Raw genomic sequence first — 46821 nt, 5'->3', positions numbered from 1 at the left:
CACCGCCACCCCCGTCCGCCCCACCCGAGAGGAGGCGACCGCATGTACGAAGGCATCGTCCAGGAGCTGATCGACGAGCTCGGCCGGCTCCCCGGCATCGGTCCGAAGTCCGCCCAGCGCATCGCGTTCCACATCCTGCAGACCGAGACGTTCGACGTCACCCGGCTCGCCGAGATCCTGCTCGAGCTGCGCGGCCGTGTGCACTTCTGCGACATCTGCGGGAACGTGGCGGAGGAGGCGACCTGCGGGATCTGCCGCGATCCGCGCCGCAGCCGCGCCGTCATCTGCGTCGTGGAGGAGGCGAAGGACGTCCCGGCGATCGAGCGCACCCGCGAGTTCCGCGGGCTCTACCACGTGCTCGGCGGCGCGATCAGCCCGATCGACGGCATCGGCCCGGATCAGCTCCGCATCCGCCAGCTGCTGCAGCGGCTCGCGGACGGCGAGGTGCAGGAGGTCATCATCGCGACCGACCCGAACCTCGAGGGCGAGGCGACGGCGACCTATCTCTCGCGCATGCTCAGCACCCTCGGCATCCGCATCACCCGTCTGGCCTCCGGGCTGCCCGTCGGCGGAGACCTCGAGTACGCCGACGAGATCACCCTCGGCCGCGCCTTCGAGGGCCGCCGGCTCGTCGAGAACTGACGCGGCCGCCGGAGTCGCATGACCGCTCCGGCATGCGGTCGACCGGTAGACTCGCCCGTCGGGTCGCGACGGCGGTCCAGCCACCGACACGGGAGCAGCACGTGAGCCTGATCGTCCAGAAGTTCGGCGGGTCCTCCGTCGCCGACGCGGAGAGCATCAAGCGGGTCGCGAAGCGGATCGTCGCCACCAAGCAGGCGGGCAACGACGTGGTCGTCGCCGTCTCGGCCATGGGCGACACCACCGACGACCTGCTCGAGCTCGCCCACCAGGTCACGCCCATCCCCGCCCCTCGCGAGCTCGACATGCTGCTCTCCTCGGGCGAGCGCATCTCGATGGCGCTGCTGGCGATGGCGATCAAGAGCATGGGCTTCGAGGCCCGCTCCTTCACCGGCAGCCAGGCCGGCATGATCACGGACGCGCAGCACGGCGCCGCCCGCATCGTCGACATCACCCCGGTCCGCCTCCGCGAGGCGCTCGACGAGAACGCCGTCGTCATCGTCGCGGGCTTCCAGGGCTTCAACCGCGACACGAAGGACATCACCACCCTCGGCCGCGGCGGCTCGGACACCACCGCCGTCGCGCTCGCCGCGGGACTCGGCGCCGACACCTGCGAGATCTACACCGACGTCGACGGCGTCTTCACCGCCGACCCGCGGGTCGTCAAGAAGGCCCGCAAGCTCGATCGCATCACCAGCGAGGAGATGCTCGAGCTGGCCGCCGCGGGAGCGAAGGTGCTGCACATCCGCGCCGTCGAGTTCGCCCGCCGCCACGGAGTCACGCTCCACGTGCGCTCCTCCTTCAGCCCCAATGAGGGCACCATCGTCTACAACGCCGAGACCGCCGGCGCCGAGCAGAACGGACAAGCCGTGGAAGAGCCCATCATCGCCGGAGTCGCCGCCGACCTGAACGAGGCGAAGATCACCGTCGTCGGAGTCCCCGACATCCCGGGCAAGGCCGCGCAGATCTTCACGATCGTGGCCAAGACCGGCTCCAACATCGACATGATCGTGCAGAACGTGTCGGCTGCGGCCACCGCCCGCACCGACATCTCGTTCACCCTGCCCAAGGCCGACGGCCAGACGGTCCTCATGGCTCTCAACGCCGAGAAGGACGAGGTCGGCTTCGAGTCCCTGCAGTACGACGACCAGATCGCCAAGCTCGCGCTCGTGGGCGCCGGGATGCGCACCAACGCCGGCGTCTCCGCGAAGCTGTTCCGCTCCCTCTACGAGGCCGGGATCAACATCGAGATGATCTCCACGAGCGAGATCCGCATCTCGGTCGTCACCCGCGCCGACACCGTGAACGAGGCTCTGCGCGTCGTGCACACCGCCTTCGGGCTCGACGCCGAGGACGAGGCCGTCGTCTACGCCGGCACCGGCCGCTGACGGCCGGACACCCTCGCGATCCGGCCGTTCCTCCCGAGCGGCCGGACCGACCGGTACCCTCTCCCTCGATCCCCCCGCCACGAGCGGCCCGCGCGCCGCACGGACGAAAGAGCACAGCATGAGCAGCACCCCCCTCCACGTGGGCGTCGTCGGCGCGACCGGCCAGGTCGGGAAGGTGATGCGCCGCCTCCTCGAGGAGCGCGACTTCCCGATCGCGTCCATCCGCTTCTTCGCCACCGCCCGCTCGGCGGGCACGACGCTGCCGTTCCGCGGCGAGGACGTCGTGGTCGAGGACGTGGAGACCGCCGATCCGTCGGGGCTCGACATCGCCCTGTTCTCGGCCGGAGCCACGGGATCGCGCGCGCAGGCGCCCCGCTTCGCCGCGGCCGGCGTCACCGTGATCGACAACTCCAGCGCCTGGCGGATGGACCCCGAGGTCCCGCTGGTCGTCAGCGAGGTGAACCCCCACGCCATCGACCAGGCGGTCAAGGGCATCATCGCCAACCCCAACTGCACCACGATGGCCGCGATGCCGATCCTCAAGGTCCTCGACCGCGAGGCGGGGCTCACGCGCCTGATCGTCAGCACCTACCAGGCCGTGTCCGGCAGCGGGCTGGCCGGAGCGAACGAGCTGGCCGGCCAGGTCCGCGCCGCCGTCGCCGACGAGCACCTGCTCGACCTAGTGCACGACGGCTCGGCGGTCGACTTCCCCGCGCCGGACAAGTACGTCGCCCCGATCGCCTTCGACGTCATCCCCTTCGCGGGGAGCCTGGTCGAGGACGGCTCGAACGAGACCGACGAGGAGAAGAAGCTCCGTAACGAGAGCCGCCGCATCCTCGAGCTCCCGGAGCTGCTGGTCTCGGGCACCTGCGTGCGCGTCCCCGTGTTCACCGGCCACTCGCTCTCCGTCAACGCCGAGTTCGCCTCCGCCCTCAGCCCCGAGCGTGCTCGCGAGTTGCTGGCCGACGCGCCCGGCGTCGTGCTGCGCGAGGTGCCGACTCCGCTGGAGGCCGCGGGCAAGGACCCGAGCTTCGTCGGCCGCATCCGCGCCGACGAGGGCGCCCCGGAGGGACGCGGCCTCGCGCTCTTCATCAGCAACGACAACCTCCGCAAGGGCGCGGCCCTGAACGCCGTGCAGATCGCCGAGCTCATCGCGGCGAAGCAGCCCGTCTCCTGACCGGCGTGGACGGGGCCGGCGCTGAGCGCTCCGGCCCCTTCCGGGTGGAAAAGCCGCGAATTTGATGGGGGAGCGGGGCCCCTCCCCGCCGCGGCGTCCGCGGGCGAGCGTAAACTCGACTCTCGTGAACTCCTCGGAACCGGTCGACGTCGCCCTCATCGGTGGGGGCATCATGAGCGCCACGCTCGGCGCCCTCATCACCCAGCTGCAGCCCGACTGGACGATCGCCGCCTACGAGCGCCTCGGCGACGTGGCGCAGGAGTCGTCGAACCCGTGGAACAACGCGGGCACCGGTCACGCGGCCCTCTGCGAGCTGAACTACATGCCCGAGGCGGCCGACGGCTCCGTCGACCCGGCCAAGGCGATCCAGATCAACGAGCAGTTCCAGATCTCGCGCCAGTTCTGGTCGAGCCTGGTGGAGTCGGGCGACATCCTCGAGCCCTCCAGCTTCATCAACCCGGCGCCGCACATGACCTTCGTGCACGGCGAGGCCAACGTCGAGTACCTCCGGAAGCGCTACGAGGCGCTCAAGGACCAGCCGCTGTTCGCCGGCATCGAGTTCACCGAGAGCGTCAAGACCATCCACGAGTGGGCGCCCCTGCTGATGGAGCAGCGTCCCGCCGGCGGCGGCCCCTACGCGGCGACGCGCATGCCGGCCGGCACCGACGTCGACTTCGGCTCGCTGACCCACCAGCTGTTCGACCACGTCGTCGCCCACGGCGGCACGCTCGACACCGGCCGCGAGGTCACCGACATCACCCGGCAGAAGGACGGCACCTGGCGCCTCGACCTCAAGCAGGTCGTCGGAGGCACGCCCCAGTCGGTGACCGCCCGCTTCGTCTTCGTCGGCGCCGGCGGCGGTGCGCTGCACCTCCTGCAGAAGTCGGGCATCCCCGAGATCAAGGGCTTCGGAGGCTTCCCGATCTCGGGCCAGTTCCTCCGCACCGACAACCCCGAGCTGGTCGCCCGGCACAAGGCGAAGGTCTACGGCAAGGCCGCCGTCGGCGCGCCCCCGATGTCGGTGCCGCACCTCGATGCGCGCGTCGTCGACGGCGAGTCGTCCCTCCTCTTCGGCCCCTACGCGGGCTTCACGCCCAAGTTCCTGAAGCGGGGCTCGTGGCTCGACCTGCCCCTGTCGATCCGGCCGCACAACATCGGCCCGATGCTCGCGGTCGCCCGCGACAACCTCGACCTGATGAAGTACCTGATCGGCGAGGTGCTCGCCGGCCGTGGCAAGAAGATGAAGGCCCTGCGCGAGTTCCTGCCCACCGCCCGCGACGAGGACTGGTACCTGATCACCGCCGGCCAGCGCGTCCAGGTGATGAAGAAGGACGAGAAGAAGGGCGGCGTGCTGCAGTTCGGCACCGAGGTCATCACCGGAGGGGACGGCACGATCGCCGGCCTGCTCGGCGCCTCGCCCGGAGCCTCGACCGCCGTGCCGATCATGCTCGACATCGTGCAGAAGTGCTTCCCCGACCGGATGAAGGCCTGGGAGCCGCGGATCCGCGCGCTGGTGCCGAGCTACGGCTCGACCCTCAACGACGCGCCCGAGAAGGCCGAGCAGACGGTCACCGCGACCGCCGAGACGCTGGAGCTGTCCGCCTCGGTCTGATCGGCTGCGATCCGTTCGAACGTATGTTCTAATGGCTCCATGAGGTGGAGCGGGCAGTCGATCGGCACGGCCGACGAGGCCGCCCTGCCCGGCCTCGTCAAGCTCACCGACCTGGTGCGGACGGTGCGCACGCCGGAGTTCGAGGGCGTCACCTTCTACGAGGTGCTCGCGAAGTCGGCGCTCAACCGCGTGCACACCTCCTCGAAGATGCCGTTCGGCTGGAGCATCAACCCGATGCGCGGCTGCACCCACGCCTGCACCTACTGCTTCGCCCGGCCCACGCACGAGTACCTCGAGTTCGACGGCGGCCGCGACTTCGACTCGCAGATCGTCGTGAAGGTGAACGTCGCCGAGGTCCTCACCCGGGAGCTCGCGAAGCCGAGCTGGGAGCGGCACCCCGTGGCACTCGGCACCAACACCGATCCGTACCAGCGCGCCGAGGGCCGCTACCGGCTGATGCCGGGCATCATCGCCGCGCTCGCCGCCTCGGGCACCCCGATCTCGATCCTCACGAAGGGCTCGCTGCTGCGGCGAGACCTGCCGCTGCTCCGCGAGGCCGCCGAGCACGTCCCGGTCGACCTCGGAGTGTCGATCGCCGTCTACGACGAGGGCCTCCAGCGCTCCGTCGAGCCGGGTGCGCCGACCGCGGCGGCCAGGCTGGCGACGGTCACCGCGGCACGGGAGGCCGGCTTCGACTGCTCGGTGTTCCTGATGCCGATCCTGCCGTTCCTCACCGACACCCGGGCGCACCTCGACGAGTCGCTCCGGGCCTGCCGCGAGGCGGGCGCCAGCACGATCATGTACTCGACTCTCTACCTCAAGCCCGGGGTGAAGGAGTGGTTCCTGCAGTGGCTCGGGCAGGAGCACCCCGAGCTGGTCGACAAGTACCGAGCGCTCTACCCGGGCCGCGACGCCTACGCGCCTCTCGAGTACCGGCGCTGGCTCTCCGCGCGCATCCGCCCGCTGATGCGCGCGCACGGGCTCGAGCGCGGCGAGGAGGACCCGGCCACCGGCTCCGTCAAGTCCTCCGCCCTGAATTCGCTGGGGACGCTGCGGACCCTCGGCGGCGAGCGGCGCTCCCTCCAGCACGACGGGCTGCTGGTCGGGGAGCTCGGGCCGGAGCGCGCCGCGATCCTGCCCGGCGTCGGGCAGCCGACGCTGTTCTGAGCCGGGGGCGGGCCCGGCCGCGGCTAGGATCGTCCGCATGGTCACCCGCTCCGGTGAGCCCTCGGGCTCCTCCGCCCGGAGCGCCCGCGACGCGCCACCCCGTGCGGTCCGGCTCGGCCTGCTCGACCCGCGCGAGGACCTGCTCGCGGCGACGAGCGCGTGGATCCGCACCCACGCCCCGGACTTCGAGGTCGTCGTGGCCGCCTCCACCTGGCACGACCTGGTGACGAGCGATGTCTTCCCCACCCAGGTGGTCGTGATGGACGTCGAGCTGCGCGAGCCGATCTCGATCGAGGCGCGGATCCGGACCTGCCGGGCGGCGGGAGCCGCGGTCGTGGCGCTCTCCGCGAGCGAGGACGACGAGGTCCGCGAGCGCGCCCTGAAGGCCGGAGCCGTGCGGCACCTGGCGAAGTCGCGCCTGCTCGCTGAGGTGATGGAGCAGACCCGCGCTGCTCTCGAGATGCGCTCGGCCGACGTCTCGTCCGCGCAGTGGCGGCCCCTGCCGTCCGGAGTCGCGGCGCAGCAGCGCCCACGGCTCAGCGCCGGCGAGCTGGAGGCGCTGCGCCTCTACGCGTCCGGATCGAGCACCCCCGAGGTCGCCGCCAAGATGAACGTGCAGTTCGAGACCGCAAAGACCTACCTGCAGCGAGTGCGCCGCAAGTACGTCGCGGTCGGCAGGCCCGCGAGCCGCCGGGCCGACCTGATCCGCCGCGCCGGCGAGGACGGGTTCCTCCCGTGACCGGCCCCTGCTCACCCCGGGGGCCCCGCCCCCGGACCCGCCCCGAGGAGACCTGATGGCCAAGCTGTACTTCCGCTACGGAGCGATGAACAGCGGGAAGAGCACGTCGCTCCTGCAGGCCGCGCACAACTACGAGGAGCGCGGGCACCGGGTGCTGCTGGCCAAGCCGGCCGTCGACACGAAGGGCGAGGAGCTGATCGTGTCGCGGCTCGGCGTGACCCGTCCGGTGGACATCCTGTTCGAGCCCGACGGGGACCCGGTGGCCGTCTTCACCGCCGCCCGGGCCCGCGTGCTGGCCGAGTCGAAGCGCGACGTGAGTGCTCTGCTCGTCGACGAGGCGCAGTTCCTGCCGGAGTCGCACGTCGATGATCTGCTCCGGATCGCCATCCTCGAGAACGTGCCCGTCCTGGCGTACGGCATCCGCACGGACTTCCGCACCGCCGCGTTCCCGGGAAGCAGGCGGCTCCTGGAGATCGCCCACAGCCTCGAGGAGCTGAAGACGATCTGCCGGTGCGGGCGCAAAGCGATCTTCAACGGGCGCGTCGTGGACGGCCGCTTCGTGTTCGACGGCGATCAGGTCGCGATCGACGGAACGGCGGTCACCTACGAGTCGCTGTGCGGCGCGTGCTACCTCCAGGAGAGCCGCGGCCGGCTCCGCGGGTGACCGGTCGAGCGTTCCTCACCGGCGCGACACCCCTCCGAAACGAGGAAGTGGGTAGCCTGACGACGTGACAACACCGGAAACGGAATTACGCCTTTCGAAGCAGCAGGAAAGGTCGGGGGAAACGATGACGGCGCAAGGGGCACCGCTGAGGCGTCGGCCGTCGTGGGAGCAGGACTACCGGCGACGGCTGCTCATCACGGACGTCGTCGCGATCGTCCTCTCCGTCTTCGGCACGCAGCTCTTCTGGTTCGACCTGAACCTGAACTCGGACCTGGGGTTCAAGAACCCCGCCGACATCGCGGTCAGCTACACCTGGGTGTCCGTCGCCCTGTCGGTCGGCTGGCTCCTCGCCCTCCAGGTCTTCGACACGCGCGACCGCCGGATCGTCGGCACCGGCTACGTCGAGTACCGCCGCGTCGTCGACGCCTCCATCTGGCTCTTCGGCATCGTCGCGATCATCGCCTACCTGCTCCAGATCCTGCTCGCGCGCGGCTACATCATCACGGCGTTCCCCGCCGGGATCGTGCTGATCTGCGTCGGCCGCCTGGTCTGGCGCTCCTGGCTCACCCGGCAGCGCCGGGCGGGCCGCTTCTCGAGCCAGGTCGTGCTCCTCGGCTCCCGCGCGAGCGTCCTGCACACCGCACGCGAGCTGCGCCGCGGCACCGAGGCCGGCTACAAGCTCGTCGGCGCCGTCTCGACCTCGGTCGGCGGTGCGGACGCGCTGCGGAGCGAGCAGGAGCTCTCGGGCCTCGCGGTCCACGGGTTCACCGGGATCGACGGCGTCCGCGCCGTGATGGACGCCACCGGCGCCGACACGGTGGTCGTCACGAGCTCCGACGAGCTGGCGCCGCAGCGGATCCGCGAGCTGAGCTGGACGCTCGAGCCCGGGCGCGAGCACCTCGTCGTGGCGCCGAGCCTCACCGACATCGGCGGTCCGCGCATCCACACCCGCCCCGTCGCGGGCCTTCCGCTGATCCACGTCGAGACCCCGCGCTTCGACGGCCGCCAGCGGTTCGCCAAGCGCCTCTTCGACATCCTCGCGTCGACCATGCTGATCATCCTCAGCGCGCCGGTGCTCGTCGTCGTCGCCGTGCTGGTCAAGGTCACCAGCCCCGGGCCCGTGCTCTTCCGGCAGGAGCGCATCGGTCTGAACGGCGCGACCTTCGAGATGCTGAAGTTCCGCTCGATGGTCGTCGACGCGGAGGCGCGACTGGCGGCTCTCGCGTCGCAGCAGCGTGCGGAGGGGAACTCGATCCTCTTCAAGATGGCGAAGGACCCGCGCGTCACCCGGGTGGGCGCGATCCTCCGGCGCTTCAGCCTCGACGAGCTGCCCCAGTTCCTGAACGTCTTCCGCGGCGACATGTCCCTGATCGGCCCCCGCCCGCCGCTGGCCCGCGAGGTCGAGCAGTACGAGGAGCACGTGCACCGCCGCTTCCTGATGAAGCCGGGCATCACCGGGCTCTGGCAGGTCAGCGGACGCTCGAACCTCTCGTGGGAGGACACCGTCCGCCTCGACCTGTACTACGTCGAGAACTGGTCGATGACCGGCGACATCGTCATCCTCTTCAAGACCGCGCGCGCCGTCCTCGCCCGCGACGGGGCGTACTGATCGCCGGGGGGAGGGGCGCCGAGCCCCGCACCCTGTCCGTCTCGGTCCTCGAGACCCCGTTCCGCGTGGTCTTCGGACGCGGCGTCGGCGACGAGGACGCGGCGCGGATCGCCGACAGCTGGGCCGCCTGCGCGTCCGAGCCCGACGCGGGAGCACGCGACGTCCTCGCCGAGGTGGGGCACGATCCCTCCGTCCCGGTCGACGGCTCGCCCCGGGTCTCGAGCGCCACGCTCGCGCAGCTCGAGGAGTCCCTGACCTCGACCCTGACCCTCGAGGCGATCGGCGCCCGGCGCGCCGACCTGCTGATGCTCCACGCCTGCGGGATCTCCGACGAGTCCGGCCGCGTGCTGGCCTTCGTCGCCGCCTCCGGGACCGGCAAGACCACCATCGCCCGGACGCTCGGGTCCCGCTTCGGCTACGTCACCGACGAGACGGTCGGCGTGACCCCGGAGGGGCGCGTCCTGCCCTATCCCAAGCCGCTGTCGGTGAAGCCGCTGACCGGATCGGCGCCGAAGGCGCAGCTGGCCCCCGGGTCGCTCGCCCTCCGACCGGTCCCGGAGGCGCCCCTGCGTCTGGCGGGCGTCCTCCTGCTCGAGCGCCGCGACGGCGTCGGGACGCCCTTCCTCGAGCACGTCGACCCGGTCGACGCGATCGAGGATCTGGTGCCGCAGACCTCGTACCTCTCGGCCCGACCGCGGCCGATCGCCGATCTCGTCCGCACCCTCTCGGCGCTGGGCGGCGTCCGGCGACTGGTCTACTCCGAGGCCGCGAGCGTGGTGCACCTGGTCGAGGAGGTCTTCGCGTCCCTCGGCGCCGAGGCCCCGTCCGCCTGGTCCGACGTGGTCTCCGTGCAGCTCGACCCTGTGGGCGAGGCCCTGCCCGGCACCGTCCTGCGCACCCCTGCGGACGACGCGGTGGAGCTCGCCGACGGCCAGCTGCTCGTGTTCTGCGGCGGCACCCTCGTGCGCCTGTCCGGCATCGGCCCGACGATCTGGCGCCACGCCGGCCGGGGCTCCGATCTGCCCGGTCTCGTCGCCGCGGTGCTCGAGGAGGCGGGCCCGCCGCCCGCCGGCGTCGATGCGGAGGCGGTCGTCGAGTCGGCGGTCGTCGAGCTCGAGGGCCTCGGAGTGATCACGAGAGGGACTCCGCCGGAGCCCACCCCCGACAGGTGGCACGGTTGACGCGCCTGGCGCCGAGGGCGCGGAAGCGCTGTGTCAGAATTCGGAAGAACCCGTCGCCGGCGCCCGCCGCGTGATCCGTACCAGCGAAGGAAATCTGACTCTGTGGAACTTCGAGACGTCCTCCGGCTGCTGCGCGACCACTGGATCCCGATCGTCGCGGCGATCCTCCTCGGCACTCTCGTCGCCTTCGGCTGGTCGCTGACGCAGAAGCCGCGGTACGTCGCCGACTCGCAGGGCCTGGTCTCCGTCGCCACCACCGGTGCCGACGACAGCCAGGCGATCTACACGCAGCAGATCGCGCAGTCCGTCGCCAAGTCGAGCCTCGCCACGTACGTCCCGATCGCCACCTCGCGCGACGTGGCGCAGATCGCGATCGACAGCCTCGGCCTCGACGTCTCGCCCGCCACGCTGATCTCGGCGATCACGGTGCAGGCCGACACGGTCGCCCCGGTGATGAAGGTCAGCGCCACCGCCTCCACCCCCGAGGGCGCGCAGAAGCTCGCCGACGCCTGGGTCGCGGCCATCGCCACCAAGGTGCAGCAGGTCAACCAGGAGACGGGCGTCGGCGACACGGTCTCCCTCACCGTTCTGCAGGCCGCGGCGCTCCCGTCCTCGCCGGCGTTCCCGAACCTGCGCCTCGTCCTCGCGGTCGGCGCGCTCGCGGGCCTCGTCCTCGGTCTCGTCTACGCGTTCGTCCGCAACACGCTGGACCGGCGCATCCGCACCGCCGAGATGGTCGAGCGCCTGTTCGACCTCCCCGTGGTCGGCACCCTCCCCGTCGACAAGCGCCTCAGCGAGACCAACCGCATCGTCCCCGAGGCCGACACGACCGACTACATCAAGGCCGACGGCAAGCACGCACTCGCCGAGGCGCTGCGCGAGCTCCGCACGAACCTGCAGTTCATGAACATCGACAGCCCGCCGCGCATCATCGTCGTGACGAGCCCGCTGCCCTCGGACGGCAAGTCGACGGTGACCGCGAACCTCGCGGTGACGCTCGCCGCCTCCGGCCAGCGGACCGTCGTCGTCGATGGCGACCTCCGCAAGCCCACCGTCGCCAAGTCGTTCGGCCTCGTTCCCGGCGTCGGCCTGACCGACCTGCTGATCGGCAAGGCGGAACTGCAGGACGTCCTGCAGCCGTGGGGCCCGTCCGGCAACCTCTGGGTGCTCGGAGCCGGGTCGATCCCGCCGAACCCGTCCGAGCTGCTCGGCTCCAACGGCATGGACATCCTCCTGCACGAGATCGCTCGCGAGGCCATCGTGATCGTCGATGCGCCGCCGCTCCTGCCCGTCACGGACGGCGCCATCCTCACCGCCCGCACCGACGGCGCGCTCGTGGTCATCTCCGCGGGCAGGACGACGACCGACGAGCTGGGCAAGGCGATCCAGAACATCGAGCGGGTCAGCGGCCACACCCTCGGCGTGATCCTCAACCGCGTGCCCGCGCGCGGCCAGGTCGGCCGGGGCTACGGCTACTACTACACGAGCTACTACGGCTCCGAGCGATCGGGTGCCCGCCCGGACACGGCCGTCGAGCCCGAGCCCGCGTCGACCTCGGCCTGAGCGCCCCGCGATGATCTTCCCGGGAGACGACTCCGCCCGCCCCGCCCGCCGGAGCTGGCGACCGGACGAACCGGTCGCCGCCTCCGCCGCCCCCGTCTTCACCGTGCTCTCGGTCTGCACCGGCAACATCTGCCGGTCGCCGATGGCGGAGCAGCTGCTGCGCGCCGCACTCGCCGACGCGACATCACCCGCGGGAGGTCCGCTCTTCGCGTTCACGAGCGCCGGAGTGAGGACGCGCGACGGACTGCCGATGGACCCGGTCTCGGCCCGCTTCTCGGCTCAGCACGGGGGAGACCCGGCCGCGCACACGAGCGCGGTGCTCGGCGACGCGATCGTCGGCGACGCCGACCTCCTGCTCACGATGACGCGCGACCACCTGGTCGACGCCTCCCGGCGCTTCCCGTCGCTCCTCCTCCGCGGCTTCACGCTGCTCGAGTTCGCCCGCGTGCTGCCGTTCGTGCTGCGGGAGGTGCCGCTGCCGACGGTCGAGGACCCCGCCGCGCGGCTCCGCGCCGTCGTGCGGCTCGCCGCCGCCCACCGCGGGCGCGCCCCGCGGGGCGAGGGCGGCGACGACATCGAGGACCCGATCGGCCGCAGCGAGGCCGTGCACGAGCGCGTGGCGGCGCAGATCGCGGCGGCTGTCGCCGACGTCTCCCGCGATCTGAGAGCATTGGCGCGGCGGTAGTCGCGCGTCCGCGGGCGCGCTGACGCCTCGCCGCATCGCATCGCTCCTCCTCACCGTCGCGACCGCGACACGAACCCGCCACGATTCGGAGAACCCCTGTGAAGCTTTCTGTCATCGGCTGCGGCTACCTCGGTGCCGTCCACGCTGCCGCCATGGCCGAGCTCGGCCACGACGTCATCGGCATCGACGTCGACCAGAAGAAGATCGACGCCCTGGCCGCCGGCACCGCGCCGTTCTTCGAGCCCGGCCTCCCGGAGCTGCTGTCCTCCGGCGTCGCCTCCGGGCGCCTGCGCTTCTCGACCGACATGGCCGACGCCGCCGGTGCGGCCGTGCACTTCGTCGCCGTCGGCACCCCGCAGAAGCCGGGCGAGAACGCCGCGGACATGACCTACGTCGACTCGGCGATCGACGGTCTCCTGCCCTACCTCGAGGCGGACTCCCTCGTCGTCGGCAAGTCGACCGTCCCCGTCGGCACCGCCGCCCGCCTGGCCGACCGCATCGCCTCCTCCGGTGCGACCCTCGCCTGGAACCCCGAGTTCCTCCGCGAGGGCTTCGCGGTCAAGGACACGATCAGCCCCGACCGGCTCGTCTACGGCGTGCCCGCGGGCGAGGCCGGAGCAGCGGCGAAGGCGACCCTCGACGAGGTCTACGCGACGGCGCTCGCGGCCGAGACCCCGCTCGTGGTCACCGACTACGCCACCGCCGAGCTGGTGAAGGTCTCGGCCAACGCCTTCCTCGCGACCAAGATCTCGTTCATCAACGCGATCGCCGAGATCGCGGAGGTCACCGGCGCGGACGTCACGCAGCTCGCCGACGCGATCGGCTACGACGTGCGGATCGGCCGCCGCTTCCTGAACGCGGGCATCGGCTTCGGAGGCGGCTGCCTCCCGAAGGACATCCGCGCCTTCTCTGCCCGCGCCGACGAGCTCGGCGTCGGCGAGTCCGTCGCCTTCCTCAAAGAGGTCGACGCGATCAACCTGCGTCGCCGTCAGCGCGTCGTCGACCTCGTCACCGAGGGCCTGGGCGGCTCCGTCGAGGGCCGCCGCATCGCGGTGCTCGGTCTGGCGTTCAAGCCGGAGTCGGACGACATCCGCGACTCGCCGTCGCTCGACGTCGCCGCTCGCCTGCACGACCTCGGTGCGACCGTGGTCGCGACCGACCCCGAGGCGATCGAGAACTCGCGCCGCCGCTACCCCGAGATCACCTACACGACCGACGTCGACGAGGCGCTGGCCGGTGCCGACGCCGTGGTCGTCGTGACGGAGTGGAAGCAGTTCCGCGCCCTCGACCCCGCGGCCACGGCGGCGAAGGTGGCCAACACCTTCCTCGTCGACGGTCGCAACTGCCTCGACCCCGCCGCCTGGCGTGCGGCCGGCTGGGAGTACCGCGGCCTCGGCCGCTGACGCGGCGGAGCCGTCGTCTCAGCGGACGCGGCTCGGCTGATCCGCCACCACGCCGGAGGTGCCGCGGAGGGGGATGTGCGCGAAGGCGTCGTCCCACTCCGCCGCCCTCCGGCGTCGTCGTGCGCGGACGACCATCCGGAGCAGGACGCCGGCGACCGCGCCGAGAAGCGCGCCGGAGGTGTTCATCACGACGTCGTCGACGGTCGCGAAGCGCGCCGAGAGGAAGAGCAGCTGGCCCGCCTCGATCAGCGAGCTCACGACGGCGCCGACGGCCACAGCGACCCACGCCCTCCGGAGCCGCAGGTTGAGGGCCAGGAGCAGCCCCAGGGGCACGAACAGGGCGATGTTGGCGGTCGACTCGATGAACGCGTAGTCGACCATCGGGAGGCCGTGCCGGGCGAACCAGGAGGTCACCCGGCCGAGATCCCCCCGCACTCCCGCATCGACGGGCGTCGGCCAGAAGGCGATCGCTGCGAGCGCGACCACGTAGGGCACGCTGATGGCGAGGGTGAGGCGGGTGAGCGACCGGGTCACGGTGCTCCTCTCGTCGGTCGTCGGGCGGGGGCGGCGACGACGGCGGAAGAACAGTCTCGCTCCCGGCTGCTGGGATCGGGCCGGGAGGCGCGGGGGAGTGGGCCGAAGGCACGGCCGTGCGCAGGACGCTCGGGACGCCGACAGGGGTGCTCGAGCCGGAGAGCGCGGGGCGGTGATCGCGCCGGCTCCGTCGTCGCCCGGGCTCCGGCCCGGGCGAGCATCCGCCTGCGGGCGAGCCCCGCCACAGCAGAATTCCGAGAACGCCCCGGGAACGACGAAGCCCGGCCGGATCATCGATCCTGGCCGGGCTTCTCACCGGTCGGGGTAGCGGGATTCGAACCCACGACCTCCTCGTCCCGAACGAGGCGCGCTACCAAGCTGCGCCACACCCCGGTGTGCTCATCACGGAGAACCGCTCACGAGCCTCGACAATAGTAGCCGATTTCCGGACCGCCGTCGGACACCCCTCGTCAGGCCGCCGGAGTGAGCGTGACGAGGGTCACCTCGGGCCGGCAGGCGAAGCGCACCGGTGCGTAGATCGAGGTGCCGACTCCGGCGGACACGTTAAGGTACGAGCTGCGCAGTCCGTTGTCCCACGTCGTCGAGCCGGCGACCTTGTCGCGCGGGATGTCGCAGTTGGTGACGAGGGCGCCGAAGCCCGGGACGCAGACCTGCCCGCCGTGCGTGTGCCCGGCGAGGATCACCTCGGCGCCGCGGGCGACGAAGTCGTCGAGGATGCGCTGGTAGGGCGCGTGCGCCACGCCGATGCTGACCCCGGCCGGTCCGTCCTCCGCGCCGCGCAGCTCGTCCACGGCTCCGGCGACGAGGTCGATGCGGTCGAGGCCGATGTGCGGGTCGTCGACGCCGAAGAACTCGATGCGCGTCCCCTTCACCGTGATGCTCTCGGCGCGGTTGTTGAGGTCCACCCAGCCGAGCCCGTCCGAGAAGAAGCCGGTCAGCCCGTCGGTGTCGAGATCGGCCTCGTGCTGCTTGGGGTTCTTGGAGGGGCCGACGAAGTAGCGGAGCGGGTTCTTGATCCGAGGGCCGAAGTAGTCGTTGGATCCGTTGACGAAGGCGCCGGGGATCCCGGCGAAGGGCTCCAGGGCCCGGCGGATGCCGAGCACGCCGTCGCGGTGGCCGAGGTTGTCGCCGGTGTCGACCACGACGTCGGGCGCCAGGGCGAGGAGCGAGCGGATCCACTCCTGCTTCTTCGTCTGCCACGGGGCCATGTGCAGGTCCGACACGTGCAGGACGCGGATCGGCTCGGAACCGGCGGGCAGCACCGGGAACGACGTGCGCCGGACGGTGAACAGCGTCCGCTCGACGCCGATGCCCCAGGCCGCGGCGACGGCTCCGGCCGCGGCGACGGTCGCGAGGGCGGTGGTGAGGGGGCGACGGGTGCGTCCGGTCATGGGTCCTTCTCTCGCACGTCGGCCGCGAGCGCGGCCGCGTTCATTCTGCCGGACGCTCCCTCGGGAGCAGCCGGGTGTGCGGGGGCTCAGCCCGCGCGGGGCGGGGCGCCCGGTCCGGCGCTGATCTGCAGGGTGATCTCCGCGCCCCGGGAGACGCGCGACCCGGCGGGCGGGTTCGTCTGCGCGACCGTCCCTGCCGGGCGGTCGGAGGGGACCGGAGAAGTGTCGACGCGGACCGTGAAGCCGACGGAGCGCAGGCGTGCGGCCGCCGCAGTGGGGCTCTGGCCGGTGACCTGGGGCACGGCCTCCTGCGGAGCGTCGACGAGCGAGCGGACCGGAGCCGGGAACGCCGTCCCGCCGTACTTGGCGTCGGCGATGCGCATGATGCGCGGCCAGATCTGGTGGCGCACCTGACCGGCGTTCACCCGGTTGAGACTGAATCCGCGCATGGAGGTGAAGCCGGTCACGTTGCCGACCCAGGTGGCGGTGGCGACCTCGGTGCTCGCGCCGACCATCCACGTGTGCAGCGCGTCGTCCGTGGTGCCGGTCTTGCCGATGTGCGGCACCCCGGTGCGGGGGTTGGAGGGGGCGCCGGTGCCGCCCGTCACCACCTGCTGCAGGGCGTAGCCGGCGGTCGCGGCCACCTCCTCGGACATCCCCTGGCTGCACTCGGAGGCGGGCGGCGCGACGTCGGCGCCCGTGCGGTCGACGATGCGGTCGATCGCGATGGGCGTGCAGACGGTGCCCTTGTTCGCGAAGCCGGCGAAGGCCGTGGCCATCGTGAGCGGAGCGATCTCGTTGGTGCCGAGGATGGTCGGCGCGAGCTTCTGCAGCTCGGTCCCGTCGGCACGGTGCACGCCCATCGCCAGCGCCGTGTTGCGGATGCCGCAGAGGTCCAGCTGCTGGGCCATGGCGGCGAACGAGGTGTTGATCGAGCCGGTCGTGGCCTGCAGGGCCGTGGTCACTCCTCCGTTGCCGCCCTCGTCGTTCCCGGGGTTCCAGGACTCGCCGTAGTAGACGCCGTCGGGCTCGCAGCTGTCACGGAAGGTCGTGTAGGCGCGGCGGGTGCCGTCGACGCTCTCGCCGAGCGAGTGCCCCTCCTGCAGCCACTCCGCCAGGGTGAACACCTTGTAGGTCGAGCCGACCTGGAATCCCGAGGATCCGCCGTACCCGAAGTCGGTGTTGTAGTTGACGCTCGTGTAGTTGGGGCCCGTCAGGTCCGGATCGTTGGAGTAGTCCTTGTTCTGGGTCATCGCGAGGATGCGGCCGGTGCCGACCTCGACCGAGACGCTCGCGCTGCCGATGTTCACGTTCGCCATCGACTTGGGCACCCAGTCGTCGGTGGCCGAGACGGCGGCCTGCTGCAGGTCGGAGTCGAGGGTCGTGTGGATCCGGTAGCCGCCGCGCTTGAAGGTGGCGTCGCGCTCGTCCTGGCTCGCACCGAACGCGTCGTCGTTCTTGATGACCCAGGTGACGTAGTCGCAGAAGAAGGCCGCCACTCCGGCCGTCTGGCAGCCGGTGCTCGGCTCGGTGATGTCCGGCGTCACGGGCTCGGCGACGGCCGCCTGCGCCTGCTCGGACGTCACCTTCGACTCGAGGTCCATGCGGGTGACGATGTAGTCGCGCCGGTCCCGGGTCTGCGGGTAGCCCTCCGCGGCGGGGTTCGCCGGGTCGCCGGGCCGGTCGAAGCGGAACTTCTCGGGGTTGTTCACGATCGCGACGAGCGCGGCGGACTGCGCGAGCGAGAGGTCCTTCGCGCTCACTCCGAAGTAGTAGCGGGCAGCCGCCTCGACGCCGTAGACGGTGCCGCCGAACAGGGCGATGTTGAGGTAGCCCAGCAGGATGTCGTTCTTCGGGTACTCCTTCTCGAGCCCGATGGCGAGCCGCATCTCGGCGACCTTGCGCTCCGGAGTGGTCTCCGTGGCCTCGCGGTAGGCCGCGTCGCGCTCGATCGGATCGCTGAGCGCCTCCGCCTTCTGCACGAGCACGTTCTTGACGTACTGCTGCGTGATGGAGGAGCCGCCCTGGACGTCCCCGCCCATGGCCGTCGTCGCGGCCGCGCGGACGGTGCCGAGCAGATCGATGCCGCCGTGCTCGTAGAAGCGGGGGTCCTCGGAGGCGACCACGGCGTCCTTCACGAACGGCGAGATCTCGTCCCAGCCCACCTCGACGCGGTTCTGGGCGTAGAAGGAGGCGAGCAGCACGTCGCCGCCGGAGGAGTCCTTCGCGTACACGTCGCTCTTCTCGGCGAGCGTGCCGATCTCGAGGTACTCGGGGAGGTTGTCGAACATCTCCACCGTGTTGCCGGCGGCCATGCCGCTCAGCGCGATCGCCGGCGTCACCGAGGCGGCCACCAGGACTCCCGCGACGACGCTCATGGCGACGATGCCGATCAGACCGCCGACGGCGCCCCCGATGGTCTTCACGACTCTGGTCCCGCCCTGCCCCGACATAGAATCAGCGTAGTCGCCGCGCTCGGACGAGCCGCGGCGCTCATCCCGCCGACGCGCGGCGCCCAGCAGTCGTCCCGCACCGGCCGCACCCGAGGAGAGCCATGTCCGTCCCGCGCTGGGAGTACATCACCACCCCGCTGATGATCCACAACACCACGGCGATCCTGAACACCTGGGGATACGAGGGCTGGGAGCTGGTCCAGATCGTGACCGGTCCCGAGGGCGGCCTCGTCGCGTACCTCAAGCGCCCCGTCGCCGAGGCCGGCGCGTGATCGCCGAGCGTCTCGCGGAGCTCGGCGTCGAGCTGCCGGCGGTCGCGGTCCCCGCCGGCGCCTACGTCCCCGCCGTCGTGCACGGCGGCCTCGTCTACACGGCCGGGCAGATCCCCTTCGTCGACGGCTCTCTGCCGATGGTCGGCAAGGTCGGCGACGAGGTGTCGCCCGAGCAGGCGAAGGACCTGGCCCGCACCTGCGCCCTCAACGCGCTCGCGGCCGTCGCCGACGCGATCGGATCGCTCGACCGGGTGACGCGGATCGTGAAGCTCACCGGCTTCGTCGCGTCCGCCTCCGGCTTCACCGGGCAGCCCGGCGTGATCAACGGCGCCTCGGAGCTGCTCGGCGACGTGTTCGGCGAGCCCGGCCGTCACGCGCGCTCGGCCGTCGGGGTGGCGGAGCTGCCCCTCGGCGCTCCCGTCGAGGTCGAGCTGATCGTCGCCTTCGACTGACGCACCGCCCCCTCCGGCCCACGCGGCGGGAGGGGGCGGCGCCCGGTCAGTCCGCGGCGATCGCGGAGGAGATCACCGCCATGACCTGCGTGTCCGCGAGCGTCGTCGTGTCGCCCACGGCGCGTCCCTCCGCCACGTCGCGCAGCAGCCGGCGCATGATCTTCCCCGAGCGGGTCTTGGGCAGCTCCTGCACCACGAAGATCCGCTTCGGGCGGGCGATCGCGCCGATGTGCTCGGCGACGTGCGCCTTCAGGGTGGCCTCGAGCTCGTCGTGCCCGTGGGCCAGCGCCTCGGCCTGGCTCGCCTTCGCGATCACGAACGCGACCACGGCCTGGCCGGTGGTCTCGTCCGCGGCTCCCACGACGGCCGCCTCGGCGACGACCGGGTGCGAGACGAGGGCCGACTCGATCTCGGCCGTCGAGAGGCGGTGGCCGGAGACGTTCATCACGTCGTCCACGCGCCCCAGGAGCCAGAGGTCGCCGTCCTGATCACGACGCGCTCCGTCGCCCGCGAAGTAGCGGTCGCCGAACTTCGACCAGTAGGTCTCGACGTACCGCTCCGGGTCGCCCCAGATGCCGCGCAGCATCGCCGGCCAGGGCTCGGTGATCACGAGCAGTCCGCCCTCGTCGGCGCCGACCGGCGTCCCGGAGTCGTCGACCACGTCGATCGAGATCCCCGGCAGAGCGACCTGCGCGGACCCGGGCTTGAGAGTCGTCACCCCGGGCAGGGGGGACACCATCATCGCGCCGGTCTCGGTCTGCCACCACGTGTCGACGATGGGGGTGCGGCCGCCGCCGATGACGTCGCGGTACCAGACCCACGCCTCCGGGTTGATCGGCTCGCCGACCGATCCGAGCAGGCGAAGGCTCGAGAGGTCGAAGCGCTGCGGGATCTGTCGGCCGAGCTTCATGAAGGAGCGGATCGCCGTGGGCGCCGCGTAGAGGATCGTCACGCCGTGCTTCTCGACGATCTCCCACCAGCGGCCGGGATGCGGGCTGTCCGGAGTGCCCTCGTACATCACCTGGGTGGCGCCGTTGGCGAGCGGGCCGTAGACGACGTAGCTGTGCCCGGTGATCCAGCCCACGTCCGCGGTCGACCAGTAGACGTCCGACTCGGGGTGCAGGTCGAAGACCGCGCGGTGCGTGAAGGCGACCTGGGTGAGGTACCCGCCGCTGGTGTGCAGGATGCCCTTGGGCTTCCCGGTCGTGCCGCTCGTGTAGAGGATGAAGAGGGGCTGCTCGGCGGGGAACGGCTTCGCGACGTGGTCGGCGTCGACCGCCACGATCTCCTCGTGCCACCAGAGGTCGCGCCCCTCGTGCCAGGCGACCTCGTTGCCTCCGCGGCGCACGACCAGGACGTGCTGGACGCTGGACTCGCCGCCGAGGGCGAGCGCGGCGTCGACCGCCGGCTTCAGGGGCGAGACGGCGCCCTTGCGCCAGCCGCCGTCGGCGGTGATGACGAGTGTCGCCTCCGCGTCGTCGATGCGCGCGCGCAGGCTCTCGGCGCTGAAGCCGCCGAAGACGACGGAGTGGACCGCCCCCAGCCGGGCGACGGCCAGCATCGCGATGACCGCCTCCGGGATCATGGGCAGGTAGATCGCGACGCGGTCGCCGGCGCGGACGCCGAGGCTCGTGAGCAGGTTCGCGGCGCGCTTCACCTCGGCGGTGAGCTCGGCGTAGGTGATCGAGCGGGAGTCGCCGGGCTCGCCCTCCCAGTGCAGGGCGACGCGGTCGCCGTGGCCGGCCAGGACGTGGCGGTCGAGGCAGTTGTAGGCCACGTTCAGCTCACCGTCGTCGAACCACTTCGCGAACGGGGGGTCGCTCCAGTCGAGGGTGCGCGTGAACGGTCGGTGCCAGTGCAGGAGCTCTCGGCTCCGGTCGGCCCAGAAGGCGAGGCGGTCGGCCGCGGCCTCGTCGTAGAGCGCGGCGGTCGCGACCGCTCCGGCGGCGAGATCGGCCGGCGGCGGGAACCGGCGGGTCTCGTGGAGGAGGTTGTCGATGGCGTTCCGGTCGGCGGCCGGGGCGTCGGGGGGAGTGGACATCTGCGATTCGCTCCTTCGCGAGTGAGACGTTCGCCGGCCCGCGCGGTCGGCGTCGCACCACCGTAGCGCCCGCCTCCAGCGCGGATCGCCGAGCGCCGCAAGCTGGGTGCGGGGCGGGTGTCGGATAAGAGTCCGCAGAGAACAGGATCCGGGCTTGGCGAATCGCGATCCGTCCCCTACAGTTGCATACGGCCGAATGAACTTCGGCCCAGCGGCGCAAGTGATTCCCCCCAATCCAGCGCCGCCGAGGCGGCACCTGTTCCCCCCAATGGGTGCCGCCCCCTTCTTCCCGCCGGATCCTGCGGAGGGACGCCCCCGCTCGAGCCCTGCTCGCGGGGGCGTTTCCGCGTTGCCGGGACGTCTCCTCGTCGACTGGGCTTCTCTGCGCCGTGGGGCCCCTCCTCGGAGCGGCTCCCTGCCCAGAGCCCCGGGCCGCCCCTGCGCGCGCGTCCGGCCCGGGTCGTTCCTCCACAGGCGCCGACGCGGGCGTCTCTCCTCCGATCGGGCAGGGAGCGCCCCGGCGCGCGGAACAGGCTCCTAGCGTGCCGGGATGACCCGCGACTTCGTCCCCCTCGTCCCCGCCGAGCACCGCCGCGACCCGCTGCCGGTGCGGCCCGCCGCCGCCGGTCTCGGGCTGCTCGCGCCGCACGCCGCGGATCCCGCGGTGACCGACCTCTTCGTGAACGGCGGCGCGGGCCTCTGGATCGACCGGGGCGGTGGTGCGGAGCGGGTTCCGGAGTGGACGCTCGACGCCGCCGGAGCACGGCGGCTGGCCGTCGCGCTGGTCGCGGCCGGTGGACGGCACGTCGACGAGGCGAGCCCGTGCGTGGACGTCAGGCTCCGCCACGGGGTCCGCGTGCACGTCGTGCTGCCGCCGGTGGCGACCGGGGGAGCGCTCGTGTCGGTGCGGGTGCCGCGGTCGGACTCCTGGACGCTCGGGGAGCTGCAGGCGGCCGGGATGCTGGACGACGACGGAGTGCGGCTTCTGTGCCGGGCGGTCCGCGAGCGGTGGAACCTGCTGATAACGGGAGCCGGTGGATCAGGCAAGACCACCCTGCTCGGCGCCCTGCTCGGGTGCGCGGCGCCGACCGAGCGGATCGTGGCCATCGAGGACGTCGGCGAGCTCCGGCCGGCGCACCCGCACGTCGTCTCGCTCGAGGCGCGGCAGCCCAACCTCGAGGGCGCCGGTGCCGTGGGCCTGGACCGGCTCGTGCGGGAGGCGCTGCGGATGCGTCCGGACCGCCTGGTCCTCGGCGAGTGCCGCGGCGTCGAGCTGCGCGAGCTGCTGTCCGCGCTGAACACCGGGCACGACGGCGGTGCGGGGACCCTCCACGCGAACTCCCTCGAGGACGTGCCCGCGCGTCTCGAGGCGCTCGGGGTCCTCGCGGGACTCGGGCCCGAGGCGATCGCCCGCCAGACGGTCAGCGCGATCGACCTGGTGCTCCACCTCGAGCGCCGCGACGGGCGGCGGCGGCTGGCGGCATTCGGGACGTTCGCGCTCGACGCGGCCGGCCGCCTGAGGGTCGAGGACGGGTCGCTCCCGAGCGCCTCGAGGTCGAGCGCGTGACGGGCCGCGACGGGCTGGACGAGGTCGCGGCCGTCGTGCACCGACTGGCCGTCCTCCTCGCGGCGGGAGTGGCTCCCGCGTCGGCCCTCGGGCATCTCGCGGGGGCGGAGGGGGCGGACAGCGGGGACGCGCGGCGGCGGCGACTGCTCCGGGCGGTGTCGGAGGAGGCCGGCCGCGGGGGCGACGTGACGGAGGCGCTGCTGCGCGGGACGCCGGTTTCGCGGCGGAGCGGCTCGGAGCGGAAGCGGCCGCGACGGCGAGCGCCGGACACCGGTGAGGCGACCGCGTGGGCGGCGCTGGCCGCCGCGTGGCGGGTGGCCGCCGACTCCGGCGCGCCGGTCGCCGCCGCTCTCGGCGAGCTGGCGGAGTCCCTGCGCGAGCTGGCGCGCGCCCGCCGGGACATCGAGGTGGCTCTGGCCGGTCCCTCCGCCACCGGGAGGGTCGTGAGCGCGCTGCCGCTGGCGGCGCTGGGTCTGGGGGCACTGCTGGGCTTCGACGTGGTCGGCGTGCTCCTCGGGACGGTGCCCGGTGCGGTCTGCCTGGTCGGGGGAGCCGGGTTGATGGCGGCCGCGCACGCGTGGACGCGGCGCCTCGTCCGAAGCGCGGCCCCGGCCGATCCGGCGCCCGGGCTCGCGCTCGACCTCCTCTCGGTGGCGCTGGCCGGTGGCGGCTCGATCGAGTCGTCGCGCGCCCGGGTCGTGGCGGCGCTCGCCGAGTGCGGGCTCGACTCGGGCGAGCGCGTGCTCTCCGACGCGGACCCGGTGCTCGCCCTCTCCGCGGCGGCGGGCGTGCCGGCCGGACGCCTGCTCCGGAGCGAGGCGGCTCTGGTCCGGGCACGGGCGTCCTCCGGGGCGCGGGAGCGAGCCGCTCGGCTCGGCGTGACCCTGATGCTGCCGCTCGGGATCTGCGTGCTGCCGGCGTTCCTGCTGCTCGGAGTGGCTCCGATGGTCGTCTCGGTGCTGCTCTCGACGTTCTCGGTGGCGGCGTGACGCGGTCGACCGCTCCTCCACAGGGGCGGGATCGGGAGGCGTCTCCACGGATCGGCCGGAGGGTCGATCGGTGGGATCGGGAGTCAGCGATCCTCGGAGGAGGGGCACGGAGCGGGGCGGAACGGAGCAGGACGGATGAGAAGTGACACGGCGATCAGCGGCGGGGGAGTCTCCCGGAGTCGAGGACTCGGTAGGAGCAGGGATGCGGGAAGTCGTGTGCCCGGAACGAGCCGGGGCTCGAGGAGCGGCGGAGGTGCGGCGTCCGGCGGAGGAACGGGCATCGACGTCTCCGCGGGGCGCGTCGAGTGGCGCCGACCCGGGTGGGGAGGTCTCGGCGCTCTGGACGACGAGGAGGGGTCGGCGACGGCGGAGTACGCGATCGCGACGATGGCCGCGGTCGGTTTCGCCGGGCTGCTGGTGGTCATCCTCAAGGGCGACGAGGTGCGGAGCATCCTGACCGACCTGGTGACCCGCGCGCTCACCGCGGCGGGATGAGAGGCCTTCCGCTGCTGCGCGGGCGGCTCGTCCAGGAGGAGGGCTCGGCCACTGCCGAGCTCGCGCTCGTGCTCCCGGCGGTGGTCGCGGTGCTGGCGCTGTGCCTGGGGTCGGTGGCGGCCTCGGCGCAGTACGTCCGGCTCGTCGACGCGGCCGCCGACGCGGCCCGGTCCGCGGCTCGGGGCGACGACCCCCGCGCGCCGCTCGCCCGGGTGACGGGGGCGTCGCTCACGGCGGGGGAGCAGGACGGACTGGTCTGCGTCGACGTCGCGGCCCGGCTGCGCCCGCTCCCGGCGGTGTCGCTCCCGGTCTCGGTCCGGTCCTGCGCGCTGGGCGGGGGCGGATGATCCGCCGGCTCCCCGGGGCTGTCCGCAACCGGGAGGAGGGCTCGGCCGCGGTCGTGGCGATCGGAGTCGTCGCGGGCACGATCCTGGTGACGGCCGCCGTGCTCGCCGGCTGCGCAGGAGTCGTCGGGCACCAGCGAGCGGTCGCCGCCGCGGACGCCTCGTCCCTGGCAGCGGCCGACGTCGCCTCCGGCCTGCTGGCCGGGGATCCGTGCGGACGTGCCGCCGCCGTGGCCCGCGCGAACGGCGCCGAGCTCGTCCTCTGCGACGTCGACGGGGGCGTCGCGAGAACGGAGGCGGCCGTCGCCGCGGGTCCGCTCTCCCTCACGGCGCGGTCGAGGGCCGGCCCGCCGCCCTGAGGGCGGAGGCAGCAGCGGGCGTCGTCCGGACCGAGGTCCGGACGACGCCGCGGGAGCGCGTCAGTCGGAGGAGAGTCGCTGGTACCGGTACGCGGCGGCGGTCGGCAGGGCGCCCGCGCCCTCGTCGTGCTCGAGGCCGCCGGCGAGGAGGTAGATGTAGCGGGAGCCCGCCCTCGCCCCGGGGATCTCGAGGCGTGCGGCGGGGGCCTGATCGTCGCCGTATCCCCGGCGGAGGGTCTTGCCCTCCAGCGGTCCGTCGAGGAGCTTGGCCGTGTAGGCGGAGGTCGTGGTGGTGTGCGTCGTTGCCATGCCTCATCATGCGCCGATCGGCGCCGCGCGTCACCCCCGTCGACGGCAGGCCGGGCAGGCGGCTCCGAGGCCGTGTCCAGCGTCCTCCCGAGGTCCCCGTGTCCTCGGGAGGGGGCAGCACGTCCGGGGTCAGTGTGTATGGTGTGCCTGTCGGGCGCCCCCGCCGATGGGGACGCGTCGCCGTTCCCCGCACCACGTCGCCGCGCACCGTCTCCCCGCAGCAGGGGACGTCGGACCACTGGTCGTCCGACCCGACAGCACCAATCGAGGAGAACTGTGTCCGGCACGAAGAAGCTGGTGATCGTCGAGTCGCCGGCGAAAGCCAAGACCATCGCCCAGTACCTGGGCGACGGCTACGAGGTGCTCGCCTCCGTCGGGCACATCCGCGACCTGATCGAGCCGAAGAACCTCCCCCCGGAGCTGAAGAAGGGCCCGCTGGGCAAGTTCTCCGTCGACGTCGACAACGGCTTCGAGCCCTACTACGTCGTGTCCGACCAGAAGAAGAAGACGGTCGCCGACCTCAAGCGCGCGCTGAAGAACGCCGACGAGCTCTACCTCGCCACTGATGAGGACCGCGAGGGCGAGGCCATCGCGTGGCACCTCCTCGAGGAGCTCAAGCCCAAGGTCCCCGTGCACCGCATGGTCTTCCACGAGATCACGAAGGACGCGATCCAGAAGGCGCGCGACAACACCCGGGACATCGACACCTCCCTGGTCGACGCCCAGGAGACCCGCCGCATCCTCGACCGCCTCTACGGCTACGAGATCTCGCCCGTGCTGTGGCGCAAGGTCGGCCCCGGGCTCTCGGCCGGCCGGGTGCAGTCGGCCGCGACCCGCCTGGTGGTCGACCGCGAGCGGGAGCGCCTGGCGTTCGTGTCGGCGAGCTACTGGGACCTCGCCACCGTGCTGGCGCCCGAGTCGGACGCCGCGGCGGGCTTCGACGCCCGCCTGGCTCGGCTCGACGGCAAGCGGATCGGAAGCGGCCGCGACTTCGACGACCGCGGTCAGCTGAAGGGCGACGTCACCGTCCTCGACGAGTCCACCGCCGGTGCCCTCGCCGAGGCCCTGCGTGACCCCGCCACCACGGTCCGGGTCTCGAACCTCGAGTCCAAGCCGTACTCGCGCCGCCCCGCCGCCCCGTTCACCACGTCCACGCTCCAGCAGGAGGCGGCGCGCAAGCTCCGCTTCTCGGCGCGCCAGACGATGAGCGTCGCGCAGTCGCTCTACGAGAACGGCTTCATCACCTACATGAGGACCGACTCGCCCGGGCTCTCGCAGCAGGCGCTGAACGCCGCACGCACCCAGGCCGCGTCCCTCTACGGAGCCGAGACCGTCCCGGACAAGCCCCGGCTGTACTCCGGCAAGAACAAGAACGCGCAGGAGGCGCACGAGGCCATCCGGCCCGCGGGCGAGACCTTCCGCACCCCGGATCAGCTCTCGGGCACCCTCCGCGGCAACGACCTCCGCCTCTACGAGCTCATCTGGAAGCGCACCGTCGCCTCGCAGATGGCCGACGCCAAGGGCTCGACCGCCACCGTGACGCTGCTCGCCGAGCCGGCCGGCGACGTCGCGAAGACCGCCGAGTTCACCGCCTCCGGAACCGTCATCACCTTCCGCGGATTCCTCCTCGCCTACGAGGAGGGGCGCGACGAGGAGCGTCACGGCGCCCGCGACGAGAAGGACGCCAAGCTGCCGGTGCTCGAGGTCGGCCAGAGCCTGGTCGTCGCCGAGGTCGAGGCCAAGGGCCACGAGACCTCGCCGCCCCCGCGCTACACGGAGGCGAGCCTGGTCAAGGCGCTCGAGGAGCTCGGCATCGGCCGGCCCTCCACCTACGCGTCGATCATCTCCACCATCGTCGACCGCGGCTACGTCACTCCGCGCGGCACCGCCCTCGTGCCCAACTGGATCGCCTTCTCGGTGGTCCGGCTGCTCGAGGACTTCTTCTCCGACCTGGTGGAGTACGACTTCACCGCCGAGATGGAGGGCGACCTCGACCGCATCGCCGGCGGCGAGGAGGACCGCGTCGCCTGGCTCAACCGCTTCTACTTCGGCGGAGGCACGCACCCCGGGCTCCGACACGTCGTGGACAACCTCGGCGAGATCGATGCGAAGAGCATCAACTCCGTCCGGATCACGGACGACATCACCCTGCGCATCGGCAAGTACGGCCCCTACCTCGAGGTGGCCCAGGAGGAGGGGCAGGAGACGCCGCGTCGCGTCAACCTGCCGCTCGAGCTGGCTCCCGACGAGCTCACGCCCGCCAAGGCGCAGGAGCTCGTCGACGCCCCGGTGCAGACCGACCGCGTGCTGGGAAGCAACCCCGACTCGGGCAAGACCGTCGTCGTCAAGGACGGGCGCTTCGGCCCCTACGTGACCGAGGTCGATCCGGAGCCGGAGACCGCGGCGGATCCCGCCACCGGGGAGGTCGTCGAGCCCGTGCCCGCGAAGCGCGGCGCGAAGAAGCCCGCTGTCGTGAAGCCGCGCACCTCCTCCCTCTTCAAGTCCATGGACGTCGCGTCGATCGACCTGGCGACGGCGCTGCGCCTGCTCGACCTGCCGCGCACGGTCGGTGACGACCCCGAGAGCGGCGAGCCGATCACGGCTCAGAACGGCCGGTACGGCCCGTACATCAAGAAGGGCACCGACAGCCGGTCGCTCACCAGCGAGGACCAGATCTTCGAGGTCGACCTGCCGACGGCGCTCGAGATCTTCGCTCAGCCGAAGTACGGGGCGCGACGCGCGTCGAGCGCGCTGAAGGAGTTCGAGGCGGACCCCGTCAGCGGCAAGCCGATCCGGATCCGCGACGGACGCTTCGGCGCCTACGTGACCGACGGCGAGACCAACGTCACGATCTCCAAGGGCCTGACGATCGAGGAGATCGACTTCGAGCAGGCGGTCCAGATGCTCGCCGACAAGCGCGCGAAGGGCCCGGCCAAGAAGGCTCCGGCCAAGCGCGCGCCGGCCAGGAAGCCCGCGGCGAAGACGACCGCGGCCAAGACCACGGCGGCCAAGACCACGGCGGCCAAGACCACGGCGGCCAAGACGACGGCGGCCAAGACGACCGCGGCCAAGACGGCCGCGGCCGCCAAGAAGACGACCGCAGCGAAGAAGCCCGCCGCGCCCCGCGCCACCGCCGCGAGCCGCGCGGCCGCGGCGGCCGCCGCCGAGACGTCGGACGCGACGGAGTCGTGACCGGGCTGTTCGTCACCCTCGAGGGCGGGGACGGCGCGGGCAAGACCACGCAGGCCCGGCTGCTCGAGGAGTGGCTGGGCACGCGGGGCGAGGCCGTCGTCCGCACCCGCGAGCCCGGAGGAACTGAGGTGGGCCTGCAGATCCGCGAGATCGTTCTGCACCACCGCGGCGAGATCGACCCGCGGGCCGAGGCCCTGCTCTACGCGGCGGACCGCGCCCAGCACATCGGGACGCTCGTGCGACCGGCGCTCGAGCGCGGCGAGGTCGTCGTGCAGGACCGCTACATCGACTCCTCCGTCGCCTACCAGGGAGCCGGGCGGGTCCTCGACGCCGTCGAGGTCCGGCGGCTCTCGGAGTGGGCCACCCACGACCTGAGGCCCGACCTCACCGTCCTGCTCGACCTCGACCCCGCCGTCGCGCGGGGCCGGCTCGACGCGGCCCGCACCCGCTTCGACCGGCTGGAGGCCGAGAAGGCGGAGTTCCACGGGCGCGTGCGCGAGGCGTTCCTGGCGATCGCCGAGACGGACGCCGAGCGCTTCCTCGTCGTGGACGCCGCTCTCCCCGTCGAGGAGATCGCGGCCGCGGTGCGGGAGCGGGTCGCCGTCCTCCTCGACGGCGCGTCGGCTGTCGGTGCTCGCGGTTAGCCTGGTTGCATGACCGTCTGGAGCCAGCTCGTCGGGCAGGAGCACGCCATCGGCGCCCTGCAGGACGCCTCGACGCCCCGGGACGACCATGGCCGGGAGTCGTCGTCGATGACGCACTCCTGGCTCATCACCGGCCCTCCCGGGTCCGGCCGCTCGAACCTCGCCTACGCGTTCGCCTCCGCACTGCTCTGCCGCCACGGCGGCTGCGGGGAGTGCCCCGACTGCCGCCAGGTCGCCGCCCGCTCCCATCCCGACCTCGCCGTGCTGACGACCGAGCGCGTGATCATCTCGATCGACGAGGTGCGGCGGCTGGTCAGCAGCTCGCAGTACTCGCCCTCGGTGTCGCGCTACCGCGTCATGGTCATCGAGGACGCCGACCGGATGAGCGAGCGCACGTCCAACGTGCTGCTGAAGGCGCTCGAAGAGCCGCCGGAGCGCACGGTCTGGATCCTGTGCGCCCCGAGCGAGGCCGATCTGCTCCCCACCATCCGCTCCCGCGTCCGCTCCGTGCGGCTCCGCGTGCCGAGCGTCGAGGACGTCGCCGGTCTCCTCGAGCGCCGCGACGGGGTCGACCCCGAGACCGCCGAGCGCGCCGCCCGCCAGGCTCAGAGCCACATCGGGATGGCGCACCGCCTGGCGACCGACGCGAACGCGCGCGAGCGCCGCGAGGAGACGCTCCGCATCGCCCTGCGCCTCCGCGGCGTCTCGGACGCGGTGCTCGGCGCTGCGCGGATGATCGAGGTCGCGACCGAGGACGCCAAGGCGATCACGCTCGAGCGCGACGAGGCCGAGCGGCAGCAGGCGCTGCGCTCGCTCGGCGTCGAGCCCGGGGGCACCGTGCCCGCGCAGCTCCGCTCGCAGCTGCGGGCGCTCGAGGAGGATCAGAAGCGACGCGCGACGCGGAGCCTCCGCGACGGCCTCGACCGGATCCTCGTCGACCTGCTCTCCCTCTACCGCGACGTGGTGCGCCTCCAGCTCGGAGCGCCCGGCGGCGTCATCAACGAGGAGGTCCGGACCGAGATGACCGCGCTCGCCGACGCGACTCCGCCCGACCGCACGCTCGCCGTCCTCGACGCGATCGCGACCGCCCGGCAGCGGATCGACGCGAACGTCTCCCCGGTCCTCGCTCTCGAGGCGCTGCTCGTCGTCGCGGCGCGCCGTCCGGTGGCCGCGTGAGGCGGGGGCGCCGGTCGGCCGTCGTCGTCGCGCTCGTCGCGGCCGCGTCCCTCCTGACCGGCTGCTTCGCGCCCGGCCCGAGCGTCGACCGGACCTCCACCCCCTACCCGCAGACCGTCGACGACTCCCTGGAGCGCTACTACTCGCAGGTGCTGGTCTGGGACGACTGCGGCGACGGCGCTCTCTGCACCGACGCGACCGTCCCGCTCGACTGGGACGACCCCTCGGGGGAGACCGCGTCGATCGCTCTGGTGCGCCGACCCGCGACGAAGGGCCCGGCGATCGGCTCCCTGCTCGTGAATCCGGGCGGACCGGGAGCGTCGGGCGTCGACTTCATCCGCGACAGCGCCGACTACGCGGTCGACTCCGCGCTCGCCGCCCGGTACGACGTCGTCGGCTTCGATCCGCGCGGAGTGGGCGCCTCCACCGCGGTCTCCTGCCTCGACGCCGCGGGCCTCGGCTCCTACCTCTACGACATCACGCCGGGGGAGCGGGGCAGCGACGAGTGGATCCAGGCGCAGCGCACGACCGCTGCCGCGTTCGCCGCCGCCTGCGAGGAGCGCAGCGGGCCGCTGCTGCCCGAGGTCGGCACCCCGAGCGCCGCCCGTGATCTCGACGTGCTGCGCGCGGCGCTCGGCGACGAGACGCTGCACTACCTCGGCTACTCCTACGGCACGTTCCTCGGAGCGACCTACGCCGGGCTGTTCCCGGACCGGGTCGGCCGCCTCGTCCTCGACGGCGCGATCGACCCGGCGGCCACCTCGTTCGACGTGGTGCGCGAGCAGGCGAAGGGGTTCGAGAGCGCACTGCGCGCCTACCTCTCCGACTGCCTCCGCTCGGACGACTGCCCGTTCACCGGCACCGTCGACGCGGGGATGGCCCAGCTGAAGCGCATGCTCGAGGACGTGGACGCCTCGCCGATCCGGGCCGCCGACGGCCGTGAGCTCGGCGCGAGCACGCTGTTCACCGCGATCGTCTACCCGCTCTACGACGCCACGGCGTGGGGAGCGCTGAGCGAGATGCTGGCCGGCGTCCGCCGGGGCGACCCCGCGGTCGCGTTCCAGTACGCGGACGCCTACAACGGGCGCGACGCGGACGGCCGGTACGCGGACAACACCACCGAGGCGTTCCTCGCGATCAACTGCGTCGACTACTCCTACGACGCCGACACCGCCTCGATGCGCGCCGACGAGGCCGCTCTCGAGCAGGCCGCGCCGACGATCGGCCGCTACATGGCCTACGGCGACATCCTCTGCAGCGAGTGGCCGGCGGCGTTCGAGGGCTCCCGCGAGCCGATCACCGCGGAGGGCTCGGCGCCCATCCTGGTCGTGGGCACCACGAACGATCCCGCGACGCCCTACGTATGGGCGCAGGCGCTCGCGGGCGAGCTCTCCGCCGGTCACCTGGTCACCTACGACGGCGAGGGCCACACGGCCTACAACAAGTCGACGTCCTGCGTGAACGACGCGGTCGACGCGTACCTGCTCGAGGGGACCGTCCCGGAGGTGGATCCGCAGTGCTGACCGAGCAGGAGCGGTCCCGCGAGCAGCAGCCCGGGCTCCGCGAGCGCAAGCGCCTGGCCACGCGGCGGGCGATCGAGATCGCCGTCCTCCGCCTGGCGAGCGAGCGCGGGCCGGAGCGGGTGACCATCGACGACGTCTCGCGCGCCGCCGACGTCTCCACGCGCACCTTCTTCAACTACTTCGCCTCGAAGGAGGACGCGCTGGTCGGCGGGCTCCCGGTCATCGCCGACGAGACCGCGGCGGCGTTCGTCGCGGGCCGGGGCGCCGTGCTCGAGGACCTGCAGCGGGTCTTCGTCGCCGCGATGGAGGAGCCGCTCGAGGAGGACCGGGAGCTGCACGTCCTCCGCCGCGCGCTCTTCCGCGAGCACCCGCATCTGGTCGGTCTGAAGATCGCGGGCATGCGCGAGTTCGAGCTCGCGGTCGAGGGGCTCGTCGCCGAGCGTCTCGGCCAGGAGGACGACGACGCGGAGCGGGTGCGCAGCCGGGCGCGGATGCTGACGCTCCTCGGGCTCGCCGCCGTCCGCCACGCCTGGGCGGCCTGGGTCGATCACGACGGCCGGGAGGCCCTGCCCGGACGCATCGCCCGCTCCTTCGAGGAGCTCCGCGGCGCGCTCGCCTGAGCCGAGCGCAGCGGTCGCGGCCGCCGTCGCGGGGCCTCTGCTCGACCGCGCCGTCCTGATTCACGCCCGGGGGCGCGAGCAGGCTATGCTGTGTAATCGTGTCCGGGGCTCAGGCCCCGCGTGCACGCCGCCTTAGCTCAGTCGGCAGAGCGTCTCACTCGTAATGAGAAGGTCGAGGGTTCGATTCCCTCAGGCGGCTCCCTCTCCCGCCATCCGCGACGTCCCGGCCGGATCCGCGAGTTCCCGGCCTCATCCGCGGCGTCCAGGTCGCGTCGAACTCGCGTGGCTACCCTGTTGCGGATGACCGACACGCCTCCTCCCCGCCGTCGCCGCACTCTCGTGGTCGCCGCGGTGCTCGTGGCCGCCGTGCTCGGTGGCGGCGCCTTCGGCGTGGGGACGGCCCTCGGCAGCGCCGCGGAGCCCGGGGCGCTGCCCGTCGTCTCGACCCCGACCGCCACCGCGACTCCCGCACCGACGCCGACGGCCACGGCGCGGCCCACCGCCGAAGCGGCGGCCGAGGCGCTCCGCACCTGCTCGGTGGCGGGGCTCGCCGCCGACCCGCGCCTGGGCTCGATGCAGGCGCGTGTGGTCGACGCCGCGACGGGCGAGGTCCTGTTCGACCGCGGGGGCGGGACCGCGTCCCGCACCGCCTCCGCCCTCAAGATCCTCACGGCCGCGTCGGCGCTCGCGGTCCTCGGCCCGGACACCCGCATCGCCACCACCGTGGTCCGCGGGAGCGAGCCCGGAAGCGTCGTCCTCGTCGGCGGGGGAGACCTCACCCTGACCCGGCTCCCGACCGGCCGGGAGTCGACCTACGCCGGAGCGGCCCACCTCGACGACCTCGCGGCGCAGGTCGAGAGCGCCTGGGAGGCGGACCCGTCCACCGCCGGGACGCCGATCACGTCGCTGGTGCTCGACTTCTCTCTCTACTCGGGCGAGACCTGGCAGCCGAGCTGGAACCGCAAGGAGCAGGTCGACGGCTACATGCCCGAGATCACGGCGCTCCAGGTGGACGGCGATCGCGAGGACCCCACGGCCTCGACCTCCGAGCGCGGCACGGATCCGGTCGGCCGGGCCGGAGAGGCGTTCGCCGACGAGCTGGACGGCTCGCCCGTGGTCTCCACCGGGACCGCTCCCGCGGGCGCCGCGGTTCTCGGCACGGTGGAGTCGGCTCCGGTCGGCACGCTCGTGCAGCAGATGCTGCTCGTCTCCGACAATGCGATCGCCGAGATGCTCGCGCGGCTCGTCGCGATCCGCACCGGCGCGGGCAGCGACTTCGCTGCCGAGCAGGCCGGTGTGCTGCAGGGGCTCGCCGGTTACGGCGTCGACACGTCCGGGATCGCGATCGTCGACGGCTCCGGCCTGAGCGACGACAACGCGGTCGCGCCGGCGTACTTCACCGAGCTGCTCCGGAAGGTGCAGGCCCGCGAGGGGCAGCTGGGGATCCTCCTGGACGGCCTGCCGGTGTCGGGCCGGACGGGCTCGCTCTCCTACTCCGACCGCTTCGCCGGCGACAACGCCGCGGCCGACGGCGCGGTGCGCGCGAAGACGGGCTGGATCGACACCGGCTACACACTGGCCGGCGTGGTCACCGCGGCGGACGGCACCGAGCTGACTTTCGCGGTCTACGCTCTCGGCGACGTCTCCGACTCGGCGAAGACCGCGATCGACACCCTCGTGACGGGCGTCTACCGCTGCGGATCCTCGCTCTCCGACTCCTGACCCGGACGGGTCGACCTCCCGCTCCTCCTCTCCACCTCCTCCCGGAAGGCCCACGATGACCACCGCACTCCTGATCGTCGACGTGCAGAACGACTTCACCGAGGGCGGCGCGCTCGCCGTCACAGGCGGCGCGGCCGTCGCCCAGGGCATCACCGCGCATCTGGCGGCGCATGCCGACCGGTACTCCGCGGTGCTGGCCTCCCGCGACTGGCACGAGGGCGACTCCGACAACGGCGGCCACTTCGCGGTGGAGCCGGACTTCGTCGACAGCTGGCCCGTCCACTGCGTCGCCGGCACGGACGGCGCGCGGTTCCACCCGGCCCTGGACACCGCTCGGATCGACGTGCAGATCCTCAAGGGGCAGGGCCGCCCCTCCTACTCGGCCTTCGAGGGCACGACGGAGGCGGGCGAGGAGCTCGGCGCCGTGCTCGCGGAGCGGGGCGTCACCGCGCTCGACGTCGTGGGACTCGCGACCGACCACTGCGTGCGCGCCTCGGCACTCGACGCGCGACGGGCGGGGCTCGAGGTCCGCGTGCTCGAGGACCTGATCGCGGGCGTCTCCGAGGAGGCGAGTGCCGCGGCGCTGCGCGAGCTCACGGAGGCGGGAATCCGCGTCGAGCGGTCCGTCTGAGGGCTCGTCCCTCCACAGGGCTCAGGGAGGCGCAGGTCCTCGAGGCTCCCGGCGACCCCGCCCCCGGAGCGATCGCCCGTCCTACACTGGGAGGACGAGAAGCTCCTCCTGGCGCGGTCTGCGCGCTCCGATCCGAAGAAGTGGTTCCCTCCTGTGACTGATTCCGTCGCGTCCCGCGCCGCCGAGACCGCTCTGCTCGCCCGCATCCCCACGAAGCTGCTGATCGGCGGTGAGTGGGTGGACGCCTCCGGCGGCGGCTCGATCGACGTCGAGGACCCGGCCACCGGAGCGGTCCTGGTCTCGATCGCCGACGCGACTCCGGAGGACGGGGTCCGGGCGCTCGACGCCGCCGTCGCCGCCGGTCCGTCGTGGGCCGCGACGGCGCCGCGGAAGCGGGGCGAGATCCTCCGGCGGGCGTTCGACCTCCTGCAGGAGCGCACCGAGGAGTTCGCGCTCCTGATGGCGCTCGAGATGGGCAAGCCGGTCGCGGAGGCGAGGGGCGAGGTCGTGTACGGCGGCGAATTCCTCCGCTGGTTCAGCGAGGAGGCGGTGCGCATCAGCGGACGCTACGGAGTCTCGCCCGAGGGCAGCGGCCGGATGATCGTCTCGCAGCACCCGGTGGGCCCCTGCTACCTCATCACCCCCTGGAACTTCCCGCTCGCGATGGCGACGCGGAAGATCGCTCCGGCGCTGGCGGCGGGCTGCACAGTCGTCGTGAAGCCGGCCGAGCTCACTCCGCTCACCACGCTCGCCTTCGCGGCACTGCTCGCCGAGGCGGGGCTCCCCGACGGCGTGCTCAACGTGGTCACCACGTCCTCGGCGGGAGCCGTGTCGGCTCCGATCCTGTCGGATCCCCGCCTGCGGAAGGTGTCCTTCACCGGCTCCACTCCCGTCGGGCGCACGCTGCTGCAGCAGGCGTCCGAGAACGTGCTGCGGACCTCGATGGAGCTGGGCGGCAACGCGCCCTTCGTCGTGTTCGAGGACGCCGACCTCGACCGGGCGGTCGAGGGCGCGATGCTCGCGAAGTTCCGCAACATCGGCCAGGCCTGCACGGCCGCCAACCGCTTCTTCGTGCACGAGTCGATCGCCGAGGAGTTCGCCGCGCGGATCGTGGAGCGCGTGCGCGCTCTGCGCGTCGGCCGCGGCACCGAGGACGGAGTGACCATCGGCCCGCTGATCGACGAGCGCGCGGTCGAGAAGGCGTCCGCGCTGGTGGAGGACGCCGTCTCCCGCGGCGCGCGCCTGCTCACCGGCGGCGATCGGATCGAGGGGGCCGGCCACTTCTACCGGCCGACCGTGCTCGCGGCGGTCGACCGGGAGAGCGAGATCCTGCGCACCGAGATCTTCGGTCCGGTCCTCGCGATCGTGCCGTTCACCGGCGAGGACGACGCCGTCGCGCTCGCCAACGACACCGAGTACGGACTGGTGTCCTACGTCTTCACGCGCGATCTCGCCCGCGGTCAGCGGATGATCGAGCGGCTCGCCACCGGGATGATGGGCCTCAACGTCGGCGTGGTGTCGAACGCGGCGGCGCCCTTCGGCGGGGTGAAGCAGTCGGGCCTCGGCCGCGAGGGCGGACTCGAGGGGATCCACGAGTACCTCAGCACCAAGTACACGCTCACCCCCGACCCCTTCGCCTGATCCGGTGGAGCGGATCGAGGTCACCGCGCTCGACGACCCGCGGCTGCGCGACTACGCGCACGCGACCGACGTCGCGCTGAAGAACGCTCGCGGTCCGCACGGCCTGTACATCGCGGAGTCGGCGCTCGTGCTCGAGCGCGCGATCGCCGCCGGGCACCGGCCGCGCTCGGTGCTCGCCCTCGGCGGGTCGGCAGGCGAGGCCGAGCGCCTGGTCGGCCGCTTCGACGTCCCCGTCTTCACGGGCCCGGGTGAGCTCCTGGCCGAGCTCACCGGGTACGCCCTGCACCGCGGCCTGATCGCGGCGATGGACCGGCCCGCGCTGCCCGACCCGGCCGGCCTGCTCGCGGGAGCGCGCCGCGTCGTCGTGCTCGAGGACGTGGTCGACCCGACCAACGTCGGCGCGATCTTCCGCTCCGTCGGGGCCATCGGAGCCGATGCGGTGCTGGTGACGCCCCGCTGCTCCGATCCGTACTACCGCCGCGCCATCCGCGTCAGCATGGGAACGGTCCTCCAGGTGCCCTGGACGCGCGTGGGCGACTGGCCGTCGACGCAGCGGCTCCTGCGCGGAGCGGGCTTCACGATCGCGGCGATGGCTCTGACCCCGGAGGCGGTGCCCCTGCGGGACTTCGCCGCCCGCGCTCCGGAGCGCGTCGCCCTCGTGCTCGGCACCGAGGGGCAGGGTCTCACCGCCGAAGCGCTCGCCGCCGCCGATGTCGCCGTCCAGATCCCGATGCGGCACGGGATCGACTCGCTCAACGTCGCTGCGGCGTCGGCGGTCGCGATGTGGGCGCTAGCCGAGACCTCCTGAGAGGCGAGTCTGTGCCCCGTTGGGGGCGCCACTGAGACGTGAGAGCGCGCCCAGCGCTCGCCGGAAGCACCGACTGCGCTACCGTGGCCGCACTCCTGCCCGCAGCCGTCACGAACGAGGTCGTCCATGCTCCTGCGCACGACGCTCCGCCCGCCCGTCGCGCTGCTCGTCGGAGTCGCGCTCGCACTGAGTCTCACCGCCTGCTCCGGTCCCGCCGCGGAGGTCCCGGACGGGACCGTCCGCGACTCCGGCTCCGTCGCGACCGCCGCCCCGGCGCCCACCGGCACAGCCGATCCCGAGAGCGGCGCGCGCATGACCCGCCTGATCAGCGACTGCCTCGCCCGCTACGGCCTGAGCGACCGGCCGCCGCTCGCGAGCCCGCTCGCGGAGGAGGAGGTCCGCCTGGCGGCGCAGCGCGCCCGGGACGCGTACGACGCCACCCTGACCGACTGCTCGGCGCAGGCGCTCGCGTCCGGAGAGCCGAGCAGTGATCCGACGGGGGAGCCCGGCAGCGAGCCGACCGACGATCCCGACGCCGACTCCACCCCCGCTCCGGCGGGTTGACCGTGCGACTCGAGGGGACGTCCGCGCTGATCGCGGGGGGAGCGTCCGGACTGGGAGCCGCGACGGCGACGGCGCTCGACGCCGCAGGAGCGCACGTGGTCGTGCTCGATCTGCCGCACGCGGTGGAGGCCGCGCGTCTGCCCGCCTCCGTGCAGCTGATCGCCGGGGACGTCCTCGATCCGGACGCCGTCTCGCGCGCCGTGGGGGCGGCGGGGGAGCTGCGCGTCGCCGTGAGCTGTGCGGGCGTGGCCACACCTGGGCGGCTGCTCGGACGCGACGGGCCACTGCCGCTCGAGCAGTTCGAGCGGGTGCTGCGGATCAACACGACCGGGACGCTCAACGTGCTGCGCCTCGCCGCGGCGTCGATCGCCGAGCGGGAGCCGGTCGACGGGGAGCGGGGAGTCCTCGTCACGACCGCCTCCGTCGCCGCCTTCGAGGGGCAGATCGGGCAGGCGGCCTACGCCGCGTCGAAGGGAGCCGTGGCGGCGATGACCCTGCCGCTCGCGCGCGAGCTCGCGGCCCGGCTCGTGCGCGTGGTGTCGATCGCACCGGGCACGTTCGACACGCCCCTGCTCGCCGGGCTGCCGGACAAGACCCGCGAGGCGCTCGGCTCGGCGACGCCGCATCCGGCCCGCCTCGGACGCCCCGAGGAGTTCGCGGCCCTGGTGCGGCACATCGTCGAGAACCCCATGATCAACGGCGAGACCATCCGGCTCGACGGGGCCCTGCGGCTGCCGCCGCGCTGAGGGACGAGCGGGCGCAGGCTCCTGGTCGAGACGTGCGGGCGTCTCGGGACGCCGCTGCGCGGCTGGTCGACCGGCATGAGGCGGCGGCGGTCTCGAGACGCCGCTGCGGCGTCCGTCAGACGAGCAGCTGGTGCTTGGCGAGGTCCCGGTACAGCGGCGTCGACTCGACGAGCTCGGAGTGGGTGCCGACTCCCACGACCTCGCCCTTCTGCAGCACGACGATGCGGTCGGAATCGACCACCGTCGACAGGCGGTGCGCGATCACCAGCAGGGTCCGGTTCTCGGCGACCGCGTCGATCGCCAGGCGCAGGCGCTGCTCGTTGAGGCCGTCGAGGCTCGACGTGGACTCGTCCAGCAGCAGGATCGGCGGGGCCGCCAGGAGCGCGCGGCCGATCGCGAGGCGCTGACGCTCACCGCCCGAGAGCATCACTCCGCTCTCGCCCACCGGCGCGTGCAGGCCGAGCGGGTTGCGCTCGAGCACGTCGGTCAGGTTCACCGCCTCGAGCACCCGGAGGCAGTCGGCGTCGTCGGCGTCGGGGCGGCCGAGGACGAGGTTCTCGCGGATGGTGCCGGCCAGGACCGGGGCGTCCTGCTCGACGTAGCCGATCTGCGCGCGGAGCGCGTCGCGGTCGATGGCCGTGATGTCGACACCGCCGAGTCGGACGACGCCGGCCTCCGGGTCGTAGAACCGCTCGATGAGGGCGAGGATCGTGCTCTTGCCCGCTCCCGACGGCCCGACCAGGGCGGTGCGCTTGCCGCGCGGCACGGTGAAGGAGACGCCGCGCAGGACGGTGCGGTCGCGCTCGTCCGCTACGGCCGCCGCGTCGGGCACGGCGCCCTCCTCGTAGGAGAACACCACGTCCTCGAAGGAGATGGCCTCCTCCGCCACGCCGGCGCCGAGGCCGCCCGCGGAGGCGTCGCCGTCGCCCTCGATCGGCAGATCGATGATCTCCTGGATGCGGCCGAGGGCGCCCAGCGCCGAGTTCACCGAGGTGATGGCGCCGATGAAGTTGCCGAGCGGCATCACCATCATGAAGAGGAAGAGGATGAACGAGACCAGCTGGGCGACGTCGATCGCGCCGGACGCGACGCGGTAGCCGCCGACGCCGAGGACGGCGAGGAAGGCGACCTGCATGGCGATCCCGGCCACCGGCACCACGAGGGCCGAGACGTGCGCGACGCGGATCCCGAGGCGGTACGCCTCCGTCGCGTGCTGGTCGACGACCGCGATCTCACGGTCGGTGGCTCCGGCGGCACGGATCGTCCGGACGGCGCTGATGGCGCGCTCGACGGCCGCGGCCAGATCGCCGACCTTCTCCTGCGCCTTGCGGCTGGCGGTGCGGATGCCGCGGCCGAGGGTCAGCGCGAGCCCGAGGGCCACCGCCACCACCGCCACGATGATCAGCAGCAGCACCCAGTCGATGACTGCCATCGCGATGATCGCGCCGACGAAGACGAGGGAGCCCGCGATCGAGTCGACGAGCCCCTGGGTCAGCACCGCGCGCAGGAGCGTGGAGTCGGAGCCGACGCGCGAGACGAGGTCGCCGGTGCGGCGCGCGTCGAACTCCCGGATGGGGAGGCGCAGCAGCCGTGCGACGAGGCGGCGGCGGCTCGAGAGCACGATCCCCTCGCCGGTGCGCTGGAGCAGGTAGTGCGCGAAGCCCGAGATGAGCCCGGAGGCCACGACCAGGCCGACGAGGGCCCACACCAGCGGGCCGAGATCGAGACCGGACTGGACCCGGGTGATGACCTGGCCTACGAGCAGGGGCTGGCCGAGGCTCGCCGCCGCTCCGAACAGACTGAGGACCACGACGACCGAGAGGATGCCGCGGTGCTCGAGCAGGTAGGGCACGAGCTGCGAGAAGGAGGCGCGGGGTCCGTCGTCGCGGGAGGGTCGTCGTCCGCCGCGCCGGGAGGTGGTGGTGCTCATCGCCGTCCATTCTGCCCCGTCGTCGCTGCGAGCAGGCCGCCAGAGGGCGGGCCCGGTGCTCAGGGAGGGAGCGGAGACGCGGACGGCCCGCCGGGGGATCCCGTCGGGCCGTCCTCTGCAGGGAGTCCTACGAGACGTTGTCGTGGTACGACGCGTTCTTCGTCTCCTTGGAGAGCAGGAGCGCGATCAGCGTCAGCACGGCCGCTGCGCTGAGGTAGAGGCCGACCAGCACGGTGCTGCCGCCCGCCGCCCTCCACAGCGCGACCGCGATGATCGGCGCGAGGGCCGCTCCGAGGATCGATGCGAGGTTGTACGCCATCGCCGAGCCGGTGTAGCGGACGTTGGTCGGGAACAGCTCGGGGAGGACGGCGCCCATCGGGCCGAAGGTCAGGCCCATCAGCGTGAAGCCGAGGATCAGGACCGCCATGACGCCCGCGAAGCCGGCGCTGAACAGGGGCACGAAGAGCAGGCCGAAGACGAGGATCGCCGCGGTCACCACGAGCAGCGTGCGCCGGCGGCCGAAGCGCTCCGCGAGCGGGCCGGAGACGAGCGTGAAGATCCCGAAGAACACGACGCCGACGATCAGCATGACGAGGAAGTCGTTGCGCGTGTAGCCGAGGCCCGGAACCGCGCCGTCGACGGGCGAGGTGCCGTAAGTCAGCGTGAACGTGGTCATGAGGTAGAAGAGCACGTAGGTCGCCAGCATGATGAAGGTGCCCAGGATGAGCGGGCGCCAGCTGGTGACGAAGACGCGGGCGAGGGGCAGCTTGGCGACCTCGCCCTTCTCGACGACCTTCTGGAACGCGGGCGTCTCGACGAGCTTGAACCGCACGTAGAGCCCGATGATCACGAGCACGGCGCTCGCCAGGAACGGCACGCGCCAGCCCCAGGCCGCGAACGTCTCGTCGCTCATCGTGCTCGCGAGCACCAGGAACAGGACGTTGGCGACGATGAAGCCGATCGGTGCGCCCAGCTGCGGGAAGGTGCCGTAGATGGCGCGCTTGCCGGCCGGTGCGTTCTCGGTCGCGAGCAGCGCGGCTCCGGACCACTCGCCGCCGAGGCCGAGGCCCTGGCAGAAGCGCATCACGACGAGCAGGAACGGAGCGAGGAACTCCCAGCCGGGCGTGAGCGCGGTGGGCAGGCAGCCGATCAGGAAGGTCGCGACGCCCATGGTGAGCAGCGAGGCGACGAGGGTGCCCTTGCGGCCGACGCGGTCGCCGAAGTGGCCGAAGATGATCGACCCGATCGGGCGCGCGATGAACGCGACGCCGAAGACGGCGAAGGAGGCGAGGAGGGCCGTGGCCGGGTCCTCGTTGACGAAGAAGAGCGACGGGAAGACCAGGACGGCGGCGGTCGCGTAGGCGTAGAAGTCGTAGAACTCGATCGAGGTGCCGATGAGGCTGGCGAGGATGACGCGGCCGCGGGAGTTCTGCGGGGCGGCTGCTGGCGCGTCGGAGACGGCGGAAGAGGACATGAGGGAGGGGCTCCGTGTGGACGGCGACTCCCCCTGAGCCGGCGGGGCGGGGCGTCGATCGGGCGTCGCGGACCGCTGGGGCGAGGGGGAGGAGAGAGGGGTCGCTCGTGACGACCCGACCACTTTACTCCGTGTTCTCCCAGGTTCGTGTGCGGGCGGCCCCAGGACGGGGGTCGCCCGCAGTGGTTCAGCTGCGCAGCGAGCGGAGGAGCAGAGCGGTCGAGACCGCCGCCTCGGCCGCCTCGCGCCCCTTGTCCTCCTTCGAGCCGGGAAGGCCCGCGCGATCGATGCCCTGCTGCTCGGTGTCGAGGGTGAGCACGCCGAAGCCGACCGGCTTGCCGGTCAGGATCGAGACGGTGGTGAGCCCGGAGGTGGCGGCGTCCGAGACGTACTCGAAGTGCGGGGTGCCGCCGCGGATGATCACGCCGAGGGCGACGACCGCGTCGGCCCCCGCCTCCAGGGCCGCCTTCGAGGCGACGGGCAGCTCGAACGAGCCGGGCACGCGCACGAGCGACCAGGACGCTCCGGCCTCGTCGAGGGCTCGGCCCGCTCCGGCGATCAGACCGTCGCTGATCTGCTCGTGCCAGGTGCCCGCGATGACGACGACGCGCAGTCCCGCGCCGTCGAGAGGGGAGGTGGTGGGGGCGCCGCTACCGGCCATTGCTACTCCTTCGTGGTGGCGCCGGCGATCCCGGCGTCGAGGGCGAGGCCGGAGATCCCGGCGTCGAGGGGGTCGTGGTCGAGGACGCTGTCGATGGTGTGGCCCATGCGGTCGCGCTTGGTCTCGAGGTAGCCCTCGTTGAAGGCGCCGACTCCGACGACGAGCGGCACGCGCTCGGCGACGACGATGCCGCGGTCGGTGAGCTGGCGGACCTTCTCGGGGTTGTTGGTGAGCAGGCGCACCTCGGTGAGGCCGAGGTCCTCGAGGATCCCGACCGCCGCTCCGTAGTCCCGCGCGTCGGCGGGGAGCCCGAGGGCGAGGTTCGCGTCGAGGGTGTCGAGGCCGTCCTCCTGCAGGCGGTAGGCGCGCAGCTTGTTGATCAGGCCGATGCCCCGGCCCTCGTGACCGCGGAGGTAGACGACGACGCCGCCGTCCCGCTGGATCGTGTCGAGGGCGGCGTCGAGCTGGGGCCCGCACTCGCACTTCAGCGAGCCGAAGGCCTCGCCGGTCAGGCACTCGGAGTGCACGCGCACCAGGGCGGGCCGCCCCGCGGCGACCTCTCCCGCGAGGATCGCGACGTGATCCGCTCCGGTCTGCCGGTCGCGGTAGGCGCGGATCCGGAACGGGCCGTGGGTGGTCGGCACCGTGGTCTCGACCTCGAAGCTCACCCGCGCGCTCTCCGGGACCGCGACCGTGACGGGCACCTCCGCGTCGCAGTGGAACTCCTGCAGGTACGCGATGAGGGCCGCGACCGTGGTCACCGGCACGCCCTCGCGCTCGCCGAGGGCGATCAGGCCGGGCAGCCGCATCATCTCGCCGTCCTCGGCGACGATCTCGGAGATCGCGCCCACGGGGTACAGGCCGGCGAGCTTCATCAGGTCGACCGCCGCCTCCGTGTGCCCGTCGCGCTCGCGCACGCCGCCGTCGACGGCGCGCAGCGGCAGGATGTGGCCGGGGCGGTTCAGGCGGGAGGGGGTCGCCTCGGGGTCGGCCAGCACGCGGAGGGTGTGCGCGCGGTCGGAGGCGCTGATGCCGGTGGAGAGCCGGTCGGCCGCGTCGACGGACAGCGTGTAGGCGGTGCCGCGCGGGTCCTCGTTCTCGACCACCATCAGCGGCAGGGCGAGGCGGTCGGCGATCTCGTTGGTCATCGGCGCGCAGATGAACCCGGAGGAGTGGCGGACCATCCAGGCGATCGTCTCCTGGCTGGCGAGCTGGGCCGAGACGATGACGTCGCCCTCGTTCTCGCGGCCCTCGTCGTCCGCGACGATGATCGGGCGCCCGGCGCGCAGCGCCTCGACGGTCTCGGGGATGGTGGCGAGGCTCATGAGCGGGCCTCCGCGATCGAGCGCAGTGCGAGCATCCGCTCGACGTGGCGGGCCAGGACGTCGGTCTCGATGTTGACCTGATCGCCGATCGCGCGCGCGCCCAGCGTGGTGACGGCGAGCGTCTCGGGGATCAGCGAGACCTCGAACCACTGCTCCGGCTCGGCGGCGGGGCTGATCGCCGAGACGGTCAGCGAGACGCCGTCCACCGCGATCGAGCCCTTGTCGACGACGAGCGGAGCGATGCCGGTCGGCAGCGAGAACCGCAGCACCCGCCAGGCCTCGCCCGGTGCGATCGCGAGCAGCGTCGCCGTGCCGTTGATGTGGCCCTGGACGATGTGGCCGCCGAGCCGGTCGCCGACCAGCGCGGCGCGCTCGAGGTTCACAGGGTCGCCGACGCCCACGCCGTCGAGGGTCGACATCCGCAGGGTCTGCGCCATGACGTCGGCGGTGAAGCCCTGGTCGGTGTGCTCGACCACGGTGAGGCAGACGCCCGAGACCGCGATCGAGTCGCCGTGCCGCACGCCCTCGACGGCGAGGGGCCCGCGGATGCTGAGGCGGATCGCGTCGGCGCCCGCCTCGACGGCGGTCACGACGCCCTTCTCCTCGATGATTCCGGTGAACATCAGTGATTCTCCATCTGCAGGGCGTGGGGGAGGCGGGCCGGGGTGCCGGCACCGCCCGCGGGGAGGACGTCGGGGCGCGCGGTCACGAGGAGGTCGTCGCCGAGGATCTCGACCGAGCGGAGGGAGAGGCGCCGGGCCCCGCCGATGCTCTCCACGCCGAGGTCGCCGAGCGCGAGGCGGGGGCCGCCGAGGAGCGCGGGCGCGAGGAACACGAGGTACTCGTCGACCAGTCCGGCGGCGACGAGCGCGGAGGCGAGGGTCGGTCCGGCCTCGACGTAGACGCTGCGGATCTCGGCGGAGTAGAGGTGCGCGAGGACCGCGGCGAGGTCGCGGGTGCGCTCGACCACGACGGCGCGGGGGTGCTCGTGCAGGCGGGCGCCCGGCGGCACGGGGCGCGTGCCGACGACGACGGGCACCGGCTGGTGGGCGAGGAGCTCGCCTCCGTCGCCGCGGGCGGTGAGCGCGGGATCGTCGGCGAGGACGGTCCCGGTGCCGACGAGGATCGCGTCGTGCGCGGCACGCTGCTCGTGCACGCGCTGACGGGCCGCCGCTCCGGTGATCCAGCGGCTGCTGCCGTCCGCCGCCGCGGTGCGGCCGTCGAGGGTCGAGGCCCACTTGAGCGTGACGAAGGGGCGGTGCAGGCGGGTCGCGGTGAGCCACGGGTGGAGGAACTGCTCTCCCTCCTCGGCGAGCACGCCCTCGATCACCTCGACGCCGGCCTCGCGGAGGGTGCGACCGCCGCCGGCCGAGCGCTCGCCCGGGTCCGGCACGGCGTAGACGACGCGGGAGACGCCCGCCTCGATCAGGGCGCGGCTGCAGGGGCCCGTGCGCCCTGTGTGGTCGCACGGCTCGAGCGAGACGACGGCCGTCGCGCCCTCGGCGGCGCCCGGCGCGACGTGCGACAGGGCGTCGACCTCGGCGTGCGCGGTGCCGGCTCCGTGGTGCCAGCCCTCGCCGAGGACGGTGCCGTCGGGCGCGAGGATCACGCAGCCCACGCGCGGGTTGGGTCCGCGGGCGGGCCCGCGCTCGGCGAGCGCCAGCGCCCGGCGCATCGCGTGCTCGTAGTCGATCGTCATTCCCGGTTCTTCCGTTCGTCGCCGAACTCCGGGGTCTCGATCGACGGTGCGCGGGCACCGTCGCTCAGCATCGCGCGGTGGTGCGCGACGCTCGTGCTGCCTCTCCTCCGGACTTTCACCGTCGGTCCTGGAGTTCCACCAGGTCAACCGCCGCCCCTCTCGAGGGGCTGCGGCTCGCGGACTGTGACCGCCGGTTCGGAATTCCCACCGACCCCGGAGCACGTGCTGTCCGGTCAGCCTACTCACCCGCCGCCCGGCGGGAGCCTCCGCACGTCACACTCCCGGCGCACGGTCGGCTGGCGCGCGGCGGGCGGCGCTCGGACGCAGGGGCCGGGTCGCGCTCGTCGAGTCCCGCGCGGCAAAGGACGCCCGGCTCAGTGCCGGTGCTCGTCCACCCAGCGCGGGAAGGGGTCCGCGTACTCCGCCCAGGCGGCGGGGCCGGCCAGCAGCTCCTCGGGGGTGAGCAGGCAGCTCTGCAGGACGGCGGTCAGCCTCCCGGTGTCCAGGCCCGTCCCGAAGAAGGCGAGCTCCTGGCCGAGAGGCGCGTCCTCGTCCCAGCTGAGCAGGCTGGTCGGGTCCAGCGTCAGCACGTCGCCGGCGACCGACCACGAGCCGACCCGGTCGGCGCGCGTCGCCAGGCGCACCAGGCCGCGGGAGCGGAGGATGCGGCCCACCTTCTCCGCCACCAGCTCCCCGTGGACCGCCGCGCTCAGGCGGCCGGGGTGGAAGGGCAGCGGATCGCGGAACACGAACTCCTCGACGGTCGTGCCCGAGGCGCGGCGCCGCGAGGTCCCGTTGAGGGCGCACTGCCAGCCCATCGAGGAGGCGATCGCGTGCGCGCGCCGGGGGTGGAGCCTCCGTGGCGCCGCCGGGAGCTCACCGGCGGGGAGGAGATCGGCGGTGGGGGCGAGCGCTCGCAGGAGGTCGCGGACGAGCGCGGTCCGCTCGGGGTCGCTGTCGGAGTGGGGCTCGGCGAGCGCGATGAGGCTCGAGAACTCCAGGCGGGCGGCGAGGCGCTCCGCCGAGTCGAAGGAGGGGCCCGCGCCGCCGCAGAGCACGCGCAGGATCTCCTCCGTCGACGTCACGGCGACCACGTCGAGGATCGCGATGCGGGTGTCGGCCGGATGCCGCTGCGCGCAGAGGTGCTCGAGGACGAGTCCGATCTCGAGCGGGTCCGCCTCGGCGTCGAGGGCGACGACGGTGTGACCGCGGTGACCGTCGTCGGCGTCGGCGGCGAGGCGCCGGTGCAGCTCCTCCGCGAAGGCGGGGCCGTCGGCGCCGGGCAGGTCGACCTCGAGGTCGATCCGGGACTCGGGCCTGCCGGCGAGGAGCGCGGCGGTCCGCCCGGCGTCCCGGGGGTCGGTCGCGCTGACGAGGGTGACGGCGAGGACGGGGGGGTGCGGGGTGGTGG

General features: G+C 72.9%; 42 protein-coding genes, 2 tRNA genes and 1 riboswitch. Of the genes, 31 read left to right on the top strand and 13 right to left on the bottom strand.

What is annotated here, in order from left to right; genetic code table 11:
- Positions 1–42: 42 nt before the first annotated feature.
- The 12 genes from recR to C5C46_RS14795 all read left to right on the top strand — a co-directional run bounded on the left by recR (position 43) and on the right by C5C46_RS14795 (position 13827).
- A complete protein-coding gene (gene recR, locus C5C46_RS14850; RefSeq protein WP_104222157.1) occupies positions 43–642 on the top strand; it encodes a recombination mediator RecR in 600 nt (199 codons plus the stop codon).
- A gap of 101 nt (positions 643–743) precedes the next feature.
- Complete coding sequence (locus C5C46_RS14845) at positions 744–2027, top strand: aspartate kinase (protein ID WP_104222160.1); 1284 nt, start codon at positions 744–746, stop codon at positions 2025–2027.
- Positions 2028–2145: 118 nt separating this feature from the next.
- Complete coding sequence (locus C5C46_RS14840; RefSeq protein ID WP_104227259.1) at positions 2146–3204, top strand: aspartate-semialdehyde dehydrogenase; 1059 nt, start codon at positions 2146–2148, stop codon at positions 3202–3204.
- 64 nt (positions 3205–3268) lie between these two features.
- Entirely contained in the window at positions 3269–4816 is a 1548-nt protein-coding gene (locus C5C46_RS14835) for a malate:quinone oxidoreductase (RefSeq protein WP_104227258.1), read from the top strand.
- 39 nt (positions 4817–4855) lie between these two features.
- Positions 4856–5983, top strand: a complete 1128-nt coding sequence (locus C5C46_RS14830; RefSeq protein ID WP_104227257.1) for an Rv2578c family radical SAM protein — start codon at positions 4856–4858, stop codon at positions 5981–5983.
- A 37-nt stretch (positions 5984–6020) separates the two neighbouring features.
- Positions 6021–6722, top strand: a complete 702-nt coding sequence (locus C5C46_RS14825; protein ID WP_146079007.1) for a LuxR C-terminal-related transcriptional regulator — start codon at positions 6021–6023, stop codon at positions 6720–6722.
- A gap of 55 nt (positions 6723–6777) precedes the next feature.
- On the top strand, positions 6778–7386 hold the full coding sequence (locus C5C46_RS14820) for a thymidine kinase (protein WP_104227256.1): 609 nt from the start codon (positions 6778–6780) through the stop codon (positions 7384–7386).
- Positions 7387–7510: 124 nt separating this feature from the next.
- Positions 7511–8995, top strand: a complete 1485-nt coding sequence (locus C5C46_RS14815; RefSeq protein ID WP_104222171.1) for a sugar transferase — start codon at positions 7511–7513, stop codon at positions 8993–8995.
- Positions 8996–9060: 65 nt separating this feature from the next.
- Positions 9061–10176, top strand: coding sequence for a hypothetical protein (locus tag C5C46_RS14810; RefSeq protein ID WP_104227255.1), 1116 nt, complete (start codon positions 9061–9063; stop codon positions 10174–10176).
- A 102-nt stretch (positions 10177–10278) separates the two neighbouring features.
- The gene (locus tag C5C46_RS14805) at positions 10279–11739 is read left to right on the top strand and encodes a polysaccharide biosynthesis tyrosine autokinase (RefSeq protein ID WP_181027156.1); all 1461 of its coding nucleotides are present in this window, start codon (positions 10279–10281) and stop codon (positions 11737–11739) included.
- Positions 11740–11749: 10 nt separating this feature from the next.
- Positions 11750–12424, top strand: a complete 675-nt coding sequence (locus C5C46_RS14800; protein ID WP_104227254.1) for a low molecular weight phosphatase family protein — start codon at positions 11750–11752, stop codon at positions 12422–12424.
- A gap of 98 nt (positions 12425–12522) precedes the next feature.
- Positions 12523–13827 (top strand): UDP-glucose/GDP-mannose dehydrogenase family protein, encoded by a 1305-nt coding sequence (locus C5C46_RS14795; RefSeq protein WP_104222179.1) that lies wholly within the window; start codon positions 12523–12525, stop codon positions 13825–13827.
- Between the two features lie 18 nt (positions 13828–13845).
- On the opposite strand, the gene C5C46_RS17315 is transcribed toward C5C46_RS14795, so the two are convergent.
- The 4 genes from C5C46_RS17315 to C5C46_RS14775 form a co-directional block, all read right to left on the bottom strand.
- A complete protein-coding gene (locus C5C46_RS17315) occupies positions 13846–14361 on the bottom strand; it encodes a VanZ family protein (RefSeq protein ID WP_258059527.1) in 516 nt (171 codons plus the stop codon).
- Between the two features lie 319 nt (positions 14362–14680).
- Positions 14681–14754 (bottom strand) — tRNA-Pro (locus C5C46_RS14785).
- A 77-nt stretch (positions 14755–14831) separates the two neighbouring features.
- Complete coding sequence (locus C5C46_RS14780) at positions 14832–15773, bottom strand: metallophosphoesterase (protein WP_104222183.1); 942 nt, start codon at positions 15771–15773, stop codon at positions 14832–14834.
- 86 nt (positions 15774–15859) lie between these two features.
- Entirely contained in the window at positions 15860–18226 is a 2367-nt protein-coding gene (locus C5C46_RS14775; RefSeq protein WP_104227252.1) for a transglycosylase domain-containing protein, read from the bottom strand.
- A 101-nt stretch (positions 18227–18327) separates the two neighbouring features.
- On the opposite strand from C5C46_RS14775, the gene C5C46_RS17050 reads away from it, so the two are divergent.
- Both C5C46_RS17050 and C5C46_RS14770 read left to right on the top strand, forming a co-directional pair.
- Positions 18328–18498 carry a hypothetical protein gene (locus C5C46_RS17050; RefSeq protein WP_181136536.1) on the top strand — a complete coding sequence of 57 codons (171 nt, stop codon included), beginning with the start codon at positions 18328–18330 and terminating at the stop codon, positions 18496–18498.
- Positions 18495–18950: a RidA family protein gene (locus C5C46_RS14770; RefSeq protein ID WP_208543619.1), complete on the top strand. Its 456-nt coding sequence runs from the start codon at positions 18495–18497 to the stop codon at positions 18948–18950. Before C5C46_RS17050 ends, C5C46_RS14770 begins: the two co-directional genes overlap by 4 nt.
- Positions 18951–18996: 46 nt before the next feature.
- Here C5C46_RS14770 and acs read toward each other — a convergent pair whose 3' ends face one another.
- Positions 18997–20991 (bottom strand): acetate--CoA ligase, encoded by a 1995-nt coding sequence (acs, locus tag C5C46_RS14765; RefSeq protein WP_104227251.1) that lies wholly within the window; start codon positions 20989–20991, stop codon positions 18997–18999.
- A gap of 550 nt (positions 20992–21541) precedes the next feature.
- Here acs and C5C46_RS14760 point away from each other — a divergent pair.
- The 5 genes from C5C46_RS14760 to C5C46_RS14740 all read left to right on the top strand — a co-directional run bounded on the left by C5C46_RS14760 (position 21542) and on the right by C5C46_RS14740 (position 24745).
- Positions 21542–22558, top strand: coding sequence for a TadA family conjugal transfer-associated ATPase (locus C5C46_RS14760; protein ID WP_104227250.1), 1017 nt, complete (start codon positions 21542–21544; stop codon positions 22556–22558).
- Complete coding sequence (locus C5C46_RS14755; RefSeq protein ID WP_104227249.1) at positions 22555–23547, top strand: type II secretion system F family protein; 993 nt, start codon at positions 22555–22557, stop codon at positions 23545–23547. The genes C5C46_RS14760 and C5C46_RS14755 overlap by 4 nt, the downstream gene beginning before the upstream one ends.
- A gap of 339 nt (positions 23548–23886) precedes the next feature.
- Positions 23887–24042 (top strand): DUF4244 domain-containing protein, encoded by a 156-nt coding sequence (locus C5C46_RS17310; RefSeq protein ID WP_258059530.1) that lies wholly within the window; start codon positions 23887–23889, stop codon positions 24040–24042.
- Positions 24039–24389 (top strand): TadE family type IV pilus minor pilin, encoded by a 351-nt coding sequence (locus C5C46_RS14745; RefSeq protein WP_104222193.1) that lies wholly within the window; start codon positions 24039–24041, stop codon positions 24387–24389. The genes C5C46_RS17310 and C5C46_RS14745 overlap by 4 nt, the downstream gene beginning before the upstream one ends.
- Positions 24386–24745, top strand: coding sequence for an Rv3654c family TadE-like protein (locus tag C5C46_RS14740; RefSeq protein WP_104227247.1), 360 nt, complete (start codon positions 24386–24388; stop codon positions 24743–24745). Before C5C46_RS14745 ends, C5C46_RS14740 begins: the two co-directional genes overlap by 4 nt.
- A gap of 60 nt (positions 24746–24805) precedes the next feature.
- On the opposite strand, the gene C5C46_RS14735 is transcribed toward C5C46_RS14740, so the two are convergent.
- Positions 24806–25054 carry a hypothetical protein gene (locus tag C5C46_RS14735; RefSeq protein ID WP_104222197.1) on the bottom strand — a complete coding sequence of 83 codons (249 nt, stop codon included), beginning with the start codon at positions 25052–25054 and terminating at the stop codon, positions 24806–24808.
- 276 nt (positions 25055–25330) lie between these two features.
- On the opposite strand from C5C46_RS14735, the gene topA reads away from it, so the two are divergent.
- The 12 genes from topA to C5C46_RS14675 all read left to right on the top strand — a co-directional run bounded on the left by topA (position 25331) and on the right by C5C46_RS14675 (position 38321).
- Positions 25331–28246, top strand: coding sequence for a type I DNA topoisomerase (gene topA / locus C5C46_RS14730; RefSeq protein ID WP_104227246.1), 2916 nt, complete (start codon positions 25331–25333; stop codon positions 28244–28246).
- Complete coding sequence (gene tmk / locus C5C46_RS14725) at positions 28243–28890, top strand: dTMP kinase (RefSeq protein ID WP_104227245.1); 648 nt, start codon at positions 28243–28245, stop codon at positions 28888–28890. The genes topA and tmk overlap by 4 nt, the downstream gene beginning before the upstream one ends.
- A gap of 9 nt (positions 28891–28899) precedes the next feature.
- Positions 28900–30066: a DNA polymerase III subunit delta' gene (locus C5C46_RS14720; protein WP_104227244.1), complete on the top strand. Its 1167-nt coding sequence runs from the start codon at positions 28900–28902 to the stop codon at positions 30064–30066.
- The gene (locus C5C46_RS14715) at positions 30063–31589 is read left to right on the top strand and encodes an alpha/beta hydrolase (RefSeq protein WP_104227243.1); all 1527 of its coding nucleotides are present in this window, start codon (positions 30063–30065) and stop codon (positions 31587–31589) included. Before C5C46_RS14720 ends, C5C46_RS14715 begins: the two co-directional genes overlap by 4 nt.
- The gene (locus C5C46_RS17045; RefSeq protein WP_181027157.1) at positions 31583–32209 is read left to right on the top strand and encodes a TetR/AcrR family transcriptional regulator; all 627 of its coding nucleotides are present in this window, start codon (positions 31583–31585) and stop codon (positions 32207–32209) included. Before C5C46_RS14715 ends, C5C46_RS17045 begins: the two co-directional genes overlap by 7 nt.
- A gap of 126 nt (positions 32210–32335) precedes the next feature.
- Positions 32336–32408, top strand: a tRNA-Thr gene (locus C5C46_RS14705).
- A 101-nt stretch (positions 32409–32509) separates the two neighbouring features.
- Positions 32510–33931 (top strand): D-alanyl-D-alanine carboxypeptidase/D-alanyl-D-alanine-endopeptidase, encoded by a 1422-nt coding sequence (gene dacB, locus C5C46_RS14700; RefSeq protein WP_104227242.1) that lies wholly within the window; start codon positions 32510–32512, stop codon positions 33929–33931.
- A gap of 55 nt (positions 33932–33986) precedes the next feature.
- Positions 33987–34562, top strand: coding sequence for a nicotinamidase (locus C5C46_RS14695; RefSeq protein WP_104227241.1), 576 nt, complete (start codon positions 33987–33989; stop codon positions 34560–34562).
- Between the two features lie 153 nt (positions 34563–34715).
- The gene (locus tag C5C46_RS14690) at positions 34716–36203 is read left to right on the top strand and encodes an NAD-dependent succinate-semialdehyde dehydrogenase (RefSeq protein ID WP_104227240.1); all 1488 of its coding nucleotides are present in this window, start codon (positions 34716–34718) and stop codon (positions 36201–36203) included.
- Between the two features lie 4 nt (positions 36204–36207).
- Complete coding sequence (locus C5C46_RS14685; protein WP_104227239.1) at positions 36208–37011, top strand: RNA methyltransferase; 804 nt, start codon at positions 36208–36210, stop codon at positions 37009–37011.
- A gap of 126 nt (positions 37012–37137) precedes the next feature.
- Positions 37138–37575, top strand: coding sequence for a hypothetical protein (locus C5C46_RS14680; RefSeq protein ID WP_104227238.1), 438 nt, complete (start codon positions 37138–37140; stop codon positions 37573–37575).
- 2 nt (positions 37576–37577) lie between these two features.
- Entirely contained in the window at positions 37578–38321 is a 744-nt protein-coding gene (locus C5C46_RS14675) for an SDR family NAD(P)-dependent oxidoreductase (RefSeq protein WP_104227237.1), read from the top strand.
- Positions 38322–38436: 115 nt separating this feature from the next.
- On the opposite strand, the gene C5C46_RS14670 is transcribed toward C5C46_RS14675, so the two are convergent.
- From C5C46_RS14670 to C5C46_RS14640, 7 genes are all read right to left on the bottom strand, one after another.
- The gene (locus C5C46_RS14670; RefSeq protein ID WP_104227236.1) at positions 38437–40251 is read right to left on the bottom strand and encodes an ABC transporter ATP-binding protein; all 1815 of its coding nucleotides are present in this window, start codon (positions 40249–40251) and stop codon (positions 38437–38439) included.
- 127 nt (positions 40252–40378) lie between these two features.
- A complete protein-coding gene (locus C5C46_RS14665) occupies positions 40379–41725 on the bottom strand; it encodes an MFS transporter (protein ID WP_104227235.1) in 1347 nt (448 codons plus the stop codon).
- A gap of 187 nt (positions 41726–41912) precedes the next feature.
- Positions 41913–42386 carry a 6,7-dimethyl-8-ribityllumazine synthase gene (ribH, locus tag C5C46_RS14660; protein ID WP_104222223.1) on the bottom strand — a complete coding sequence of 158 codons (474 nt, stop codon included), beginning with the start codon at positions 42384–42386 and terminating at the stop codon, positions 41913–41915.
- A gap of 2 nt (positions 42387–42388) precedes the next feature.
- Positions 42389–43711, bottom strand: coding sequence for a GTP cyclohydrolase II (gene ribA, locus C5C46_RS14655; protein WP_104227234.1), 1323 nt, complete (start codon positions 43709–43711; stop codon positions 42389–42391).
- Entirely contained in the window at positions 43708–44334 is a 627-nt protein-coding gene (locus C5C46_RS14650) for a riboflavin synthase (protein ID WP_104227233.1), read from the bottom strand. Before C5C46_RS14650 ends, ribA begins: the two co-directional genes overlap by 4 nt.
- Positions 44334–45410, bottom strand: a complete 1077-nt coding sequence (gene ribD / locus C5C46_RS14645) for a bifunctional diaminohydroxyphosphoribosylaminopyrimidine deaminase/5-amino-6-(5-phosphoribosylamino)uracil reductase RibD (protein WP_258059524.1) — start codon at positions 45408–45410, stop codon at positions 44334–44336. The genes C5C46_RS14650 and ribD overlap by 1 nt, the downstream gene beginning before the upstream one ends.
- Positions 45411–45501: 91 nt before the next feature.
- Positions 45502–45634, bottom strand: a riboswitch (FMN riboswitch).
- A gap of 150 nt (positions 45635–45784) precedes the next feature.
- Positions 45785–46821: GTP-binding protein (locus tag C5C46_RS14640; RefSeq protein ID WP_104227232.1), on the bottom strand; the 1037-nt coding region annotated here is incomplete at its 5' end.

The organism is Rathayibacter sp. AY1E6, assembly GCF_002931115.1.
In the GTDB taxonomy this organism is placed as follows: domain Bacteria; phylum Actinomycetota; class Actinomycetes; order Actinomycetales; family Microbacteriaceae; genus Rathayibacter.
The sequence above is the reverse complement of the archived record's forward strand: the minus strand, read 5'-3'. Positions and strand labels throughout refer to the sequence as shown.

What these genes read in the sequence shown, in the direction of transcription:
- recR (WP_104222157.1), top strand. Translation starts at nt 43, where the DNA reads ATGTACGAAGGCATCGTCCAGGAGCTGATCGACGAGCTCGGCCGGCTC.
- C5C46_RS14840 (WP_104227259.1), top strand. Translation starts at nt 2,146, where the DNA reads ATGAGCAGCACCCCCCTCCACGTGGGCGTCGTCGGCGCGACCGGCCAG.
- C5C46_RS14835 (WP_104227258.1), top strand. Translation starts at nt 3,269, where the DNA reads ATGGGGGAGCGGGGCCCCTCCCCGCCGCGGCGTCCGCGGGCGAGCGTA.
- C5C46_RS14830 (WP_104227257.1), top strand. Translation starts at nt 4,856, where the DNA reads ATGAGGTGGAGCGGGCAGTCGATCGGCACGGCCGACGAGGCCGCCCTG.
- C5C46_RS14825 (WP_146079007.1), top strand. Translation starts at nt 6,021, where the DNA reads ATGGTCACCCGCTCCGGTGAGCCCTCGGGCTCCTCCGCCCGGAGCGCC.
- C5C46_RS14820 (WP_104227256.1), top strand. Translation starts at nt 6,778, where the DNA reads ATGGCCAAGCTGTACTTCCGCTACGGAGCGATGAACAGCGGGAAGAGC.
- C5C46_RS14815 (WP_104222171.1), top strand. Translation starts at nt 7,511, where the DNA reads ATGACGGCGCAAGGGGCACCGCTGAGGCGTCGGCCGTCGTGGGAGCAG.
- C5C46_RS14800 (WP_104227254.1), top strand. Translation starts at nt 11,750, where the DNA reads ATGATCTTCCCGGGAGACGACTCCGCCCGCCCCGCCCGCCGGAGCTGG.
- C5C46_RS14780 (WP_104222183.1), bottom strand. Translation starts at nt 15,773, where the DNA reads ATGACCGGACGCACCCGTCGCCCCCTCACCACCGCCCTCGCGACCGTC.
- C5C46_RS14775 (WP_104227252.1), bottom strand. Translation starts at nt 18,226, where the DNA reads ATGTCGGGGCAGGGCGGGACCAGAGTCGTGAAGACCATCGGGGGCGCC.
- C5C46_RS17050 (WP_181136536.1), top strand. Translation starts at nt 18,328, where the DNA reads ATGTCCGTCCCGCGCTGGGAGTACATCACCACCCCGCTGATGATCCAC.
- acs (WP_104227251.1), bottom strand. Translation starts at nt 20,991, where the DNA reads ATGTCCACTCCCCCCGACGCCCCGGCCGCCGACCGGAACGCCATCGAC.
- C5C46_RS14760 (WP_104227250.1), top strand. Translation starts at nt 21,542, where the DNA reads ATGACCCGCGACTTCGTCCCCCTCGTCCCCGCCGAGCACCGCCGCGAC.
- C5C46_RS14745 (WP_104222193.1), top strand. Translation starts at nt 24,039, where the DNA reads ATGAGAGGCCTTCCGCTGCTGCGCGGGCGGCTCGTCCAGGAGGAGGGC.
- C5C46_RS14740 (WP_104227247.1), top strand. Translation starts at nt 24,386, where the DNA reads ATGATCCGCCGGCTCCCCGGGGCTGTCCGCAACCGGGAGGAGGGCTCG.
- C5C46_RS14735 (WP_104222197.1), bottom strand. Translation starts at nt 25,054, where the DNA reads ATGGCAACGACGCACACCACCACGACCTCCGCCTACACGGCCAAGCTC.
- C5C46_RS14720 (WP_104227244.1), top strand. Translation starts at nt 28,900, where the DNA reads ATGACCGTCTGGAGCCAGCTCGTCGGGCAGGAGCACGCCATCGGCGCC.
- dacB (WP_104227242.1), top strand. Translation starts at nt 32,510, where the DNA reads ATGACCGACACGCCTCCTCCCCGCCGTCGCCGCACTCTCGTGGTCGCC.
- C5C46_RS14695 (WP_104227241.1), top strand. Translation starts at nt 33,987, where the DNA reads ATGACCACCGCACTCCTGATCGTCGACGTGCAGAACGACTTCACCGAG.
- C5C46_RS14680 (WP_104227238.1), top strand. Translation starts at nt 37,138, where the DNA reads ATGCTCCTGCGCACGACGCTCCGCCCGCCCGTCGCGCTGCTCGTCGGA.
- C5C46_RS14670 (WP_104227236.1), bottom strand. Translation starts at nt 40,251, where the DNA reads ATGAGCACCACCACCTCCCGGCGCGGCGGACGACGACCCTCCCGCGAC.
- C5C46_RS14665 (WP_104227235.1), bottom strand. Translation starts at nt 41,725, where the DNA reads ATGTCCTCTTCCGCCGTCTCCGACGCGCCAGCAGCCGCCCCGCAGAAC.
- ribH (WP_104222223.1), bottom strand. Translation starts at nt 42,386, where the DNA reads ATGGCCGGTAGCGGCGCCCCCACCACCTCCCCTCTCGACGGCGCGGGA.
- ribA (WP_104227234.1), bottom strand. Translation starts at nt 43,711, where the DNA reads ATGAGCCTCGCCACCATCCCCGAGACCGTCGAGGCGCTGCGCGCCGGG.
- C5C46_RS14650 (WP_104227233.1), bottom strand. Translation starts at nt 44,334, where the DNA reads ATGTTCACCGGAATCATCGAGGAGAAGGGCGTCGTGACCGCCGTCGAG.
- ribD (WP_258059524.1), bottom strand. Translation starts at nt 45,410, where the DNA reads ATGACGATCGACTACGAGCACGCGATGCGCCGGGCGCTGGCGCTCGCC.